The organism is Kocuria nitroreducens, assembly GCF_042879195.1.
Classification (GTDB): Bacteria; Actinomycetota; Actinomycetes; order Actinomycetales; family Micrococcaceae; genus Kocuria; species Kocuria nitroreducens.
Genome location: NZ_JBHZTC010000004.1, coordinates 112,168 through 169,838, shown reverse-complemented (window position 1 = coordinate 169,838; position 57,671 = coordinate 112,168). Strand labels below are relative to the sequence as shown.

43 protein-coding genes (2 of these 43 only partly in view) are annotated in these 57,671 nt (G+C 72.9%); 19 read left to right on the top strand and 24 right to left on the bottom strand.

Annotated features, from left to right (window positions below; all coding sequences use genetic code 11):
* From ACFYE1_RS04025 to ACFYE1_RS04000, 6 genes are all read left to right on the top strand, one after another.
* On the top strand, positions 1-1,146 hold the end of the coding sequence (locus ACFYE1_RS04025; RefSeq protein ID WP_387740257.1) for a Pls/PosA family non-ribosomal peptide synthetase. Its footprint begins 3,006 nt before the window's first position; 1,146 of the gene's 4,152 nt are visible here — the last part of the coding sequence; the start codon falls outside the window, past its left edge; its stop codon occupies positions 1,144-1,146.
* Positions 1,136-2,356 carry a heparan-alpha-glucosaminide N-acetyltransferase domain-containing protein gene (locus tag ACFYE1_RS04020; protein ID WP_387740185.1) on the top strand — a complete coding sequence of 407 codons (1,221 nt, stop codon included), beginning with the start codon at positions 1,136-1,138 and terminating at the stop codon, positions 2,354-2,356. The genes ACFYE1_RS04025 and ACFYE1_RS04020 overlap by 11 nt, the downstream gene beginning before the upstream one ends.
* A 532-nt stretch (positions 2,357-2,888) precedes the next feature.
* A complete protein-coding gene (locus tag ACFYE1_RS04015) occupies positions 2,889-4,292 on the top strand; it encodes an MFS transporter (RefSeq protein ID WP_387740183.1) in 1,404 nt (467 codons plus the stop codon).
* A 44-nt stretch (positions 4,293-4,336) separates the two neighbouring features.
* Positions 4,337-6,490: a molybdopterin oxidoreductase family protein gene (locus ACFYE1_RS04010; protein ID WP_387740180.1), complete on the top strand. Its 2,154-nt coding sequence runs from the start codon at positions 4,337-4,339 to the stop codon at positions 6,488-6,490.
* A complete protein-coding gene (locus ACFYE1_RS04005; RefSeq protein WP_387740178.1) occupies positions 6,487-8,085 on the top strand; it encodes an FAD-dependent oxidoreductase in 1,599 nt (532 codons plus the stop codon). Before ACFYE1_RS04010 ends, ACFYE1_RS04005 begins: the two co-directional genes overlap by 4 nt.
* Positions 8,086-8,251: 166 nt before the next feature.
* The gene (locus tag ACFYE1_RS04000; protein ID WP_387740175.1) at positions 8,252-9,475 is read left to right on the top strand and encodes a heparan-alpha-glucosaminide N-acetyltransferase domain-containing protein; all 1,224 of its coding nucleotides are present in this window, start codon (positions 8,252-8,254) and stop codon (positions 9,473-9,475) included.
* On the opposite strand, the gene ACFYE1_RS03995 is transcribed toward ACFYE1_RS04000, so the two are convergent.
* Both ACFYE1_RS03995 and nirB read right to left on the bottom strand, forming a co-directional pair.
* Complete coding sequence (locus ACFYE1_RS03995; RefSeq protein ID WP_387740173.1) at positions 9,457-10,599, bottom strand: uroporphyrinogen-III synthase; 1,143 nt, start codon at positions 10,597-10,599, stop codon at positions 9,457-9,459. The two genes, ACFYE1_RS04000 and ACFYE1_RS03995, sit on opposite strands and share 19 nt — an antisense overlap.
* Positions 10,600-10,688: 89 nt before the next feature.
* Positions 10,689-13,307 (bottom strand): nitrite reductase large subunit NirB, encoded by a 2,619-nt coding sequence (gene nirB / locus ACFYE1_RS03990; RefSeq protein WP_387740172.1) that lies wholly within the window; start codon positions 13,305-13,307, stop codon positions 10,689-10,691.
* Positions 13,308-13,532: 225 nt separating this feature from the next.
* Here nirB and nirD point away from each other — a divergent pair, with 225 nt between their 5' ends.
* The 3 genes from nirD (at position 13,533) to ACFYE1_RS03975 (ending at position 16,460) form a co-directional block, all read left to right on the top strand.
* Positions 13,533-13,922, top strand: coding sequence for a nitrite reductase small subunit NirD (gene nirD / locus ACFYE1_RS03985; protein ID WP_387740171.1), 390 nt, complete (start codon positions 13,533-13,535; stop codon positions 13,920-13,922).
* A gap of 48 nt (positions 13,923-13,970) precedes the next feature.
* Positions 13,971-15,014: a hypothetical protein gene (locus tag ACFYE1_RS03980; RefSeq protein ID WP_387740169.1), complete on the top strand. Its 1,044-nt coding sequence runs from the start codon at positions 13,971-13,973 to the stop codon at positions 15,012-15,014.
* Positions 15,015-15,209: 195 nt separating this feature from the next.
* Positions 15,210-16,460 (top strand): heparan-alpha-glucosaminide N-acetyltransferase domain-containing protein, encoded by a 1,251-nt coding sequence (locus ACFYE1_RS03975; RefSeq protein ID WP_387740166.1) that lies wholly within the window; start codon positions 15,210-15,212, stop codon positions 16,458-16,460.
* Positions 16,461-16,523: 63 nt separating this feature from the next.
* Here the strand turns inward: ACFYE1_RS03975 and ACFYE1_RS03970 are convergent, their stop codons facing one another.
* Both ACFYE1_RS03970 and ACFYE1_RS03965 read right to left on the bottom strand, forming a co-directional pair.
* A complete protein-coding gene (locus ACFYE1_RS03970; RefSeq protein WP_387740165.1) occupies positions 16,524-18,305 on the bottom strand; it encodes a phospho-sugar mutase in 1,782 nt (593 codons plus the stop codon).
* 63 nt (positions 18,306-18,368) lie between these two features.
* A complete protein-coding gene (locus ACFYE1_RS03965) occupies positions 18,369-19,190 on the bottom strand; it encodes a purine-nucleoside phosphorylase (protein WP_387740162.1) in 822 nt (273 codons plus the stop codon).
* Positions 19,191-19,276: 86 nt separating this feature from the next.
* On the opposite strand from ACFYE1_RS03965, the gene ACFYE1_RS03960 reads away from it, so the two are divergent.
* On the top strand, positions 19,277-20,701 hold the full coding sequence (locus ACFYE1_RS03960) for an NAD(P)H-quinone dehydrogenase (RefSeq protein ID WP_387740159.1): 1,425 nt from the start codon (positions 19,277-19,279) through the stop codon (positions 20,699-20,701).
* A gap of 74 nt (positions 20,702-20,775) precedes the next feature.
* On the opposite strand, the gene ACFYE1_RS03955 is transcribed toward ACFYE1_RS03960, so the two are convergent.
* From ACFYE1_RS03955 to ACFYE1_RS03885, 15 genes are all read right to left on the bottom strand, one after another.
* Positions 20,776-22,188 carry an MFS transporter gene (locus ACFYE1_RS03955; protein WP_387740157.1) on the bottom strand — a complete coding sequence of 471 codons (1,413 nt, stop codon included), beginning with the start codon at positions 22,186-22,188 and terminating at the stop codon, positions 20,776-20,778.
* 272 nt (positions 22,189-22,460) lie between these two features.
* Positions 22,461-23,624: a threonine synthase gene (locus ACFYE1_RS03950; RefSeq protein WP_387740156.1), complete on the bottom strand. Its 1,164-nt coding sequence runs from the start codon at positions 23,622-23,624 to the stop codon at positions 22,461-22,463.
* Between the two features lie 39 nt (positions 23,625-23,663).
* A complete protein-coding gene (sbnB, locus tag ACFYE1_RS03945) occupies positions 23,664-24,728 on the bottom strand; it encodes a 2,3-diaminopropionate biosynthesis protein SbnB (protein ID WP_387740155.1) in 1,065 nt (354 codons plus the stop codon).
* A complete protein-coding gene (locus ACFYE1_RS03940; RefSeq protein ID WP_387740154.1) occupies positions 24,725-25,732 on the bottom strand; it encodes a TauD/TfdA family dioxygenase in 1,008 nt (335 codons plus the stop codon). The genes sbnB and ACFYE1_RS03940 overlap by 4 nt, the downstream gene beginning before the upstream one ends.
* Positions 25,732-28,350, bottom strand: a complete 2,619-nt coding sequence (locus tag ACFYE1_RS03935) for a non-ribosomal peptide synthetase (protein ID WP_387740152.1) — start codon at positions 28,348-28,350, stop codon at positions 25,732-25,734. Before ACFYE1_RS03935 ends, ACFYE1_RS03940 begins: the two co-directional genes overlap by 1 nt.
* Before the next feature lie 47 nt (positions 28,351-28,397).
* On the bottom strand, positions 28,398-31,319 hold the full coding sequence (locus ACFYE1_RS03930) for a Pls/PosA family non-ribosomal peptide synthetase (protein WP_387740150.1): 2,922 nt from the start codon (positions 31,317-31,319) through the stop codon (positions 28,398-28,400).
* Entirely contained in the window at positions 31,316-32,389 is a 1,074-nt protein-coding gene (gene sbnA, locus ACFYE1_RS03925) for a 2,3-diaminopropionate biosynthesis protein SbnA (protein WP_387740149.1), read from the bottom strand. Before sbnA ends, ACFYE1_RS03930 begins: the two co-directional genes overlap by 4 nt.
* Positions 32,390-33,337: 948 nt before the next feature.
* Positions 33,338-34,051, bottom strand: coding sequence for a 4'-phosphopantetheinyl transferase family protein (locus ACFYE1_RS03920; protein WP_387740147.1), 714 nt, complete (start codon positions 34,049-34,051; stop codon positions 33,338-33,340).
* A 24-nt stretch (positions 34,052-34,075) separates the two neighbouring features.
* The gene (locus ACFYE1_RS03915; RefSeq protein WP_387740145.1) at positions 34,076-34,930 is read right to left on the bottom strand and encodes a thioesterase II family protein; all 855 of its coding nucleotides are present in this window, start codon (positions 34,928-34,930) and stop codon (positions 34,076-34,078) included.
* A gap of 19 nt (positions 34,931-34,949) precedes the next feature.
* Positions 34,950-36,740 carry an acetyl/propionyl/methylcrotonyl-CoA carboxylase subunit alpha gene (locus ACFYE1_RS03910; protein WP_387740142.1) on the bottom strand — a complete coding sequence of 597 codons (1,791 nt, stop codon included), beginning with the start codon at positions 36,738-36,740 and terminating at the stop codon, positions 34,950-34,952.
* 143 nt (positions 36,741-36,883) lie between these two features.
* Positions 36,884-37,519, bottom strand: coding sequence for a Maf family protein (locus ACFYE1_RS03905; RefSeq protein WP_387740140.1), 636 nt, complete (start codon positions 37,517-37,519; stop codon positions 36,884-36,886).
* Positions 37,520-37,634: 115 nt separating this feature from the next.
* Complete coding sequence (gene exaC / locus ACFYE1_RS03900) at positions 37,635-39,182, bottom strand: acetaldehyde dehydrogenase ExaC (RefSeq protein WP_387740138.1); 1,548 nt, start codon at positions 39,180-39,182, stop codon at positions 37,635-37,637.
* A gap of 132 nt (positions 39,183-39,314) precedes the next feature.
* On the bottom strand, positions 39,315-40,523 hold the full coding sequence (locus ACFYE1_RS03895) for a transcriptional regulator (protein WP_387740137.1): 1,209 nt from the start codon (positions 40,521-40,523) through the stop codon (positions 39,315-39,317).
* Between the two features lie 159 nt (positions 40,524-40,682).
* Positions 40,683-42,122 (bottom strand): dicarboxylate/amino acid:cation symporter, encoded by a 1,440-nt coding sequence (locus tag ACFYE1_RS03890; RefSeq protein WP_387740136.1) that lies wholly within the window; start codon positions 42,120-42,122, stop codon positions 40,683-40,685.
* Positions 42,123-42,195: 73 nt separating this feature from the next.
* Entirely contained in the window at positions 42,196-43,938 is a 1,743-nt protein-coding gene (locus tag ACFYE1_RS03885; protein ID WP_387740134.1) for a DUF885 domain-containing protein, read from the bottom strand.
* A gap of 41 nt (positions 43,939-43,979) precedes the next feature.
* On the opposite strand from ACFYE1_RS03885, the gene ACFYE1_RS03880 reads away from it, so the two are divergent.
* Entirely contained in the window at positions 43,980-45,233 is a 1,254-nt protein-coding gene (locus ACFYE1_RS03880) for an MFS transporter (protein ID WP_387740132.1), read from the top strand.
* Positions 45,234-45,361: 128 nt separating this feature from the next.
* Here ACFYE1_RS03880 and ACFYE1_RS03875 read toward each other — a convergent pair whose 3' ends face one another.
* From ACFYE1_RS03875 to ACFYE1_RS03865, 3 genes are all read right to left on the bottom strand, one after another.
* Positions 45,362-45,592: an acyl-CoA carboxylase subunit epsilon gene (locus ACFYE1_RS03875; protein ID WP_387740131.1), complete on the bottom strand. Its 231-nt coding sequence runs from the start codon at positions 45,590-45,592 to the stop codon at positions 45,362-45,364.
* Positions 45,589-47,172: an acyl-CoA carboxylase subunit beta gene (locus ACFYE1_RS03870; RefSeq protein WP_387740129.1), complete on the bottom strand. Its 1,584-nt coding sequence runs from the start codon at positions 47,170-47,172 to the stop codon at positions 45,589-45,591. The genes ACFYE1_RS03875 and ACFYE1_RS03870 overlap by 4 nt, the downstream gene beginning before the upstream one ends.
* Positions 47,173-47,330: 158 nt before the next feature.
* Positions 47,331-47,633 (bottom strand): YciI family protein, encoded by a 303-nt coding sequence (locus ACFYE1_RS03865; protein ID WP_387740127.1) that lies wholly within the window; start codon positions 47,631-47,633, stop codon positions 47,331-47,333.
* Between the two features lie 196 nt (positions 47,634-47,829).
* Between ACFYE1_RS03865 and ACFYE1_RS03860 the strand changes: the two genes are divergently transcribed.
* The 7 genes from ACFYE1_RS03860 to ACFYE1_RS03830 all read left to right on the top strand — a co-directional run bounded on the left by ACFYE1_RS03860 (position 47,830) and on the right by ACFYE1_RS03830 (position 53,495).
* Positions 47,830-48,714, top strand: a complete 885-nt coding sequence (locus ACFYE1_RS03860) for a biotin--[acetyl-CoA-carboxylase] ligase (RefSeq protein WP_387740125.1) — start codon at positions 47,830-47,832, stop codon at positions 48,712-48,714.
* A gap of 2 nt (positions 48,715-48,716) precedes the next feature.
* Positions 48,717-49,394 carry a hypothetical protein gene (locus ACFYE1_RS03855; protein WP_387740122.1) on the top strand — a complete coding sequence of 226 codons (678 nt, stop codon included), beginning with the start codon at positions 48,717-48,719 and terminating at the stop codon, positions 49,392-49,394.
* Between the two features lie 3 nt (positions 49,395-49,397).
* Positions 49,398-50,555 (top strand): adenylate/guanylate cyclase domain-containing protein, encoded by a 1,158-nt coding sequence (locus tag ACFYE1_RS03850; protein WP_387740119.1) that lies wholly within the window; start codon positions 49,398-49,400, stop codon positions 50,553-50,555.
* A complete protein-coding gene (locus ACFYE1_RS03845; protein WP_387740117.1) occupies positions 50,552-51,448 on the top strand; it encodes a PP2C family protein-serine/threonine phosphatase in 897 nt (298 codons plus the stop codon). The genes ACFYE1_RS03850 and ACFYE1_RS03845 overlap by 4 nt, the downstream gene beginning before the upstream one ends.
* Before the next feature lie 100 nt (positions 51,449-51,548).
* Positions 51,549-52,523 carry a hypothetical protein gene (locus ACFYE1_RS03840; RefSeq protein WP_387740115.1) on the top strand — a complete coding sequence of 325 codons (975 nt, stop codon included), beginning with the start codon at positions 51,549-51,551 and terminating at the stop codon, positions 52,521-52,523.
* 97 nt (positions 52,524-52,620) lie between these two features.
* On the top strand, positions 52,621-52,983 hold the full coding sequence (locus tag ACFYE1_RS03835) for an ArsR/SmtB family transcription factor (RefSeq protein ID WP_387740113.1): 363 nt from the start codon (positions 52,621-52,623) through the stop codon (positions 52,981-52,983).
* 14 nt (positions 52,984-52,997) lie between these two features.
* Positions 52,998-53,495: an SRPBCC family protein gene (locus tag ACFYE1_RS03830; protein WP_387740112.1), complete on the top strand. Its 498-nt coding sequence runs from the start codon at positions 52,998-53,000 to the stop codon at positions 53,493-53,495.
* A 118-nt stretch (positions 53,496-53,613) separates the two neighbouring features.
* Here ACFYE1_RS03830 and ACFYE1_RS03825 read toward each other — a convergent pair whose 3' ends face one another.
* Together ACFYE1_RS03825 and ACFYE1_RS03820 are read right to left on the bottom strand one after the other, a co-directional pair.
* The gene (locus ACFYE1_RS03825; RefSeq protein ID WP_387740109.1) at positions 53,614-55,977 is read right to left on the bottom strand and encodes an acyl-CoA dehydrogenase family protein; all 2,364 of its coding nucleotides are present in this window, start codon (positions 55,975-55,977) and stop codon (positions 53,614-53,616) included.
* Between the two features lie 89 nt (positions 55,978-56,066).
* Positions 56,067-56,840, bottom strand: a complete 774-nt coding sequence (locus tag ACFYE1_RS03820; protein ID WP_387740107.1) for a TetR/AcrR family transcriptional regulator — start codon at positions 56,838-56,840, stop codon at positions 56,067-56,069.
* Positions 56,841-56,909: 69 nt separating this feature from the next.
* Here ACFYE1_RS03820 and ACFYE1_RS03815 point away from each other — a divergent pair, with 69 nt between their 5' ends.
* Positions 56,910-57,671: the 5' portion of an acetyl-CoA C-acetyltransferase gene (locus ACFYE1_RS03815; protein ID WP_387740104.1), read on the top strand. The gene runs 612 nt beyond the window's last position; 762 of the gene's 1,374 nt are visible here — the first part of the coding sequence; it begins with the start codon at positions 56,910-56,912; the stop codon falls past the right edge of the window.

Here is a 57,671-nt window from a genome sequence, read left to right as displayed (position 1 = left end):
TCCGCCCGCACCGGCTTCGGCTGGATCCACGTGGGCCCCTCGACCGTGGGGGAGCGCTCCTTCGTGGGCAACTCCGCGATCGTGGGCCCGGACCGGGACGTCCCCGAGGACTCCCTGGTCGCCGTGCTGTCCTCCACCCCGGCCGACGCCGAGCGCGGCACGTCCTGGCTGGGCCGGCTGCCCGAGCCGATCAGCCGCGTCACCGACACCGCGGACGAGGCCGTCACCTACCGCCCCCGCCGGCGCCTGGTCGTGGCCCGCACGCTCGTGGAGTCCCTGCGCGCCGTGCCCTTCATGGTCACCGCGTGGCTGGACCTCGCCATCGTGTACGTGCTCACCACCGTCTACATGCGCGCCGGGGGAGGCCTCGACGGCATCGTCTCGGCGCTGCTGTGGGCCACGCCCGTGGTGCTCGCCGCCGGCGTGGTGGCCGCCCTGATCCCCGTGCTCGTCAAGTGGGCCCTGATGGGCCGCTTCCGCGAGGGTGAGCGCCCGCTGTTCAGCTCCTTCGTGTGGCGCAACGAGCTCGCCGACACCTTCGCCGAGTCCCTGGCCGTGCCCGGCCTGGTCCGGCTGGCCGTCGGCTCCCCGGTGTTCAACGCCTGGGCCCGGCTCATGGGCGCCCGGATCGAGCGCGGCGTGTGGTGCGAGACCTGGTGGCTGCCCGAGTTCGACCTCGTGCACCTGGGCCGCGGCGTGTCCGTCAACCGGGGGACCGTGCTCCAGACCCACCTGTTCCACGACCGCATCATGCGGCTGCAGCCCGTGTCGATGGAGGCGGGCTCCACCCTGGGGCCCAACAGCTTCGTCCTGCCCGGCAGCACAGTGGAGGCCGGCGCCACCGTGGGCCCCGGCTCCCTGGTCATGGCTCAGGAGACCGTGCCCGCCGGCAGCACCTGGGGCGGCAACCCGATCCGCCCGCTGCACGCCGGGGCCCTCGAGTCCGTGCCCGCGGGCGCCCTCGAGTCCGTACCTGCCGGGGCCCTCGAGTCCGTGCCCGCGGGCGCCCTCGAGTCCGTACCTGCCGGGGCCCTCGAGTCCGTGCCCGCGGGCGCCCTCGAGTCCGTACCTGCCGGGGCCCTCGAGTCCGTGCCCGCCGGCGCCCTCGGCTCCGTGCTCACCGGAGGAACGATCCGTGAGCGCTGAGCACGTGGCCGCCACGCGCGGCGGAGGCACCGCGGTGCTCAACGTCCCCGGCGCCTCCGGCCGGCGCACCCGGCGGCGGCTGATCGGCGTGGACGCCGCCCGGGGCTTCGCCCTGCTCGGGATGATCGCCGTGCACACCATGCCGGTCTGGGACGCGGAGAACGAGCGGGCCTCCCTGAGCTGGTCGCTGTTCGCCGGGCACTCGGCCGCCCTCTTCGCGACCTTCGCCGGGGTGAGCTTGGCGTTCCTCTCCGGGGGCCGCACCCCGCACACGGGCCGGCGCCTCGCCGGGGACCGGGCGGGGCTGGTGGGCCGCGCCGCGGTGATCGCCCTCGTCGGGCTCCTCGTGGGCCTCGTGGCCCTGCCGGTGGACAACATCCTCATCTACTACGGAATGTTCTTCCTGCTCGCTGTCCCGTTCCTGGGCCTGCGCATCCGGCACCTGCTGATCAGCGCGGCGGCGTTCACCGTGCTGGCCCCTTTCCTGATGCAGTGGGCCCTGGACGTCCTGCCCGCACACGTTTACGGCAATCCCACGCTGTGGAACCTCGTCACGGAGCCGGTCACCGTGCTCTCCCAGCTGCTGCTGACCGGCACCTACCCCGCCCTGCCGTACATGGCCTACCTGTGCGCGGGGATCGCCCTGGGGCGGATGAACCTCACGAGCCGGCGGGTGCAGCTGTGGCTCGTGGGCGCCGGCGCGGCGCTGGCCCTGCTCTCCTGGACGCTGTCCATGGCGGCGCTGCTGGCCCTCGGCGTCTACGACCGGATCTGGGAGGCCACCCCGTGGCTGACCGAGGAGCAGATCGACGAGATCCTCGTCTTCGGCCCGGACCCGTCCCTGCCGACCACCACCCTGTGGTGGCTCATGGTGCCCGCCCCGCACAGCAACACGCCCGTGGCGCTGCTCCTGAGCCTCGGCATGGCAGCGTTCGCGCTCGGTGCGTTCCTGCTCCTGGCGCGGCTGATCGGCAAGGCGCTCACCCCGCTCGCGGCCACCGGGTCCATGACGTTCACGCTCTACACCCTGCACCTGCTGTTCCTCGGCACCGAGGTCTACGACCTGCACCCGGCGTTCTGGCTCTGGATGCAGGTGGCCGTGTTCGGCCTGCTGGCCGGGGCGTGGCAGCGCGCGGTGGGGCAGGGCCCGCTCGAGAAGCTCGTGGCCCGCACCGCGAAGCGCATCGCCCGAGGAGTTACGGAGCGCTGACCTGACGCCGAGTCCCCCATCCGGTGGCGGTTCCCCACGCATCCACGTGGGGAACCGCCACCGGATGGGGGACTCGGTGCGTGCGGGCGCCGGTGATGGGGGACTCGCTGCACCGGGGCGCCGGTGACTGGGAACTCGGTGCGTGCGGGCGCCGATGACTGGGGACTCGGTGCTTGCGGGCGCCGGTGATGGGGGACTCGCTGCACCGGGGCGCCGGTGACTGGGGACTCGGCGCGTGCGGGCGCCGATGATGGGGGACTCGGTGCACCGGGGCGCGGGTGACTGGGGACTCGGTGCTTGCGGGCGCCGATGACTGGGGACTCGCTGCGCGGGGGCGCCGGTGGCGGGGGACTCGGTCTCACTGCCGGACCACCTCACACGCGGGCCACCTCACACGGGGAGGACCACCGTGTGAGTGAAAGTGCATCGGGGCGTTACCCCTCGCGTGGGGGACCGAAACACGGGATTCGTAGCGTGGGAGCACCGCACGCCGCCGTCGCCGTGCTCCGCACCCTCGCCCCGGAGGTCTCCCGTGAGCTCAGAACTGCATCCCGACCCGGCCACCACGGCGGCGACCACGCCCCCGCCGCTCGCCCTGCGCGAGCGGCCCGGCCGCTGGCTGGACGGCTACCGCCCCGAGGACCCCGCGTTCTGGGAATCCACCGGCCGCCCCATCGCCCGCACGAACCTCAAGTGGTCCGTCTTCGCCGAGTTCCTCGGCTTCGCCGTCTGGCAGCTGTGGGCCATCACCGTGGTCTTCCTGCCCGGCGCGGGCTTCACCTTCACCGACTCCCAGATCTTCTGGCTGATCTCCATCCCTTCGTTGGTGGGCGCCACGCTGCGCATCCCGTACACCTTCATGGTGGGACGCTTCGGCGGCCGGAACTGGACCATCGTCTCCGCCCTGCTGCTGCTGATCCCCACGGTGGGCCTGGCCCTGGCGGTCGGCAACCCGGACACCCCGTTCGCGGTCATGCTGCTGCTGGCGGCCACCGCCGGCTTCGGCGGCGGCAACTTCGCCTCCTCGATGGCCAACATCACCTTCTTCTACCCGGTGCGGGAGAAGGGCTGGGCGCTCGGGCTGAACGCGGCCGGCGGCAACCTCGGCACCGCGGTGGCGCAGCTCGTCGTCCCGATCGCCGTCTCGCTCGTCGCCCTCGGGGCGACCGGGCTCTCGGTGGCCGGCTGGATCTGGGTGCCGTTCATCCTGTTCGCGGCGTGGGGCGCGAAGAAGTACATGCACAACCTCTCCCACGCCAAGGGCGACGTCGCCGGGTCCCTGGCCACGGTCACGGAACCGCACTTCTGGATCATGTCCTTCCTCTACGTGGGCACGTTCGGCTCCTTCATCGGCTTCTCCAGCGTGTTCCCCAAACTCATCGCCGACACCTTTCCGGAGTTCTCGTCCTTCAGCATGGGCGCCGCGGCCCTGTCCCTGGCGTTCCTCGGCCCGCTGGTCGGCTCGGTCTCCCGGCCCTACGGCGGCCGGCTCGCGGACCGCTTCGGCGGCGCCCCCATGACGGTGGCCGTGTTCGCGGTCATGGCGCTGCTCGCGCTGGCCGTGGTGATCACCCTGCCCCTGGCCAACTTCTGGCTGTTCCTGGGCCTGTTCCTGCTGCTCTTCACCGCGGCGGGCATGGGCAACGGCTCCACGTACCGGATGATCCCCTCGATCTACCGGGTGCTGGGACTGCGGCAGCAGCAGGACGTGGCGGTCTCCACCGAGCGCAAGGCCTCGGCGGCCCTGGGCCTGATCGGCGCGGTCGGCGCGTACGGCGGCTTTCTGATCCCCCAGGCGCTCAATCTCTCGAACAGCACCACCGGCGCCTACAACGCCGCGTTCTACGGCTTCGTGGCGTTCTACCTCGTGGCCCTGGGCACGACCTGGTTCTGCTACCTGCGCAGGGGCACCGAGATGGGCGACAGCCACATCTGAGTCCGCCGCGCCCCGCCCGCACGACACCAGGAGGAGCCACCCGCATGAGCACGACGGCGACCCACTGCCCCTACTGCGCCCTGCAGTGCGCGATGACCCTGGACACGGGGTCGGACACCGCCGCCGAGCAGGGCTTCCCCGAGGTGCTGGGACGGCAGTTCCCGGTGAACCAGGGCGGGATGTGCCGCAAGGGCTGGACGTCGGCGGAGCTGCTGGCCGACCCGTCGCGGCTCACGGCGCCGCTGCTGCGCGGCGCGGACGGGGTCTTCCAGGAGGTCTCCTGGGAGACGGCCCTGGACCGGATGGCCGGGGAGTTCCGGGCCGCCCAGGAGCGCTGCGGCCGGGACGGGGTCGGCGTCTTCGGCGGCGGGGGCCTGACCAACGAGAAGGCCTACCAGCTGGGGAAGTTCGCGCGGGTGGCCCTGCGGACCTCGCGGATCGACTACAACGGCCGGTTCTGCATGTCCTCCGCGGCGGCCGCCGCCAACCGCTCACTGGGCATGGACCGCGGCCTGCCCTTCCCGGTGACCGACCTCGACGATGCCCACACCGTGCTGCTGCTGGGCACCAACCCGGCCGAGACCATGCCGCCGTTCGTCCAGCACCTGCAGCACGCCCAGGAGCACGGCGGCCTCGTCGTCGTCGATCCCCGTCGCACCGCCACGGCACGGATGACCGAGGACGGGGGCGGTCTGCACCTGCAGCCGACCCCCGGCTCGGACCTCGTGCTGCTGCTCGGCCTGGCTCACGTGGTCCTGCACGAGGGCCTCGCGGACCAGGACTACCTCGAGCGGCGCACCACGGGCCTCGAGGCCTTCACGACGAGCATCAACGCGTGGTGGCCCGAGCGGGTCGAGCAGGTCACCGGGGTCCCGGCCGTGCGGATCCGCCGGGCCGCCCACCTGCTGGCCCGCGAGCGCCGGGGCACGTACGTGCTCACCGGTCGCGGGGTGGAACAGCACGTCGACGGCACGGACACCGCGACCGCCGCGATCAACCTGGCCCTGCTCCTCGGCCTGCCCGGCGTCGTCGGCTCCGGCTGGGGCACCCTCACCGGCCAGGGCAACGGGCAGGGCGGGCGCGAGCACGGTCAGAAGGCGGACCAGCTGCCCGGCTACCGCACCATCACGGACCCCGTGGCCCGCGCGCACGTGGCCGGCGTGTGGGGCGTGGACCCCGCGGACCTGCCCGGCGCGGGGATCCCGGCCGTGGAGCTGCTGACCACCCTGGGCACCGAGCGCGGCGTGCGCTGCCTCTGGGTCAACGGCTCCAACGTGGTGATCGGCGCCCCGGACACCGACGCCGTGACCCGTGGCCTGCAGGCCCTGGACTTCCTCGTGGTCTGCGACTTCTTCTTCTCCGAGACGGCCGAGTACGCCGACCTCGTCCTGCCCGTCCTGCAGTGGGCCGAGGAGGAGGGCACCATGACGAACCTCGAGGGCCGGGTGCTGCGCCGCCGCCGCGCGGTGGACCCGCCGCCGGGAGCCCGGGACGAGCTGTGGATCATGGCCGAGCTCGCCCGGCGGCTCGAGGCCCCCGGCACGTTCAGTCCCGAGCCGGAGGAGGTCTTCGAGGAGCTGCGCCGTGCCTCCGCCGGCGGGAAGGCCGACTACTCGGGGATCAGCTGGGCCGCCCTGGACGCGGACGAGGTCTGCTACTGGCCGTACCCGGCGGGCGGGTCGGCGGGCACCCCCCGGGCCTTCCTCGACGGCTTCGGGCACGCGGACGGGCGGGCCGTGCTCGTGCCGGTCAGGACCCGTGCCGCCGGCCGGGCCGTCGACCCGAGCCCGCGCGGGAACCGCCGGGAGCCCCTCCACCGGGCGGGGACCCTGACCCTCGTGACGGGGCGGTACCTGGAGCACTACCAGTCCGGCAACCAGACCCGCCGCGTGCACTCGCTGCACGAGGCCCGGCCCGAGTCCAAGATGCAGATCCACCCCGCGACCGCGGCCTCCCTCGGCATCCGGGACGGCGCCGTGGTGGAGCTCACCAGCGCCCGGAGCCGCGCCGTGGCCCTCGCCCAGCTGACCTCCGACATCCGTCCCGACACCGTGTTCCTGCCCTTCCACTACGCCGGCCGGCAGACCGCCAACAAGCTCGTGTCCTCGGACGCCGTGGACCCGATCTCGTCCATGCCCGAGTTCAAGGCCGGCTCGGTGACGGTCCGGGCGATCGACCCCGAGGAGACGACCCGATGACCGTGCACCGCCCCACCCGTTCCACCGGCACCCCGATGCGGCCCGGCGAGCACGTGGTCGTGATCGGCTTCGGCCCCGTGGCCGCGCGCTTCGTCGACGACGTCGCCGACCTCGCCGCCGAGGGCACGATCCGGCTCACCGTGATCGGCGGGGAGGCCGACCCCGCCTACAACCGGGTGCTCGTGGGCGAGCACGCCATGGGCCGCGCCGAGCTCGCCACGATGGGACTGGCCGACCCCGAAGCCCTGTCGCAGTCCGGGATCGACGTCCTGCTCGGCACGGAGGTGACCCGGATCGACCGCTCCCGCCGGATCCTGCGCCTCACGGACGGATCGACGGGGGAGGCCCGGGAGCTCGGCTACGACCGCCTCGTCCTCGCCACCGGCGCCCGACCCAACCTGCCCGTGCTGCGCGGGATCAACCCCGACCCGGACGCCTACGAGCACCTCCCGGCCGGCGTCACCGCCCTGCGGGACCTGCGGGACGCCCGTGCGGTCCGCGAGGTCGTCGACCGCCGGGGCCGGGTCGTGGTCCTGGGCGGCGGCGTGCTCGGGCTCGAGGCCGGGCTCGCCGCGAGCGAGGTCGGCTGCCCGGTGACCGTGGTGCACCACGCCCCGTGGGTGATGACCCGCTCCCTCGACGCGGCCGGCGGCGCCCTGCTGGGCCGGGCGCTCGCGGACGCCGGGGTGGGGGTGGCCTCCGGGGCCCAGGCGCGCGAGGTGCTCCTGGACGAGGACCGGCGTTTCCGCGGCCTCCTCCTCGACGACGGCCGGGAGGTCCCCGGCGAGCTGCTGCTGCTCTCGATCGGCGTCACGGCCCGCACCGAGCTCGCCGAGGGCGCCGGACTGCGCACCGCCCGCGGCGTCGTGGTCAACCACGAGCTCGAGGCCGACGTGGAGCAGCGCGTGTTCGCGATCGGCGACTGCGCCGAGGTGCTGTGCAAGGACCCGTCCTGCCAGGTCTGCCCGGGCCGGCAGGGGGTGGGCCCGTCCGGGCTCGTCGGTCCCGGCTGGCGGCAGGCGGAGTGGCTGGCGGCCCGCGTTCGCGCCGAGCTGGAGGCCGTGGCCGACGGCGGCACGACGGTCCTCGCGCCGCTGACCGAGGGTCCCGCCGGTGCGGTGCGGCTCAAGGCGCACCAGGTGGAGCTCGCCGCGGCCGGGGGAGTCGGGGGACTGCCCTGGGAACCCCGTCCGGACGGCGGGTCCGTGGTGCAGTGGGCGGACGGCTCGGCGGGGACCTACGCCAAGCTCGTGCTCGGCCCGGACCGGAGCCTCGAGGGCTACATCGTGCTCGGCCTGCCCGGCTCGGCGGCCGGCATCGGGCTGCTGTACGACCGGGGCGAGGCGGTGCCCGAGGACCCGAGCGTCCTGCTGCGCCTCGACGGGCCGGACGCCGGGAGCGGGGAGAGCCCGATGACCCCGGAGTCGACGGTCTGCCACTGCGCGGGCGTCACGATGGGCCGGATCACGGACGTCGTGGAGGAGGGCGCCGCCACGGTCGAGGAGGTCAGTTGCGCCACGCGGGCCTCCACCGGCTGCGGGGGCTGCAGGGACGCCGTGCGCCGGCTCGTCGAGGAGCACGCGGCCGCGGTGTGACGGGCCCCGGTGCCGACGGAGGATCACCGGTTCTGCGTGTGCATTCGCACAAGGGTGGACAGCGTCGCCGACCCGTTCCGGTTGGCCGGCGTGGCCCGGGGTGCGAAGATGGTCGCGCCCGTCGCCCGTCTCCGCGGGCCGGCCCCGACGAACAGGACGACCATCCATGAGAGAGCGCCCCACCGAGAACCGGCCCGCGGCGGCCGGGGCCCGCGCCGCCGCGGGGCGTGCCTCGAGGCGCCTGGCCGGCATCGACGCCGCCCGTGGGCTCGCGCTCGTGGCCATCATGTGCGTGCACATCCTGCCCATGTCCTACGCGGCCACGGGCCGGCCCACGGTGACGTGGATCCTGTTCCCCGGCGACTCCCCGGCCCTGTTCGCGCTACTGGCCGGCACGGGGCTGGCGCTCATCTCCGGCGGCCGCCGGCCGTTCCGGGGCCGCGAGATGGCGGCCGCCCGGGCGGGCATCGCGGTGCGCGCGCTGCTGCTCCTGGTCCTCGGTCTGGTCATCGGCCACCTCATGCCGCCGGAGCCCCCGGCGTACAACATCCTGATCTACTTCGCCGCGTACTTCGTGCTCGCCCTGCCCTTCCTGGGGCTCGGGCCGCGGGCCCTGTTCCTCGGCGCGGCCGCCGCCCTGGTGGCCGGTCCGCTGCTGCTCCATCTGGTGGGGGACTCGATGCCGGAGTTCTCCGCGTACAACCCGACCGCCGTCACCCTGGTCACCGAACCGGTCGCGGTGCTCGGGCAGCTGCTCCTGACGGGGACCTACCCCGCCCTGCCGTACCTGGCCTATCTGCTGGCGGGCCTGGCCATCGGCCGGCTCAACCTCCGCCGCCGGGACGTCCAGGTCCGGCTGGTCGTGGTCGGCGCGGCGCTCGCGGTGACCGCGAAGCTGGTGTCGCGGCAGCTGCTCTACGCCGGGGACGTCTACACGAGGCTGCTGTTCAGCGACCCGGACCTCACCTCGGCGCAGCTCGAGAGCCTGCTGACCTACGGCCCCACCGGGTCGCTGCCGACGACCTCGCCGTGGTGGCTCGTGCTCACCACCCCGGACGTCAACACGCCGTTCTCCGTGGCGTGGAGCCTCGGGGTGAGCCTGGCCGTCGTCGGGACCTGCCTGCTCCTCGCCCGCCGGCACAGCGCGTGGCTGCTGCCCCTGACGGCGGTGGGTGCGATGTGCCTCACCCTGTACACGGCCCACCTCGTGTTCCTGTCCTTCGAGGTGTTCTACACGGCTCCCATGCTGTGGCTGATCGCGAGCCTGGTGCTCTCCGTGCTGTTCGCCCTCGCCTGGCAGCGCGCCTTCGGGACGGGCCCGCTGGAACGGGCGATGAACGTGGTGGTCCGGCCGGTCCGCCGGGCCGTGGCTCAGCGGTCCAGCCGGTAGCCGCGCTTGATCACGGTGGTGACCAGGGGCGCGGGCAGGATCCTGCGCAACCGGGAGATCACCATCTCCAGGGCGTGCTCGGTCTCCAGGCCCGGCACCGCGGACAGCAGCAGCCCCCGGGAGACCACCGCCCCGGGGTGCGCGGCGAGGGCCCGCAGCACCGCGACCTGCGCGTCGGAGAGCGGGACGAACACGCTCTCCAGGGCGGCACCGGTGCTCATCAGCCGCAGCGTCCCGTGCCGGGTCGGCACCACCAGGGTGCGCTCCTCGACCGCGTGGGTGCACACCGCGCGGACCAGGGCGCCGAGCCGGAAGCGCTCCGGCACGAGCGGCTCCACGCCGACCTCCAGCAGGGGCCCGGCGCACACGGGTCCCACCGCGGCGGCCGTGACGTCCGTGCGCAGGGCGTCCACGAGGTCCTCGTGGCGGCCCAGCTCATGGGCGGTGCTGAACAGGGCGTCCACGGCGGGAGCGGCGGTGAAGGTCAGCACGTCCAGGCGGCGCTCGCACACGTCGCGGATCAGGGCGGGGAGCCGCTCGCCGTCGTCGGCGGACAGCCACCGGTAGGGGGAGACCGTGTCCACGTGCGCCCCGGCGGCCACGAGGCGCTCGAGCTGGAGCTCGTCCGTCAGCCCGTGCAGCTGGACGGCCACGCGGGCGCCGGCCACGCCGTCGGCCAGGAGCCGGTCGACCACGGAGGAGGTCCGCTCGTCCTCGGAGACCTCCGCGTCCTCGAGCTCGAGGGAGAGCACCTGGCCCCGGGCCTTGGCCCCGCGGGTGATGACCCGCGCGGCCCGGAACGCGTCCCGCAGGTCCTCCCCGAGGCCCGCGGCGTCGGCGGCCTCGAACCACCGGCGCAGCCCGTAGGCCGTGGTCACCACGACGATCTCGGGCCGGTGGGCCAGCAGGGTGCGGGTGTCCTCGACCACCCGGGTGTCCTCGGCCACGGGGGAGATCATCAGGGCGGGGGCGTGCACCACCTGCGCGCCGCGGCGCTCCAGGGCGGCGATGAAGTCCGTGGCGCGGCGGTGGGCCGTCACGCCGACGCGGAAACCGGTCAGTTCGCCGAGCGCGCCGGTCGTGCCGAGGTCACCGGGTGCGGGGGCGGAGGGGGCAACGGTCATGGTCCGAGCGTAGGTCGGTCCTGTGACCACGGTGTTTCCCCAGGTTTCCGGTTCCGCACCGCCTGCTCCGCGCCCGGGACCGGGCCGCATCAGGCACGGGTGGCGGCGGCGCCCTCGCGGACCGGAATGCGCGGGCCGGTCAGCAGCACGGGGCCGTCGCCGGCCTCGGCGGCGGCGCGCTCGGCGTCGGTCGCGGGCCGGCGCTGACCGCGCTCCAGCACGTAGTCCTGCGAGTCGTCCGGGGCGGCGTCGTTGACGAAGGAGCGGAAGCGGCGCAGCCGCTCCGGGTCCTTCAGCGTCGCGGCCCACTCGTCCTCGTAGCGGTCCACGTGCCGGGCCATCGCGGCCTCGAGATCCTCGCCGATGCCCAGGGAGTCCTCGACGACGACGGCGCGCGCGTGCTCGACCCCGCCGTCGAGCTCCTCCTGCCACCGGGCCGTGCGCTGCATCCGGTCCGCGGTGCGGATGTAGTACATGAGGTACCGGTCGATGTACCGGACCAGGGTGTCGTCGTCCAGGCCCTGCGCCAGCAGCTGGGCGTGGGCGGGGTTCGCGCCGCCGTTGCCGCCGGTGTAGAGGTTCCAGCCGTCGGTCGTGGAGATGATGCCCACGTCCTTGCCGCGGGCCTCGGCGCACTCGCGGGCGCAGCCCGAGACGCCCATCTTGAACTTGTGGGGGGAGCGCAGCCCCCGGTAGCGCAGCTCCAGCCGCACGGCCATGCCCACGGAGTCCTGCACCCCGTAGCGGCACCACGTGGAGCCCACGCAGGACTTCACGTTGCGCAGCGCCTTGCCGTAGGCCTGCCCGGACTCGAAGCCCGCGTCCACGAGCTCCCGCCAGATCTCGGGCAGCTGCTCGAGCCGGGCCCCGAACATGTCCACGCGCAGGGCCCCGGTGATCTTCGTGTAGAGCCCGTACCGGCGGGCCACCTCACCGAGCACGATGAGCTTCTCCGGGGTGATCTCCCCGGCCGGCACGCGGGGGACCACGGAGTACGTGCCGTCCTTCTGCATGTTGGCCAGCGCCCGGTCGTTGGTGTCCTGCAGGGCGCCCCGGCCGGCGTCGAGCACGTACTCGTCCCGCTGCGAGGCGAGCACGGAGGCGACCACGGGCTTGCAGATGTCGCAGCCCAGGCCGGTGCCGAAGCGGGCGACGACCTCGTCCCACGAGGACAGGTCGAGGGCGCGCACGGCCTCGAAGAGCCCGGCGCGGGAGAGCTCGAAGTGCTCGCACAGCGCCTTGGAGACCTCCACGCCGGCCTTCGCGAGCTCCAGGTCCAGGGTCTTCTTGAGCATCGGGATGCAGGACCCGCACTGGGTGCCGGCGCGCGAGCACGTCTCGAGCTCGCCGATCTCGTGCACCCCGCAGGAGATCTGCTCCCGCACCGCCCCGGTCGTCACGTTGTTGCAGGAGCAGATGACGGCGTCGTCGGGCAGGTCCCCGGCCGGGGCGTCCGCCCCGGAGGCGGAGAGGTAGGCGCCCGGCTCACCGGGCAGCTCCCGGCCCAGCAGCGGGCGCAGCGCGTTGTACGGCTCGGCGTCGCCCACGAACACCCCGCCCAGGAGGGTCCTCGCGTCCTGGGTGACCACGACCTTCTGGTACATCCCGCGGGCGGGGTCCGCGTAGACGACCTCGAGGCAGTCCTCCGTCTCGCCGTAGGCGTCGCCGAAGCTCGCCACGTCCACCCCGGAGAGCTTGAGCTTGGTCGCGGTGTCGAAGCCGTCGAACGTGGAGCGCCCGCCGGCGAGCCGGTCCGCGACGATCTCCGCCATGGTGTTCGCGGGGGCCACGAGCCCGAGGCACTCCCCGTTCCAGGAGGCCACCTCCCCGATCGCCCACACGCGCTCCGCGGAGGTGCGGCACGCCTCGTCGATGACCACGCCGCCGCGCGGGGCGGTCTCGACGCCCGCGTTGAAGGCCAGGCGGTCCCGGGCCCGGATGCCGGTGGCCACGATGACCAGGTCCGCCTCGAGGTCGGCGGAGTCCCGGAACTCGACGGCGCACACCTCGCCGTCGGACTTGCGCAGCCCCACCCCGGAGGGGCGCTCGCCCAGGTGCAGGCGCACGCCGCGCGCCGAGATGAGGGCGTTGAGGGAGCGGCCGGCGCCCTCGTCGAGCTGGGCGTTCATCAGCCACTTGCGGGAGTGCACCACCGTGGCCTCCGCGCCGAGCTCCTGGAGCCCGCCCGCGGCCTCGAGGCCCAGCAGGCCGCCGCCGATGACCACGCCGCGCGGGGTGCGCCCGTACAGCGAGCGCAGCCGCTCGACCTCGGCGCGGATGCCCGCGACGTCGTCGAGGGTGCGGAACACGAACGCGTGGTGGGCGCCGGGGACGTCCAGGCGGGCGGCGTCGGAGCCGGTGGCCAGGACGAGCTCGTCGTAGCCGGTCACCGACCCGTCCGCCGCGGTGACCGTCCGGGCGGCGGGGTCGATCTCCCGGGCCTTCACGCCCTGGCGGAGATCCACTCGCGGGTCCTGCCACACGGTGCCGCCGCCCAGGGTCAGGTCGACGGCGCCGTCGAGGCCCGTGAGCGCCTTGGACAGCTGGACGCGGTCGTAGGGGACCCACGGCTCGTCGGCGAACACGGTCAGGCGCACGTGGTGGTCCTCCGCGGACAGCACCGCCTCCGCGAACCGGTGGGCGGCGGGGCCGCCGCCGACCACGACGACGTGCTGGGGGGACTGCGGGGAGAAGGGGGAGCGCGGCACGGGGACCTCCGGGAGATGGCGGGCGGCTGGGGCGTTGCCCCGACTCTAGGGAGACGGGATTGCCCTGCCGTTGCCCCGCCGTTCCGGTCTCTTTTCGCTTCCCTCACCGGTGCTCCGGACCGGTGTGAGCGGGCTTTGACCGGAGCGAAACCGTCCCGGAGCACGCGCGTCATCGTCCCCGCCTAACGTCGAGCACGACGTTCCCCCGAGCCGCAGGAGGCCCCCATGACGACGATCCTCACCCCGACCACGACGCCGGCGGACGCGTCCCCCCGCGCCGTTGCCGGCACCACGTGGCACGACGTGTGCGCCCTGACGGACCTCGAGCCCCTGTGGGGGGAGGCCGCCCGGGTGGCGGGCCACCAGGTGGCCCTGTACCGGGTGGACACCACCACGGTGCTCGCGGCCGACCACCGCGACCCCCGCACCGGGGCCTGCGTGATGGCCCGCGGCATCCTCGGCTCCCGGGGCTCGGCCGTCACGGTCGCCTCGCCCCTGCACAAGGAGGTGTACGACCTGGCGACCGGCCTGTGCCTCACGGGGGACGGCCCCGCCCTGCCGGTGCACCCGGCCGAGGTGCGCGACGGGCGGGTGCTCGTCGGTCTTCCCCGCTGACGGCACGTCGTCGGCGTTCGTCCAGGAGCTCGTCCGTAAGATGACCGGGTGACACGTCGAAACCCCCGGCCCGGTCCCCGGTGGCTGTGGTCCTGGCTGCCGCGCCGGCACCGCCACCGCGGCGAGACCTCCCGGCGCGCCCGGCGACGGCTGCGCCTGCTCGGGGCGGGTGCCCTGGCGCTGGTGCTCCTGCTCGTCACCACCGTGGCCCTCCTGCTCGGCCGGGACGACGAGACGCCGCAGGCCGAGGCCCCCGAGACCGTCTCGTGCGACCGCTACGGTCTCGACGGCGTCCGGGTCACGGCCCGCGGCCCCGGCGGGCCCACGGACGGAGCCGTGCTGGACGCCCGCGTGTTCGGCCCGGGGGAGGACCGGAAGGACCGCTTCCAGCTCGACTACGAGCACGACGGGATCACCAGCTCGTACCACGTCTTCGCCGAGGGTCTGGACTGGGACCGGCCGGTGGGGGTCGTGTACCACTTCCACGGGGACGGCGCCTTCGAGTACGAGAGCCCCCAGTACACCGCCTCCTGCCTGGCGGAGGTCGCCCGGGAGCACAACATGCTGCTGGTGGTCCCGCGGACACCCGACCGTGCGGGAGAGATCACCTGGTGGGAGGAGCGGGACCTCAACGCGCAGTGGATCCTGGCGCTCATCGAGGAGCGCCTGGAGCCCGAGTACGACATCGACCGCTCCCGCACCTGGCTGACCGGGTACTCCGGCGGGGCCCAGTTCATCAGCCAGAAGCTGCTGGCGGACCACGTCGACCTCGTGCCGGGCGGCGGCGCGATCATGATGGGCGGCGGACAGGCCCCGGACTCGCCCTCCGCGGAGCCCACCCGGGAGCAGCTCCAGGAGCTGCGCCTGCGCTGGGACGTGGGCACGGAGGACGACGGGGACGACCCGCGGGCAGAGTTCGACGCCCTGGCCGCGGCGTCGGACGGGCACGACTGGTACGAGGACCAGGGCTTCGAGCGCGCCCGGATCCGGTACCGGGACGGCGTGGACCACTTCGGGCTGCCCTACGCCCGCATCCTCGAACGCGCGCTGAACGCCGCCGAGGAGGACTCCCAGGACGGGTCCTCGAACTAGCCCCCGGTCCAGGCGCAGAACGCAACAGGGGCGGAAAGCCCGTTCGGCGTTTGCTCTAGTAAGCTCAGGTGTGCACCAGTGCTCCGCGGGGCCGTCGTCCACGGCGCCCGGGCGGGCATCGGGCGCCGTGCCGGGGGCGCGGACGGGGCCGGTCCCGGCCCGGGTGCACGAACCGAACGATCCTGGGGGAACCGCATGTCCGCAGCACGCACGCCGCCGTCCGGAACGGCCACCGCCGCCGGTGGTCCGACCGGAGGAACCGGCCACGACGTCGCGGGCGCACCCCGGCCGACGCGCCGCCTCATCGGCGTCGACGCCGCCCGCGGCCTCGCCCTCTTCGGCATGGTCGCCGTGCACACGCTGCCCTCGTGGGACGAGGCCACGGGCGAGGTGCACTGGTCCTGGACCCTGTTCGCCGGCCACTCGGCCGCGCTGTTCGCCACCCTCGCCGGGGTGAGCCTGGCCTTCGCCTCGGGCGGGCGCACTCCCCGCTCGGGGCGGCGGATGACGGCCTCCCGGTGGGCCCTGGCGGGGCGCGCGGGGGTGATCGCGCTGGTCGGCTTCCTCCTGGGCTTCCTGGAGCTGCCGGTGAGCAACATCCTCATCTACTACGGGATGCTCTTCCTGCTGGCCGTGCCCTTCCTGCGCCTGCGGACCCGGTCCCTCCTGCTGTGCTCCGCGCTGTTCGCGCTCGTCGCGCCGTTCCTCATGCAGTGGTCCGTCGACGTGCTCCCCGGTCTCGAGTACGAGAACCCGAGCCTCGTGGACCTGGTCGCCGACCCGGGCACGGTGCTGTCCCAGCTGCTGCTGACGGGCGTCTACCCCGCGCTGCCCTGGATGGCCTTCCTCCTGGCAGGTCTCGCCGTGGGACGAACGGACCTCAGGAGCCGGAGGGTGCAGACGCTGCTGGCGACGGTCGGGGCCGCGGTGGCCCTGATCGTGTGGTCGGCCTCCGTCCTGGCGCTGCAGGTGCTCGGCGGCTACGAGGCGATCGCCGAGGGCACACCGTGGATGGACGAGTCGGAGATCGACGAGGTGCTCGTGTTCGGCGGGGACCCCACGCTGCCCACCGACACCCTGTGGTGGCTGCTGATCTCAGCCCCGCACTCGAACACGCCGTTCTTCCTGGCGCTCAACGTGGGCCTGGCGCTGTCCGTCCTCGGCGTCTGCCTGCTCCTGGAGCGCGTCGCCGGCACGGTGCTCGCGCCGATCGCCGCGGCGGGCGCGATGACGTTCACGCTCTACACGGCCCATCTGCTCGTCCTCTGGCCGGAGTACTACGACCTCGCGCCCGCCGCGTGGACCGGGGGCCAGATCGTGGCGTTCACGGTGTTCGCCCTGCTGTGGCGGCGGGCCCTGGGCCAGGGTCCGCTGGAGAAGGTGGTCACCCGGTCCACCCGGGCCATCTCGCGCCGGGTCCTGGCCCGGGGCGAGGCGCGGCCGTAGGGACCGGCGACGTCGGAGCCCGCCCACCGACGGAGCCCACGCGCGGCAGGGACCCCGGCGCCGTCAAAGCCCCAGCGCGGCCTCGAGCTCGGCGCGGATCCGCCCGAGCCGCTCCTGCGCCTCGGCCCGGGCGGCCGGCAGCGCGGCACGGCCGGCCACCGGGGCGATCACCTCGAGATAGCACTTGAGCTTCGGCTCCGTCCCGGAGGGGCGCACGATCACGCGGGTGCTGTCCGCGGTGAGCAGGCGCAGGCCCTCGGTGGGCGGCAGTCCGGTCCCCGGGGCGGCGAGGTCGGCGACCTCGACGACCTCGGAGCCGCCCAGCGCCGCCGGAGGGGCGTCCCGCAGGGCGGCCGCCATGACCGGGATGCGGCCCAGGTCCGCCACCCGGATGCTCAGCTGGTTGGTCGCGCACAGACCGTGGGCCAGCGCGAGGTCGTCCAGCACGTCCAGCAGGGTCCGGCCCTGGGTGCGCAGCTCGTCGGCCAGCTCCGCCACCGCCACGGCCGCGCTGATCCCGTCCTTGTCCCTGACCACCTCCGGCGCCACGCAGTAGCCCAGCGCCTCCTCGTAGCCGAACGCGAGCCCCGGGACGCGGGCGATCCACTTGAACCCGGTCAGCGTCTCCCGGTGCGCGATCCCCGCCGCGGCGGCGATCCTCCCCAGAAGACGCGAGGAGACGATGGAGTTCGCGAACACGGCGCCGGTGCGGCCCGTGCACGGGGCCGCCGCGGCGTGGCCGAGCAGCGCGCCGACCTCGTCGCCGCTCAGCATCCGCCACTCCTGCTCCGTCTCCCCGGCCCCGGCCCCGGTCCCGGGCACCGGGACGGCCACGGCCACCCGGTCCGCGTCAGGGTCGTTGGCGAGGACGAGGTCCGCGCCCACGGCCCGGGCGGTGGCCAGGGCCAGGTCCAGGGCCCCGGGCTCCTCGGGATTGGGGAAGGCGACGGTGGGGAAGTCCGGGTCCGGCTCCGCCTGTTCGGGGACCACGTGCACGTCGGCGAGACCGGCCCGCCGCAGGGCCTCCGTCGTCGTGCGCCCGCCCACCCCGTGCAACGGGGTGAGGACGATCCGCAGGGGCCGCTCGGCGCCCGCGGCCGCGGGGACGACGGCGCGGAGGTAGTCCTGCTCGACGCTCCCGGGCAGGACGGTCCACCCGTCCGGCGCCCGCGGGATGTCCTCGACGGGGCCGACGGCCACGATCCGCTCGGCGATCATCCGGTCGTGCGGGGCCACGATCTGGCAGCCGCGGGCCTCCGGCTCCACGGCCCGGCCGCCGAGGTAGACCTTGTAGCCGTTGTCCGCCGCCGGGTTGTGGCTGGCCGTGACCATGACGCCCACCTCGGCCTCGCGGGCCCGCACCGCCCACGCGAGGACCGGAGTGGGCAGCGGCGCGGGCATCAGCAGCGTCTCGATGCCGGCGGCCGTGAACACCGCGGCGGTGTCCCGGGCGAAGACGTCGGAGTTGTACCGGGCGTCGTAGCCGACCACGGCCCGCGGAGGCCGGCCGCCGGCCGCGGACCGGTCGGTCCCGACGGTGGTGTCGCCGACCGTGGCGCCGCCGGCGGCGGACAGCACGTGGGCGGCCAGCCCTGCGGCGGCGCGCAGCACCACCACCCGATTCATCCGCATCGGTCCGGCGCCCAGCGCCGCCCGCAGCCCCGCGGTGCCGAACTGGAGAGTGCCCGAGAAGCGGTCGGCCAGCTCCGCCCGCGCGGCGTCGTCTCCGGTGACGGCGGCCTCGACGAGGGCGTCGAGCTCAGCGCGGGTGGCGGGGTCCGGGTCGGCGTCCCCCCACGCGCGCGCGGCGCCGAGGAGCTGCTCGGTGCGGGAGTCGGTGGTCATGGCGCGGCCTCCTCAGGGTGTCGGGTGCGCCGGGGTGCCGGACCCGGAGTCCGTCCCGGCCGGTCAGAGCTGGGCGACGATGCGGGCCAGCAGCCCGGAGATCCGGGTGCCCGCGGTCCGTCCGGCCTCGAGGACCTCCTCGTGGGACAGCGGGGTCGCGGAGATCCCGGCCGCCTGGTTGGTCACGAGGGAGATCCCGAGCACCTCCATCCCGGCGTGCCGGGCGGCGATGGCCTCCAGCGCGGTGGACATCCCCACCAGGTCCGCTCCCAGCACCCCGGCCATCCGGACCTCGGCCGGCGTCTCGTAGTGCGGGCCGGGGAACTGCGCGTAGACCCCCTCGTCGAGGGTGGGGTCCACCTCGCGGGCCACATCCCGCAGCCGCGGCGAGTACAGGTCGGTGAGGTCCACGAACGTGGCGCCCTCGAGGGGGGACCGCCCCGTGAGGTTGAGGTGGTCGCTGATGAGCACCGGAGTGCCCGGCCCCCAGGCCGGATTCAGTCCGCCGCTGCCGTTGGTCAGGATCATGGTGCGGGCCCCGGCGGCGGCCGCGGCGCGCACGCCGTGGACCACGGGGCGCACGCCCCGGCCCTCGTAGTAGTGGGTGCGGGCGCCGATCACGAGCGCGTGCCGGCCCGTGGCCGTGCGCACGGACCGCAGCGTGCCGACGTGGCCCTCGAGGGCGGGCGGGGTGAAGCCCGGGATCTCGGCGGCCGAGAACTCGGCCACGGTCTCGCCGATCAGCTCGGCGGCCTGGGCCCAGCCGGAGCCGAGGGTCAGAGCGATCTCGTGCGTGTCGACCCCGGTGGCCCGGCGGATGGCGTCCGCGGCCTCCCGGGCGAGCTCGAAGGGGTCGGCCCGGTCAGTGCTGTGCTCTGTGTCCACCCGCCCCAAGCTACCGCATCGTCCCGTGCGGGACGGCGCGGGCGGAACGGTTCCTCCCGCGGAGCAGCACCTGCAAGAATGGCGGGGTGACTGCACACAGCGAATTCTCCATCCAGAAGCTCGTCATCATCGGGGGCGGGCCGGGCGGCTACGAGGCCGCCCTGGTCGCCGCCAGCCTCGGCGCGGACGTGACCATCATCGAGCAGCAGGGCCTGGGCGGCTCCGCGGTGCTGACGGACGTGGTCCCCTCCAAGACGCTGATCGCCTCCGCCGACGCCATGACCCGTTTCGCCGAGGCCGCCGATCTGGGGGTGCACGTGCGCGGCGGCAGCAAGGAGGGCAACGAGATCAACGACCTCGCCGTGGACCTGGAGACGGTCAACACCCGTCTGCTGCGCCTCGCGGCGTCCCAGTCCCGGGACATCAAGCGCGGGCTCGAGCGGGTGGGGGTGCGCGTGATCGCGGGCACCGGCCGGCTGCTCAGCCCCACCAGCGTGCAGGTCACCTCCGACGACGGACTGGAGTACACCCTCGACGCGCAGGCCGTGCTCCTCGCCGTCGGGTCCCTCCCGCGCGAGCTGCCCTCCGCGAAGCCGGACGGGGAGCGGATCTTCAACTGGAAGCAGGTCTACCACCTCACCGAGGTCCCCGAGCACATGATCGTGGTCGGCTCCGGCGTCACCGGAGCGGAGTTCGCCTCGGCGTACCGGGGCCTCGGTGCCGAGGTCACCCTCATCTCCTCCCGGGACCAGGTGCTGCCCGGCGAGGACCAGGACGCGGCCTCGGTCCTCGAGAACGTCTTCGAGCGCCGCGGCATGAACGTGCTCAACCGCTCCCGCGCGGACTCCGTGGAGCGCACCGAGAACGGCGTGGTCGCCACGCTCTCCGACGGGCGCAAGATCGCCGGCTCGCACTGCCTCGTCGCCGTCGGCGCGATCCCCGCCACGGACGACCTCGGCCTCGAGGAGGTCGGGGTGGGCCGCGCCGATTCCGGGCACATCAAGGTCGACGGCGTCTCCCGCACCACCGTGCCGGGCGTCTACGCCGTGGGCGACTGCACGGGCGTGCTCCCGCTCGCCTCGGTGGCGGCCATGCAGGGCCGGATCGCCGTGGCGCACCTCATGGGCGACGCCGTCAAGCCGCTGCGCACCCACCTGGTCGCCTCCAACATCTTCACCTCGCCGGAGATCGCCTCCGTGGGCGTGAGCGAGAAGGCCATCCAGGACGGCACCTACCAGGCGGACACCATCATGCTGAAGCTGTCCACCAACCCGCGTGCCAAGATGATGGCGGTCGAGGACGGGTTCGTGAAGATCTTCTCCCGCAAGGGCTCCGGCACGGTGATCGGCGGCGTGGTGGTGGGCCCCCGCGCGTCCGAGCTGATCTTCCCGATCTCGCTGGCCGTCACCCATAAGCTGCACGTCGACGACTTGGCCGACACCTTCACGATCTACCCGTCCCTCACGGGCTCGATCTCGGAGGCGGCCCGGCGCCTGCACGTGCACGTCTGACCCACGCCCGCACGCGGAACGGCCGCACCCCCGAGGGGGTGCGGCCGTTCCGCGTGCGGGACCGGACGAGCAGGTCAGCGGCGGGTGACCACGTTGGCCATGTCGACGTCCTTGGTCTCCGGGGAGAACCAGAGCGCCACGAGGGTCAGCACCGCGCCGAACGCCAGGTAGAGCCCGACGGAGCCCACACCGTAGCTCGCGTTGAGCGTGACGGCGACGTACGGGGTGATGGCGGCACCGAGGATCGACGCCGTGTTGTACGCGACGCCGGAGCCGGTGTAGCGCACGTTGGTGGGGAACAGCTCGGGCAGGATCGCGGACATCGAGCCGAAGGTCAGGCCCATGAGGGTCATGCCGACGGCGAGGAAGAACAGTACGCGGGCCGTGCTGACGGCCTCCCCGGTCCCGACCGCGGCCGGGTCCATGAGCAGCCCGAAGCTCAACCCGAAGAGCAGGATCACCGAGGTGATCACCAGCTGCGAGCTGCGCCGGCCGAAGCGGTCGGCGACCCACCCGGAGACGGGCACCATCGCGGCGAACAGGAGCACGGCGAGCAGCTGCAGCACCAGGAAGTCGCGGTAGGGGATGCCGAGGCCGCCGTTGGCGGGGCTGCCGATGCCGTAGGAGAGGATCCACGCCGTCATCAGGTAGAAGAGCATGTAGGTGGCGAGCATGATGAACGTGCCCTGGATCATCTGCAGCCACGAGCCCCGGAAAGCCTCGACGAGCGGGGTCTGGACCTTCTCGCCCTGGTCCAGGGCCTTCTGGAAGACCGGGGTCTCCTCGAGCTTGAAGCGCACGTACAGGCCGACGACCACCATGACCACCGAGGCGAGGAACGGGACGCGCCAGCCCCACGTGAGGAACGGGTGGCCGGTGCCCTGATCGGCGACCGAGACGAAGCCCATCACGATGGTCAGCAGCAGGAAGAAACCGTTGGCCAGGATGAAGCCGAACGGGGCGCCGAGCTGCGGCCACATGGCGGCGCGCGCCCGCTTGCCCTCCTCGGCGTACTCGGTGGCCAGCAGGGCCGCGCCGGACCACTCGCCGCCCAGGCCCAGGCCCTGGCAGAAGCGCAGGATCGTCAGGATGAGCGGGGCCCAGATGCCGATCGAGTAGTAGGTGGGCAGGAGGCCGATGAGGAACGTGGCGACGCCCATGGTCAGCAGGGCGCCGATCAGGGTGGCCTTGCGGCCGATCCGATCGCCGAAGTGCCCGAAGATGACGGAGCCGATCGGCCGGGCCACGAAGGCCGCGGCGAAGGTCGCCATGGAGGCGAGCAGCTTGGCCGTCTCGTCCTCGCCCGCGAAGAACAGGGCGGGGAACACGGCCACGGCCGCGGTGGCGTAGACGTAGAAGTCGTAGAACTCGATCGTCGTGCCCACGAGGGACGCCAGGATCACCCGGCTGCGGGGCACGCGGTCGGACAGGGGGAGCGAGGGGCCGGACGCGCCGGTGGCGTCCTGCCCGGTCACCGAAGAGGACATGGGGAAACCTCGGTCGTAGCAGTGGGCGGAAACAAGGTTCCGATGGTACGTGGCCGTGTCCGCGTCTCGGGAACTCTGTCTCACATCCTGGAGCGCCGGTAGGTCAGGGACTCGATGCCGGTGACGGCGGATGCGCCCGATCCCCGGCAGTTCTGCTGATCGAGCCGTACTCCGGCCGTAGCTCGACCAGCATCCGTACGGTTCGATCCTTCATCGCGGGATCGGAGTCCTTCGACATGACGGCCGCCTTCCTGGCCGGAAACGATGCGGCATCAAACTCCAGGCGATTCAAGTGCCTGCCGCACGTCAGCCAGCCGGTCGGCCACAGCCACCCTGCCCCGGGCCGGGGAGCCGGCCGCCTTGATCTCGCGTCCCGTGACCAGCACGACGATCGTCTCGTCGGGGTCCACCTGGCCTTCTCGCAGAGCACTCCGCAAGCCTGCCACGGACGCAGCGCCTGCCGGCTCCGCACCGACGCCGGCCGTCGAGGCCAGCAGACCGACGGCCTCCATGAGCTGCGTGTCGCTCACCGCCACCATCGCGCCGTCGCCGGAGCGTACGGCTTGGAGCACCGCGTCGCCGATGGCCGGCCGCAGCACGGCGATCCCGTCGGCCACCGTCGACCCCGGGTCCAGTTCGTCGGGTCCTGGATCGATCCCCAGCCAGGCGCGCACCAGCGGTTGACACGCCTGGGCCTGCACACCGACCAGGCGAGGCTTACGGGCAGCAACACCACAGGCAACCAGCTCGGCGAAGCCCTTCTCGAGCGCCACGAGGGTGGGACCGTCACCCACCGGAGCGACCATCACGTCCGGCATCCGTCGGCCAAGCTGCTCCCAGATCTCCAGCGCGACGGTCTTCTTGGCCTCGGTCGTCAGGGGATTCACTCCGGTGTTCCGGTTCACCCAGCCGAACTCCTCGACCGCTGCGCGCGACAGGTCGACGGCGGCCGCGTAGCCATCAGGAACCTGGAACACCCATGCCCCGGCCTGGGTCATCAGCGCGAGCTTGTCCTCCTGACAGTCGGCCGACACGAAGATGACGGCGCGCATTCCCGCAGCTGCCGCCCCGAACGCCGTGGCTACGGCGGCGTTGCCCGTCGAGGCCGTCGTGATGGTGTCCAGACCCTGCCGCAGCCCGTCCTCGATCACCAGCGCCGTGGCCCGGTCCTTGTTCGACGCCGTCGGGCCGCGGGTCTCGTCCTTGACCCACAGGGACGGGGTCCCCAACACGCCCCTCAGCGCGGGGGCCGGAAGCAACGGCGTGCCGCCGATGGGCAGGGGGTAGCGCACCGGCCCCTCGGACAGGGGCAGGAGGGGGAGGTACCGCCACATGGTGAACGATCCCGGGCCCTGTTCCGGAACCAGGCCGGGACCATAGTCGTACTGCATCCACTCGCACCCGGCGGTGCGTACCGAGCCGGTCACCCTGCCCATGCTGTGTGCGCCTCCTCCCGCGTGCCCGGGCGCGCCGAGTCAGCCATACCGACGCAGCTCCGAGAAGAAGTCCTCGATCACCCGGAGCCGGCCGCTACCGGCCACTTCGTCGTAGACGTACTTGCCCACCGCCAGATCGAGCACGCCCAGGCCGAACGGCGAGAACACCAACGGGCGGTCGTCCGCCAGTGCGACCTTGCCCTCCATGACGTCGGCCAGGGTGCCGTCCACGAAGTCCCGGTGACCGACCGTCTGTTCCACGAGGTGGGCCGACGTTCCGGCCCGCAGGCAGTGGTCGACGTCGTCCAGGACGTTGGCCGACGCCATCAGGATCTCCGGGGCCAGGTCGCGCAGGGACACGTGCAGCACCAGCGGGTTGTGCGAGAACCATGTCACGTCGTGCACGTGCGGCTGGGCCGCGACGGTGGCGAACACGAGGAGGTCACTGCTCCTGACCAGTTGCTCGGGACCGTCGTGCACGGTCACGCGGGCCGCAGTGCCGCTGCGTTCGAGATAGCCCTTGAATCCCTCCGCGCTCTCGCCCGAGAGGTCGTACACCCCGATCTCGTCGAAGGACCAGTCGGTCGCGGCGAGGAAGGTGTGGATGTACCGGGCGATGAGACCCACGCCGAAGAACCCGATGCGCCGGGGACGTCCCCGTCCTCGGCTGAGCCAGTCCGCAGCCGAGGCGGCCGATGCCGCCGTCCGGGAGGCGCTGATGACGGAGCACTCCATGCAGGCGAAGGGGTACCCCGTCGCCCGGTCGTTGAGTATCAGCACCGCGGAGGCGCGGGGTATCCCTGACGCCACGTTGTCCGGGAAGCTGGAGACCCACTTGATGCCGTCCACCCCCACGTGTCCGCCGATCGAGGCGGGCAGGGCGATGATGCGCGAGGTGGGACGGTCGGGGAAGCGCAGGAAGTAGGACGGGGGGTTCACCGAGTCACCGGCTGCGTGCACCCGGTAGGTCTGCTCGACCAGCTCGACGACCTCCTTCTCCCGACCCTGGAGCACCTGCTGCACCTGGACTCCGGGAATGACCGCGAACGGTGGAACCGTCTTCGGCTCCGCGGCGGCGACCGGGGAGGTGGCGGGATCGGTCATCGCGCACCGTCCTGGAAGTGGGTCACGAGATCCGACACACGGCGCGGCTCGGCCATGCCGACGAGAACCTCCCGAGGTCCCTCGTACGCCTCACGGCTGTGGGCCATGCGCACGTTGTCGACGAGCATGAGATCCCCCGCCTCCCAAGGCCTTCGAAGGGTGTGAACCTCGTAGACCTCGTTCAACAGGGCGATGATGTCCTCACCGATCGGCTCGCCGTTGCCGAAGCGGGTGTTGAACGGCAGCCCGTCGGGACCGTAGACGTCCACCAGGTACTCCCGCACCTCGGGTGCGATCGTCCACTCGTTCAAGAACGCGACCTGGTTGAACCAGCAGCGTTGACCGGTCACCGGGTGTCGCACCACGGCAGGGCGCCGTTGCCGGGTGCGGAGCTCTCCGTCGGGCTGCCACTCGAACTCGATCGCGTGGGCCCGGCAGTAGCTCTCGACGGCAGCGCGGTCGGCGACCCCGAATGCCTCCTCGTAGGTGGCTCCGATGTCCTCGTTGTAGCTGCGGGTGAGCAACCACCCCTCGCTCTCGAACCGCTGGACGATATCCGCAGGTATGGCGTCGAGCACGGCGCGGGCGTCCGCCACGCCGGTCACCCCGCCGACGCTGGGCGCTTCGAGACAGGCGAAGAGCATCAAGCCGGGGAACTCGAGCGCGTAGCTGAGCTCGTGATGCATGCACATGGGCTGGTTCGCGGGCCACTTGAGCGATGAGTACACGCCCTCGGAGTAGCGCTGCCTGGTGGCGAAGGCCTCCCGGTCCGGCATGAGGCTGCTCGGAACCAGCCGCCGGAAGACGGCGGCCACCTCGGATGCATCGTGGAGGCCGAGCCCGCGGACCAGGACCGCGCCGTGCTCGGCTACCGCCGCACGCAGTGCCTCACGGTGCTGTTCGGCCCACGGTACGGGGTCGAGGCCGTCCTCGACGGTGAGCATCGGCGGCCGGCCGGGTTGGCGTTCCAGGTCGAGCTGGATACTGGGTGAAGACGACGACATCAGGAGTCCTTCCGTGTCACGGTGAGCGGGTTGGAATGGTCCACCGGTTCGCTGACCGGTGTCCGGGGGGCGGAGGCGGGCTCCGTGGTGGCTCCCGCCGGCTGCGGTGCGGGTGGGGCAGCACCGCCTCCGTGGGACGACGCGTCGAGCAGGGCAGCCAGGTCAGCCAGGACCGGCGTCCGCACGACGTCCTTGAGCGACACCGCGCGCTTGAGCAGGACGGCGAGCTTCACCGCGGACAGGGAGGTGCCGCCCAGCCCGAAGAAGGAGTCCTTCCTGCTGATCCGATCCGGCGGTATGCCGAGGACCGATGCCCACGCCTCGGCGAGCCGCTGCTCGGTGGCCGTGAGCGACTCCGTCGGGGTGCCGGTCTCCGGCACGACCTCCTGCGCCATGCGGCTCAAGGTCGTCCGGTCGATCTTCCCGTTGCCGGTCAGGGGCAGGCTTTGCAACCACCGGTACGCCGTCGGCACCATGTAGTCAGGTACTCGTGATGCCATCCCGTCGCGGATCTCGTCGACCTCGAGTGCCCGGTTGCCAGCGTAGAACGCCACGAGGAATGTGGACTGATCGGTGCTCTCACCGACGACGACGGCGCCGTCGCGCACACCCGGCAGGCACAGCAGGGCGTTCTCGATCTCTCCGATCTCGATGCGGAAGCCCCGGATCTTCACCTGGTTGTCGCGCCGTCCCAGGAAGTCGAGCTTCCCGTCCGGTCGCCACCGTCCGTAGTCACCGGTCCGGCAGATGCGCTCCCCGACACGGTGCGGATCGGGCCCGAACACCGCGGCGGTTCGCTCCGCGTCGTTGACGTACCCGCGGCCCACGCACACGCCGGAGAACACGACCAGTCCGGGTGCGCCGAGCGGTACCGGGTTGCCGAACTCGTCGACCACGTCGACGTGGGTGTTGTTGATCGGCCGCCCGAGAGGCACCTGTGCCCCGGCCGGAGACCGGTCCATGATCTCGTGCACGGCGTCGTCCGACGTCTCGGTGAGCCCATAGGTGTTGACCACGGGGACGTCCGGGTGGAGCGCGAACCAGCGCTGGACGAGCTCCTTCTTCAGGAAGTCACCGGTGGGACACACGCAGTGCAGGTCCGGCAGCTCGCGGGGGTGCTGCTCGAGGTACGACACGATCACGTCGAGGTATGACGGCACGACCTGGATCACGCCGGCTCGCCCGTCCACGATCGTGTCGACGAACCGCTCCACGTCGAGGATCGTGTCCTGGTCGACGAACAGGGTGCGCCCGCCGACCAGCAGGGCGGCCACCAGTTGCCACACCGAGATGTCGAAGCACTGTGGCCCGGTCTGGGGGATCACTTCGCCCTCGCGCACGCCGAGGTCGTCGATCTTGGCGAGGATGTGGTTGAGCATCCCGGCGTGCTCGCACATCACGCCTTTCGGCTGCCCGGTGGAGCCGGACGTGAACAGGATGTAGGCGAGCTGGTCCGGGGCGACGTCCACGCCGAGATCCGTCTCGGGGTGGTCCTCGCTCAGGAGGTCGTCGACGAAGAGCTCCTCCACGCCGGGCAGAGTGGCCAGTGCCTGGTCGAGCGTGGTGGTACTGGCGCGTTCGGTGACGACCAGCGGTGACTCCGCCCGTGAGATCGCCGTGGCCATGCGCCCGGGCGGGAAGTGCGGCTCGAGCGGCAGGTAGGTCAGACCGGCCTTCCAGATGGCCAGGACCGTCACCATCCAGCCCAGGTTTCGCTCCATCACCACGGCGACGACGGCCTCTCGGCCCAGACCGCGAGCCAGCAGCGCCCTGCCCAGCCGATTCGCCCGGGCGTTGAGCTCGCGGTAGGTCAGCTGGCCGTCGCCGTGAACGGCAGCGACTGCTTCCGGATCGGACTCGGCCCGCTGCTCGATCATCTCGTGGACGCGCAGGTCCGGGAGCTCACGCTCGGGGCCCGCGAGCTCCTCCAGCTGGAGGCGCAGCTCCTCGGGGGCGAGCAGACACACGCGGGCATGCTCGGCGTCGGGGTCCGCTGCGATCGCCTTCAACGCCGTCACGTGGTATCCGGCGATGCGGGCGGCGGCGGAAGCGTCGAGCACATCGGTGCGATACCGCAGCCGCAACCGAGCGCCGCTCGCGTCGTACGACATGGCCAGCTGCACGACCGTGCTATCGGCCGGCTGCCCCAGGGCATCCCGCGGGTCGAGCACGGTTTCGAAGATCGGTCCGTTCAGGTCCAGCTCGCGGCGGATCCCGTCGACGGGAACCTCGTGCTCGGCGTTCTCCAGGTGCCACCGCAGCTCCCACTCCAGACGACCCACGGCTGCCAGGAGCGCGCGCCAGGAGGCCGGCTCGGTCGTCAGCCGGCACGGCAGGGGTTCGCGGCCACGAGCTGCGGCATACCCGGTCACGACCTCCCGCTCCCCGGCCAGCGTGGCGAGCACTTTGGCGTGAGCCGTCAGCAGCACCACGTCCAGGGACGTCTCCAGGCTGTCGGCCAGCCGGCGCAGGGTCCTCACCAGATCGTCGGGGATGTCCTCCTGGTGCTCGCCGAGGCCTGGACGGGGGTCCAAGGTCCACCGTGGGATCGCCGTCAGCCCGCCCCCGGCGAGCATGCCCCGCCAGAAGTCGCGTTCCCCGTCAGTCAGCATGTCCATGTCCTGCTCTCCTGGATCAATCCGTCGCGACCGCATCTGCGGCCCCGTCACCGGGCACTGGTCAGCGCGGCAGCCGGCGAGGCAACGACGAGTCCCCGTGGCTGCCGGCCGGACGTCGAATCGGTCAGCGCTTCCGCAGGATTGCCTCCCCACCGCTCGTTGTCGGGGACCTCCGTGCCCTTCATCAGGAAGGAGTCCGGCGCGAGGACCACGCCGTGGCCCATGGTGACCCCGTAGTGCACCATCGTCGCCACGCCGAGCGTGCAGCCCGAGCCGATGGTGGTGGCGTCGGACTTGAAGGCGTAGTCCTCCTGGGAGTGGCACTGGATGTACGACCCGGCATTGAGGATCACGTTGTCCCCGATGGTGACGATGTTCTTCTCGGACATGCCGGCCCCGTCGTCGAACAGCCGCTTGCCCACACGGACCCCGACCAGCCGCCATAAAATTGCCTTGAAGGGTGTGCCGTTCAACAGACGGTGCACGTTGGCCCGGGCGCACAGTTTGAAGAAGCGCTCGGTGCGCCAGAAGTCGACCTCGTAGATCGAGCAGTGCTTCGGCCGCACTCCCCGGAATCCCGTGGAGGCCCGCTCGACGAAGGAGAAGTACAGCACGGTGAACACCAGCAGCACGAGGCTGAGGCCCATGAGCACGAGTTCGCCGAATCGTTGGTACAGGTCCACGGCGGCCATCGAGAACAGCAGTACAGCGAAGGTGTAACCCCAGCGTGACAGCAGGAACAGTGCCATGCTCACCAGGTTGTGCCTGTTCTTGGCGGCAAGTCGGCGAGGGAACTCCTCGTCGTGCGCCATCCGGACGAAGACGCTGTCCCGCTGCACCGTCCGGGGGATCTCGAAGGCGGGTGATCCGAGCAAGCCGACCCCTTCCCGGACCTCTCCATCGATCGGTACGAGAGCCTTGGTCGCGATGAGGCAGTTGTCCCCCACCTTGCCCTGTGGAGGGTAGACGATGTCGTTGCCGAGGAAGCTGTTCGCTCCGATGGCGCTTCGCGACACGCTGAAGGACGTGCTGGAGTAGTTGGCGTTGATGAACGAATGGCCGGAGGCGATGACGGTTCCCCGGCCCACCGCACTCAGGTACGGGTTGTCGTGCTTCACCTCGGTGCCGAAGTTGGACCCGGATTGCACCACCGGGGAGAGCTTGTATCCGAGGGACAGCAGATAGTGAACGATGAAGGAGCTGTCCCCGAAGAGCTCGAGGAAGAACTTCCGGTTGGTGATGCGTCCGATCGCCCGGTGCATGATGTACCGGATCCCGTACAGCGCATAGACCCGATCCGGTGTAATCGCGAGGTTCAGCAGCCGAGGGACCGTCATGACGAAGAGCAGGCTCACGAGCATGCCGCCCAGGAACAGAACCAGGGACAGCCCCAGGACGGTACTCAGGTACGACCAGTCGGTGAGTGACAGGTGCTCGGTCGCGTTGAGCTCCGCGATCCAAGGCACGTCGACGATGACTATGGCCAGGAACGAGAAGGCCAAGGGCACCGTCACGAGCAGGCGGTTCGCCAGCTGCAGGACGGAGTACCTCGCCCTCCTCCAGGTGCTGCAGGGGGCCGGGGGGACCGTCCGGTAGTCGGTGCTCGTGCGCTCCGCGGGCGATCCGTGCCAGCTCTCTCCGGCCGGCACTGCCTGGCCTTCGTGGAGGGAGGAGGCATGGCCCAGCTGGGCCCCGTCGCCGATCGAGGTGTGGATGTCCAGCACCGTCTTCTCGCCGATGAGGACGTTCTTGCCGATGGACACCGGACCCGTCTGGATGACACCGTTGACGGCGCGGTAGCCATTGAGGAAAGCGTCCTTGTCGATGACGGCGTGCTCGCCGATGGTGAGCATGTCGGTGCAGACGGGCATGCGCCGGGTGAAGACGACCGCACCCTTCCCGACCTTGGCTCCCAGAGCACGCAAGTAGAGCAGGTACAACGGCGAGCCGGCGAAGAGAACCAGCGGGTTGGCCACCACCACTGTCTTGACGAACCAGAACCGCACGTAGGCCAGGCTCCAGATGCGGATCTCCTGGGGCCTCCATCGGCCGACGAGAACCCACTTGGCCAGGATGGGGAACGCGCACATGATCACGAAGGTGATCGCACCGAAGGCGGCGCCCCTCAGATAGTGCTCCCACAGGCCCTCGCCCGCCCACACCCAGACCAGCCCTCTCTCGAAGATCACTGCGAACAGATAGGTGTAGGCCAGGAAGAGCAGAACCTGCAGCGCGCCGCACACCACGTACTCGACCGTGGTGGCCGATGTTCCTACCGCGGGGAGAGGCCGGTGTCGCCCGGCTCGCGCTTCTCCAGCAGGAGGCACCGTAGGTGCGAGAGCGGATGCCGCTTCCGTTCCCGCTGCGCGTGAGGTGGGGGTACCGGCAACCACAGGTCGGCTCGGCGTCGCCGGCTCGGTACCACCGAGCGACGTGGCCAAGCTCCTGACCGTCGGGTACTGGTAGACGTCCTTGATCGACACCGCCGGAAGATCCGGCTCCTTGCGCACCCGGGCGCAGAACTGCGCCATCACCAGCGAGTCCGCGCCCAGGTCGTCGAAGAAGTGGCTGTCCACCGACACCTGCTCACCGCCCAGCACACCGGTCAGCACCTCGGCCAGGCGCGCCTGCACCGATACCGGCTCCACCGGTGCCACTGCCCCGGCCAGCGCGGTGATCGTCGGGTGCCGGTAGACGTCCTTGATCGACACCGCCGGAAGATCCGGCTCCTTGCGCACCCGGGCGCAGAACTGCGCCATCACCAGCGAGTCCGCGCCCAGGTCGTCGAAGAAGTTGGCGTCCACGGGGACGTCGTCCTGCTTCACCACCGAGGCGAGAAGAAGCGCCAGCCGACGTTCGAGCGGAGTGTCCGCGCCCACTACCGCAGGTGCCGGTGTGGATGGAAGACCGCTCCTCGTGGGAATCGTGGGAATCGTGGGAGTCGGCAGCGTGTCTGCGAGCTTGTTCACTGTGAGGCACTCCTCGGTGAGGAAGTGGCCGCGGAATCGGTCACGGGTGTGGCCGCCGGATGCCGCGGCCCTGACACCGGGTCAAACCGTCGACCAGCAGCTGCCGTCGAGTCGACGCCGGCGAGCGCTTCGGCCCCGAAGTGGTCGAGCACCCAGTCGGGCTGGTAGATGGTGTCCATGTACGGGCGGCCCAGGTCGGGAGAGATGGCCACCGCGGTGACGTCCCGAGCGTGGTGGTCCGCGAGCCATGTCATGGCGCCGTGGACCACGGTCCCGGAGGAGCCACCGAGCAGGAAGCCACGCCCGGCCAGGCGGTGGCAGGTGCGCACGGTGTCCAGCTCCTCGACGAGCACCACGTCGTCGAGCAAGGACTCGTCGAGGTGGGGCGGCCGCACGCTCATGCCGAGCCCTGGGATCAGGCGGGTGGCAGGCGGGCCGCCGAACGTGACCGATCCGACGGCGTCGACCGCGACGATCCGGACGTCAGGCCGGTGCTCACGGAAGTACCGCGCGCATCCCATCAGGGTGCCCGTTGTCCCGGCTCCCACGAAGAGCACCTCGAGATCGGGGAACTGAGCGGCGATCTCGGGTGCGGTCCAGCGGTAGTGCGCTCCCCAGTTGCCGGGGTTGGCGTACTGGTTGAGCCAGACGTACCGCTCGTCGGAATCGCACAGTTCGCGGACGTGGTTGAGCCGGGCTCCGAGGAGACCGTCGACGGGATCCGGCTCGGTGACTAGGTCCACCTGTGCGCCGAGCGACTCCATGAGCTGCCGGGTCGCGGGGTTGCAGCGCGGATCGATCACGCAGACGAAGCAGTATCCCTTGCTGGCGGCGATCATGCTGAGCGCGACGCCGAGATTCCCGGAGGAGGACTCCACGAGTACCGAGCCGGGACCGATCCTCCCTTCTCGCTCGGCTCGCTCGACCATCTCCACGGCGGGCTTGAGCTTGATCGAGCCGGCGAAGTTGAACCCCTCGATCTTCAGGTAGAGGCTGCGGTCCAGCACGCCTTCCAGATCGATGAACAGACTCTGCTCGTTGAACAGGTGCGGATACTTGATGATGGACATGGTCTTCCTCGTTCTCGTGCCGTGCGCTCGGTCCGTGAGGACGGGCAGGGACGGCAGTTCAGATTCGGGTCGGCTCGTCGCTGGGGTGATCGGCACCGCAGGGCCCTCGTCTCGGTGCGCCGATCAACGAGGGCGTCCGTCCTGCAGGGTGCCTCCTCGGCCGACCGTTGCAACGCTGCGCTGCGACTGCATCTGGAGCGATCGACGTCGGTGAGTTCCCCGCTGACGGCAGAAGCCGCAGGACGGTGGTGCCTGCCGCGAAGGCGGCGGCCGTGACTGCTCAGGTGGTTCTACTCATGGTTCGGTCCCATCCGGTGAAGAAGCGAGAACCGCTTCGCAACAGGTGCCGGCCCGTGGCGCATTCCCCCGAACGCCCCCCTGGGCCCCGTGTCTGCTGCGACGCCACCAACGTAGGCCCAGGTCAGATAACTTTGGCCAACATTTGCGAAGATGACGGACACGATTCGGACACGGTCCCGGAGGAGACTCGGCGGGCGGGCACCGGCGAGGACCAGATAGGGACGCCGGCCCAGGAACCGCTGATCGGAGGCCCGTCCGCGCCCGGTCGAGCATCGAGACGGCTCGCCGCGGACCTGGCTCAGCTCATCAGTGCCGGAATCCGGGTGCTGAGGAGTGGACATGACAGTTGATCCTGACGTGACGGAGTGGATGAACCGGGAAGGTGCTTCGATCCGAGGTCTCGGGGAAGCACCGCACAGGGCGAGTGAGGTGTTCGCCGCTCTCGCCGGACGCTGTTCCATGTAGGCGGCCCTACACGATTCAAGGATGACCGACGGATCAGCGGCTGGAGTCGGCCTCCGGATGGAGAAATCCTGTCCACCCGTGGTTGTACGCGGTGCCGATGGTGGGCCGGGCCGAGCAGAGGTCCGTCGTGCTCGGACGTGGGCACAGGACGCGCTCCTGGTCGGTGGAGTCGTGCCGATGTTCTCAGCGCTGATCCGGTAGGACGCGGACGGTCAGCGCCGCCCGCACGTCCTCGCGGGCGGGGCCGGGGACCGGTGGAAGATCCAGGTCCAGGATCCGCCACCCGGTGACGGGCCGCCCCGGGACGGGCCCCGCCCCGACCTCGTCGACGGAGGGGTCGCGGAACAGTCCCGAGCCCATGGCCTTGAGCAGGGACTCCTTGCGCGCCCACACCGTCGTCACGGCGGCCGGCCGGTCCGCGGCGGGCAGGGCCCGCAGGGTGGCGATCTCGGCGGGGTGGAGCAGGGGGAGCACCTCCTCGGCGGCGACCGGGTCCTGGAGGTGCTCGACGTCCACCCCCACCTCGCGCTCGGCCGTGGCCACGAGAACCAGGTCGCCGCTGTGCGAGAGGGAGAAGCGCAGGTCGTGGTCCTCGAGCCGCGGCTTGGGCCGGGGCCCCTGGGCGGGGACGGGCGGACCCAGGCGCAGTGAGCCCGGGGCCGCGCCGGTGCGGGCGGAGAGCACGTGGCGCAGCACGCAGTGGGCGACCACGAACCGCCGCCGGTCGGACTCGAAGCGGAACGCCGCGCCCCGGGCCCGCTCGTCGTCGTCCAGGCAGTCCCGGACCGACTCCGCCCAGCCGTTCAGCAAGGACGCGCGGGCGAGCACCACCCGAACGTCCGCGAGGGCTCCCGGCACCGCCAGCTCGACCAGGCCGGGCACGGTCGACCCGCTCACCACGGCTCGCTCACCGGGCAGGGCTCACCGGGGCCGGCCGGGTGCGGCGCACGCCTCGAGGTCCTCGAGCAGCCGGTCCCGGTGGGCGGCGAGCGGGTGGTGGCCGCCGGGGTACTCCCGCCGATGCACGGGCCCCGTGCTGACCGGGCCCCAGGCGTCCATGCCGGCGGCGTCCACCGTGTCGTCCTCCGTGCCGCGCAGCAGCAGCAGGGGTGCCCCGACCGGGGCGGGGAGCTGGTGGTGGGCCATCGAGATCCGCAGGTCCGCGCGCAGGGCGGGCAGCTGCAGGGCCAGCAGCTCGGGATTCGCCAGGACCGCCTCGGGGGTGCCGCCGAGCCGCCGGAGCCACCGGGCGAGCGCCTGATCGGCGCCCGGGTCCTGCGGGTCGAGACCGGCCCGCAGGTCCTCGTCCGGGACGCCCCTGACGTCCACGGCGCCCGGGGCGGTCTTCGCGGACAGCGCGAGCAGCGAGACCCGGATCCCCTCCCGGTGCTCGAGCCGCGAGGCGAGCTCGGCCGCCACGGAGGCGCCCATGCTGTGGCCCAGGACCACGTGCGGGACGTCCGGGGACGCGTCAGGAGGTGTCGATCCGGACGCCCACGGGGCGCCGGCGACTGCCTCGGCCGCCTCCGCGGCGAGCGCGGCGACCGAGGGGGCCGCCGGCTCCCCGAAACGGCTCTCCCGCCCGGGGTACTGGACGCCGAGCACCTGCACGTCCTCGCGGACCAGGAACCGCCAGTAGCCGGCGGCGGCGCCCGCGGGCGGGCAGCAGAGCACCCGCAGCCGTGGCGTTCCGGCGGGGGCGCCGCTGCGGAGCCGGTCCTGCGCGGAGAGGTCCACGAGGCAGCGCGCGGGGGAGCCGGTCGGTCGGGTGCTCATCGGGGCCGGGCCGGCCGCGTCAGGAGATGGTCGCCAGGACGGCGCCGGCGGAGACGGTGTCCCCGGGGCTCACGGAGAGCCCCGAGACCGTGCCCGACTTGTGGGCGGTCAGGGGCTGCTCCATCTTCATGGCCTCCAGCACGAGCACGAGATCGCCCTCGGCCACGTCGTCCCCGTTGTCCACCGCGATCTTCACGATGGTCCCCTGCATCGGGGAGCTCAGGCTGTCGCCGCTCGCCGCGGCGGTGCCGCCGCGCGCCGAGCGGGACTTGCGGGTCTTGGGCGCGGTCCCGTTGGGCTTGACCGTGCCCGGCAGGGCGGGCAGGACGACCTCGAGGCGCTTGCCGGAGACCTCGACGACGATCGCCTGGCGCTCCTCGGCCTCGGGCCCGGTCTGCGGGAATCCCTCGAACGGCGGGATGGTGTTGTCGAACTCGGTCTCGATCCACCGCGTGTGCACGGAGAACGGGGTGCCGTCCGCGGGGGCGAACGCGGGGTCGGCGACCACCGCGCGGTGGAAGGGGACCACGGTGGGCATGCCCTCGATGCGCAGCTCCGCCAGCGCCCGGCGGGAGCGCTCGAGTGCCTGCTGCCGGGTGGCCCCGGTGACGATCAGCTTGGCGAGCATCGAGTCGAAGTTCCCGCCCACGGTCTCTCCGGCCTGCACGCCGGAGTCCACGCGCACGCCGGGGCCGCCGGGCAGGTCGAGGGCGGCGATGGTGCCGGGGGAGGGCATGAAGTGCCGGCCAGGGTCCTCGCCGTTGATGCGGAACTCGATCGAGTGGCCGCGGACCACCGGGTCGTCGTAGCCGAGGGCCTCGCCGCGGGCCAGCCGGAACTGCTCGCGCACCAGGTCGATGCCCGTGACCTCCTCGGAGACGGGGTGCTCGACCTGCAGGCGGGTGTTGACCTCCAGGAACGTGATCGTGCCGTCGCGGCCGACCAGGAACTCGCACGTGCCCGCGCCCTGGTAGCCGGCCTCGCGCAGGATCGCCTTCGAGGACGTGTAGAGCAGGCGGTTCTGCTCCTCGGACAGGAACGGCGCGGGCGCCTCCTCCACGAGCTTCTGGTTGCGCCGCTGCAGGGAGCAGTCGCGGGTGGAGACGACGACGACGTTGCCGTGGGCGTCGGCCAGGCACTGGGTCTCGACGTGCCGCGGGGCGTCCAGGAAGCGCTCGACGAAGCAGTCGCCGCGACCGAACGCCGCAGTGGCCTCGCGCACGGCGGAATCATAGAACTCCGGGATGTCGTCCCGGTCCCGGACCACCTTGATGCCGCGTCCGCCGCCGCCGAACGCGGCCTTGATGGCCAGGGGCAGCCCGTACTGGTCGGCGAAGGCGAGGACCTCCTCGGCGGAGCCGACCGGGTCGGTGGTGCCGGGAACCTGCGGCGCGCCGACCTTCTCGGCGATGTGGCGGGCGGCCACCTTGTCGCCGAGCTTGGCGATGGCCGCGGGCGGGGGCCCGATCCAGGTCAGGCCGGCCTCGAGCACGGCCATCGCGAAGTCGGCGTTCTCGGACAGGAAGCCGTAGCCGGGGTGCACGGCGTCGGCGCCCGAGCGCGCGGCGACGTCGAGGATCTTGTCGATCACCAGGTACGAGTCCGCGGCGGTGGACCCGCCGAGGCCGTACGCCTCGTCCGCCGTGCGCGCGTGCAGGGCGTCCCGGTCCGGGTCGGCGTACACGGCCACGGAGGCGATGCCCTCGTCGCGGGCGGCGCGGATCACGCGCACCGCGATCTCGCCGCGGTTGGCGACGAGCACCTTGGTGATGGGTCGGATGGCGCCGTCCGCGGGGTTGTTACCGGTCACGTCTCACTCCTTGTCGAATCCTCCGATGCACTGTATTCCCCGCCGGGATCAATCGCCCAACCACCCGGCGGCGGACCGGAAATGCGACGCCGTTTCTGTAGGAGTCCTACAAAGCGGAGGGCCGTCCCAGCGGTGGTGGGCCCTCACCGGCGCGCCGTCCACAGCTCGGGCACGCCCACTCCCGCCCGGGTCAGCAGCGTCCGCAGGGTGCTGAGGCTCAGGCCGACGACGGCGTGCACATCGCCCTCCACCCGCTCCACGAACGCCGCGCCGAGCGAGTCGATGGTGAAGGACCCGGCCACCTCCAGGGGCTCGCCGGTGGCCACGTAGGCCGCGACCTCGTCGTCGGACATCTGCACGAAGAACACCTCGGCGCGGGCGGGCGCGCCGCCGCTCCAGCCGCTCCCGCCGTCCGCCGGGCTCCGGGTGTCCACGAGCCAGTGGCCCGTGTGGAGCACTCCGGAGCGCCCGCGCATGGCCCGGATGCGGGCGGTCGCCGTCGCGGCGTCCAGGGGCTTGCCGTGCACCTCGCCGTCGAGCTCGAAGACCGAGTCGCAGCCCACCACCAGGGCGCCGGCGGCCTCGGGCAGCGCCGCCACGGCCTCCGCCTTGGCCCGGGCCAGGACCATCGCGGTCCCCTCGGCGCCGGTCACCCCGCGCTCCCGGACCACGGCGTCCTCGTCCACGTCGGAGACCAGCCGGTCGTGGCCGATCCCGGCGTCGGCCAGCAGCTTGGTGCGGGCCGGGGAGCGGGAGGCGAGGACGAGGCGGGGAGTCACCGTCCCAGGATACGCAGGCCGCGCGGGCGAGGGTCGCGTCCTGCCGGTGGGATGCTCTCCCACCGGCAGGACGCGACCCTCGCGGACGGCCCGGCTCCCCGGGGCGGGCTGCGGCCTAGAAGAAGCCCTGCGCGTCCTCGGAGTAGGAGACCAGCAGGTTCTTGGTCTGCTGGTAGTGGTCCAGCATCATCAGGTGGTTCTCGCGGCCGATGCCCGAGGATTTGTACCCGCCGAAGGCCGAGTGGGCGGGGTAGTTGTGGTACTGGTTCACCCACACGCGCCCGGCCTGGATGTCGCGGCCGGCGCGGTAGGCGAGGTTGCCGTTGCGGGCCCAGACTCCGGCGCCGAGGCCGTATAGGGTGTCGTTGGCGGTGGCCACGGCGTCGGCGTAGTCGGTGAAGCGGGTCACCGACAGGACGGGTCCGAAGATCTCCTCCTGGAAGATGCGCATCGAGTTCTCGCCCTCGAACACCGTGGGGGAGACGTAGAAGCCCTCGGCGAGGTCACCGTCCAGGACGTTGCGCTCCCCGCCCACGAGCACCTGGGCGCCCTCCTGCCTGCCGATGTCGATGTAGGAGAGGATCTTCTGCAGCTGGTCGTTGGAGGCCTGCGCCCCGACCTGGGTGTCGAGGTCCAGCGGGTTGCCCTGGACCATGCCCTTCACGCGCTCCACGCCGTCCGCGAGCAGCCGGTCGTAGATCGAGCCCTGGATCAGGGCCCGCGACGGGCAGGTGCAGACCTCGCCCTGGTTGAGGGCGAAGAACGCGAAGCCCTCCAGGGCCTTGTCGTAGAAGGAGTCCTGGGCCGCGGCGACGTCCTCGAAGAAGATGTTCGGGGACTTCCCGCCCAGCTCCAGGGTCACCGGGATGATGTTCTGGGACGCGTACTGCATGATGAGCCGGCCGGTGGTGGTCTCGCCGGTGAAGGCGATCTTGCGGATCCGCGGGCTCGAGGCCAGGGGCTTGCCGGCCTCCACGCCGAAGCCGTTGACCACGTTGACCACGCCCGGGGGCAGGATGTCCGCGAGCAGCTCCATGAGCACCATGATCGAGGCCGGGGTCTGCTCGGCCGGCTTGAGCACCACGGCGTTGCCCGCGGCCAGGGCCGGGGCGAGCTTCCACACGCCCATGAGGATCGGGAAGTTCCAGGGGATGATCTGGCCGACCACGCCGAGGGGCTCGTGGAAGTGGTAGGACGTCGTGTTGTCGTCGAGCTGGGAGAGGGTGCCCTCCTGGGCGCGGATCGCCCCGGCGAAGTAGCGGAAGTGGTCGATGGCCAGGGCGATGTCCGCGTTGATGGACTCGCGCACGGGCTTGCCGTTGTCCCAGGTCTCGGCCACGGCGAGCATCTCGAGGTTCTGCTCCATCCGGTCGGCGATCCGGTGGAGCACCAGCGCCCGCTCCGCCACGGACGTCTTCCCCCAGGCCGGGGCGGCGGCCCAGGCGGCGTCGAGCGCGGCGTCGATGTCCTCGGCGGTGCCGCGGGCCACCTCGGTGAAGGGCTTGCCGTTGACCGGGGAGATGTTCTCGAAGTACTGGCCCTTCACCGGCGGCACCCACCGCCCGCCGATCCAGTGCTCGTAGCGGGGCTTGAAGGAGACCTTCGAGCCCTCGGTGCCCGGCTGCGCGTAGACGGTGGTGAGGGACTGGGTTTCAACGCTCATGGTGACGTGCTCCTGGTGCGTGACGGTGCGGGTGTCACGAGCGCGGTCCGGACCCGGCCGCGCCGTGAGGTGATGAGCATCACGGTAGTCCGGGCCGCGTTGCACGCACGTTGCACCGGGTGCCGGCCCCGGTCAGCGGCGCAGCCGCTCCAGCTCGAGCACCGCCGCCGCCCGAGCGGGGGAGCGGGGCGGCAGGAGGCGCAGCAGCAGCGCCCACGCCTCGGCGTCGTCCGCCGCCTCCGGCAGGTTGAGGTACTCGCGCACGGCCTCCGCCGAGCCGTCGGTCAGGACGGCCTCGCGCAGGAGCCCGGTGAGGCGGTGGCGCAGCGCCACGAGGGAGGGCGCCTCGGAGCGCGGCAGCAGCGCCCCGGTGTACTCGCGCAGCGCCCGCCGGTGCGAGCCCCGGGCGAGCAGCTCGAGCACCCGGCCGGCGTCCGAGGGCAGGGGGGCCTCGAGCCGGTAGGGCCGCGAGGCGATCGCCGGGCCGCCCCGGGACCCGAGCAGCCGGCGCAGCCGCAGGACCTCGGCGCGCACCGTGGTCTCCTGCGCCCGGCCGCCCCAGAGCTGCTGCGACAGCTCCGCGGTGCTCAGCCCGGACCCGGCGCGGGACAGGGCCACGAGGATCTCGGCGTGGCGCTCGGTGAGCTCCAGGATCCGCCCGTCCAGCACCAGCGCCGGAGGGGCGTCGCCGAGCACGCGGAGGAACGCCCCGGGGGCGGGGGCGGCGGACGGGACGGGCGAGGGTCCGCGCAGCTGCGGACCGGAGCGCAGGGCGAGGGCGAGCTCGGCCCGGGCCGCGCGCACCGCCGCGCCGAGCAGTGCCCGGGTGGCGGGGGCGGCGGCGGCGTCCCCGCCCGTCAGGTCCACCGCCCCGAGCAGGGTCCCCGTGACGGGGTGCAGCAGCGGGGCGGCCGTGCAGGACCAGGGCCGGGCCTCGGGGTAGAAGTGCTGCTCGCGGTGCACGGTCACCGGCCGGCGCAGGACCAGGGCCGTGCCCGGTGCGTTGGTGCCCACGGCCGGCTCGGACCAGTCGGCGCCCTCGACGAAGCCCATGGCCTCGGCGCGCCGCCGCGTCGCGGCGCTGCCCCGGACCCGCAGGAGCACCCCGCGGGGGTCCGTGACGGCCACGACCAGCCCGGTGTCCTCGGCCGGCGGGGTGAGCAGCTCGTCGAGCACGGGCATCAGCAGGCGCAGCGGGGAGCGGGCCTCCCGGACGTCGGAGCCGTCCAGCACGACCCGCGGGGCGCAGCGCTCGGGTGCCGAGAGGTGGTCCAGGGACCGGGCCCAGGACAGGCGCAGCAGCGGGTCCGCCGTCGTCGGTCCGTCCGCCGGTGCGCCCACGCGCCGCCCCCTGTTCCGTGCTGTGACCCAGCTCTCATGCCGGTCCCAGGGTAGCCCGTGACGTGTCCAGGAACAGTGCGGGGCGGGGAACTGCCGGAATGCGTCGAGCACTCCTGGAGCTCCCCGCCCTGCGCGGTCGGGACGGCGGCGGCGCCGCGGTCAGCGGGCGGCGGCCGCCGGGGCGTCCTCCGGGCGCGGCTCGACACCGGCGGCCGCGCCGGACCCGGTGCCGGACCCCGTGCCCTCGGGGGTGACGTCCTCGGGCACGAACGGATCGCCGGAGCGCGGGGCGTCGTAGAGCGCGCGGTCCAGCAGTCCCTCGCGGTGGGCGACGATCGTGGGGACCAGGGCCTGGCCCGCCACGTTGAGCGCGGTGCGGCCCATGTCGATGATCGGGTCCACGGCCAGCAGGAGGCCCACGCCGTCGAGCGGCAGGCCCAGCGTGGACAGCGTCAGGGTCAGCATCACGGTGGCCCCCGTGGTGCCGGCGGTCGCCGCGGAGCCCAGCACGGACACGAGCGCGATGAGCACGTAGTGCGTGACGTCCAGGTCGATGCCGTAGAACTGTGCGACGAACAGGGCAGCGATCGCGGGGTAGACCGCGGCGCAGCCGTCCATCTTGGTGGTCGCCCCGAGGGGCACGGCGAAGGACGCGTAGGCGCGGGGCACGCCGAGGCTGCGCTCGGTGACGCGCTGCGTCAGGGGCATGGTGCCCACCGAGGAGCGGGAGACGAAGCCCAGCTGCACGGCCGGCCAGACGCCCGAGAAGTACTGCTTGACGGAGAGCCCGTGCGCCTTGACCAGCGCCGGGTAGACCACGAGGGCCACGACCAGCAGGCCGGCGTAGACGGTGGCGACGAAGGCCAGCAGCCCGCCCATCGAGGTCCAGCCGTACTCGAACACGGCCCGGCCGATCAGGCCCAGCGTGCCCAGCGGGGCGAGGCGGATGATCCACCAGACGACCTTCTGCACCACGGCCAGCGCGGCGCGGACCACGGCGAGGAACGGCTCGGCGGGCTCGCCTACCTTGAGGGCGGCGATGCCGACGGCGGCCGAGACCACGAGCACCTGCAGCACGTTGAAGCCGAGGGTGGTCTGGACGGTCTCCGGGTCCACCACGGAGGAGGAGACCTGCAGGCCCAGGAAGTTGGCGGGGACGAGGCCGGTGAGGAAGCCCAGCCACGAGCCCTGCGTCCCGGTGTACGCCTCGGCGGGCGCGGCGGCGCCGCTGCCCGCCCCGGGCTGGACGACCAGCCCGAGCACCAGGCCGACCGACACGGCGATCAGCGCGGTGATCCCGAACCACAGCAGCGTCTTCCATGCGAGCCGAGCGGCGTTGGAGACCTCCCGCAGGTTGGCGATCGAGGAGATCACCGCGGTCACGATGAGCGGGACCACGGCGGCCTTGAGCAGGCTCACGTAGCTGGTGCCGATGGTGTCCAGCGCGGTCATCAACCAGTTGGGGTCCGTGTCGGGGTCGCCGCCGAGGGTGTCGGCGACGGTGCCCAGGACCACGCCCAGGAGGAGTGCGAGCACGATCTGCGGGCCGAAGGCGGTCATCCACCGGGGCAGCCGTCGAGTACTTTCTGCGGAAATCATGTGCCCACAATAGGGCCCCGGAATATACAACACCCAAAGACGATGACGAAATGTGACGCCAAGATGACGGACGTCACAGATCGAGCGCGTACCGCAGGGTGTCCAGGCCGACCGAGCCGATCCGCAGCGCGCGGGTGTGGAACTGCTGGAGCCGGAACTCCCGGCCCGCCGCGGTGCGGGCCACCTCCCGCGCCTGCTCCCACAGCTGCTGGCCCACCTTGTAGGACGGCGCCTGCCCGGGCCAGCCCATGTACCGCATCCACTCGAAGCGCAGCTTCGGGTCCGCCATCACGATGTTCGAGCGCAGGAACCGCCAGCCGTCCTCGGGCGTCCAGACCTCGCCGGGGCGGGCGCTGCCGAGGGCGTCCCCGAGCTCCGGGGGAACGCGGTAGCCGCAGTGGAAGCCGACGTCGAACACCACCCGCGCCGCCCGCAGCCGCTGGGAGTCCAGCATCCCCATCCGGTCCCCGGGGTCCTGCAGGTGTCCCAGCTCGTCCATGAGCCGCTCGGCGTACAGCGCCCAGCCCTCTCCGTGGCCCGAGACCCACACGCCCATCCGCCGCCACCGGTTGAGCTCCCCCGAGTTGGCCAGCGCGGTGGAGAATTGCAGGTGGTGGCCGGGGACGCCCTCGTGGTAGACGGTCGTGGTCTCCTCCCACGTGGTGAAGGTCGCGGTGCCCTCCGGCACGGACCACCACATGCGCCCGGGGCGGAAGAAGTCGGCGCTCGGCATCGAGTACCAGATCCCGCCGTCGTGGGTCGGGGCGATGCGGCACTCGAGCCGGCGCATGGGGCCGGTCAGCTCGAAGTGCGTGTCCGCGAGGGCGTCCACGGCGGCGTCGGAGAGGTCCTGCATCCAGGCCTGCAGCGCGTCGGTGCCGTGCAGCTGCCGCGCCGGGTCCGCGTTCAGGGCCGCCATGGCCTGGGCGACCGTGGCGCCGGGGGCGATGCGGTGGGCGAGCCGCTCCTGCTCCGCCACGATCGCGCGCAGCTGCTCCACACCCCAGGCGTACACCGTGGCCGGGTCCAGGACGGCGCCGAGGAACTCCTGCAGGCGTAGCGTGTACACGTCGGGGCCCACCGCGTCCGTGCGGGGCGCGTCCGCGGCGAGTTCCTTGCCCAGCACGGCGGCGAGACCCCGGTAGGCTTGCCGCGCCGCCTCGGCGGCCTCGGCGACCTCTTGCCGCAGCGCCTCCGGGATGCGGGGGCTGCGCACCAGCCGGGCGAAGAAGCCGTGCCGGGCCGCGTAGCCGGTGCACTGCCGGGCCGCGTTGCGCAGCTGCGCCTCGGAGGCCGAGCGGCCGAGGGAGCGGGCGTGCCGCAGGCCCAGGACGTAGGAGTCCACGGCGGCGGGCACGGCGCGCAGCCGGCCGGCGAGGTGCGCCCAGTCCTCGGCGGTGCGCCGGGGCAGGTCGTCGAAGACCTCCCGGATCTCCTGCACCGGGGAGGAGATGTTGTTGACCTCCCAGCCGCGCAGCCCCTCCTCGTGCAGGAGCAGGTCGAGGCCGAGGCGCTCGCGCAGGGCGTGGCCGGTGATCCGGTCGACGTCGTCGGCCGGGGCCGCGCGCTCGAGCTCGGCCAGCGTCCGTCGGGCGGCGTCGGCCCGGGCCTCCAGGCCCTCGGGACCGAAGTCGCGGTACTCGGTCTCGTGCCCGGGGAAGCCGTGCACGGTGGCCTGGGCCGGGTCCAGCTCCATGGCGCGCGCGAACCAGCGCTCGGCCACGGCGTCGACGGCCGTGGGCTCTCGCCGCCCGGTGCCGAGGGGCGCCGGCCCGGGGCCGGCGGTGGACGTGGGGTCGGGCCGTTGATCGGTCATGCAGGTCACGGTAGCGCCGGCCGCTCCCTAGACTGCGGAGCATGCCCGCCCCTGCGCCGCGCGCGAACTCCGCGTCTCCCGCCACCGTCCCGCCCGGGCCCTCGGGCGCCGCCGGGACCGGGGCCGCCGTGCTTGTGGTGGTCGCGGGGGTGGTGGGCGCCCTGCACGTGTGGAAGCTGTCCCCGGCGCTGCCCGTGCTCTCCGCCGAGCTCGGCCTGAGCCTGGTGCAGGGCGGGTTCCTGCTCTCCACGGTGCAGGTGGCCGGCATGCTGCTGGGCGTGGTGGTGGGCCTGTTCGGGGACCGCATCGGCCTGCGCCGGGGGCTGCTGCTCGGGCTGGGCCTGCTCACCGCGGGCTCCGTGACGGGCCTGCTCTCCACGGGGTACGGCCCGCTGCTGGGCTCCCGGGTGCTGGAGGGGGTGGGGTTCATGCTCGTGTCGATCTGCGCCCCGGCACTGATCCGGCGCACCGTGGCCCCGGCCAGGGTGTCCCTGCTCGTGGGGCTGTGGGGCTGCCACATCCCGGTGGCAGCGGCCCTCTCCCTGCTGCTCGGGGGCCTCCTCAGCGAGGCCCTCGGCTGGCGCACCTGGTGGGCGGCCGCTGCGGCCGGCTCCGCGCTCCTGGGCCTGCTGGTGCTCGCCGTGCTCCCGCCGGACCCCGCCCACGTGGTGGTGCACGGGGTTCGGCAGCGCCTCGGGCTGACCCTGCGCGCGCCCGGACCGTGGCTCGTGGCCCTGGTCTTCGGGCTCTACACCGCCCAGTGGAACGGGGTGGTGCAGTTCCTGCCCTCCATGTACGCCGAGTCCGGGATCGCGGCGGGCGCCGCGGCGGGGCTCAGCGCGCTCGCCGCGGGGGTCAACGTGGTGGGCAACCTCGGTGCGGGCCGGGCCCTGCAGCGCGGGGTGCGTCCCGTGGTGCTCTGGTGCACGGGCTTCGCCGTGCTGGGACTGGCCGCCGTGGTCGCGTTCGGGATGGCCCCGCTGCTGGACGAGGGGGCGCGCTTCGGCGCCCGGTACGGCGCCGTCCTGGTCTTCTCCGCCGTGGGGGGAGTGGTGCCGACCACGGCGATCGCGAGCCTCCTGCGGGTCGCCCCCACGCCCACCACGGTGGCCACCACGTTGGGGCTGGGCCAGCAGCTGAACGCTCTGGGCCAGTTCGCCGGCCCGCCCGCGGTCGCGTCGGTCGCGCAGGCCACGGGCACCTGGGATCTCACGTGGGCGGTGACGGCCGTGCTCGCCCTCGCGGGCATCGCCGTGGCGCTCCTCGTCTCGCGGCGGATCCCCCGGGAGCCGTGAGCGGCCGCCGTCCGGTCAGCAGCTGGTCCGGCCCGGTCGCGGCCCGGCCACCACCTGGGCGGCCCCGGGCCGCGCACCGCCGATCGCTCGCCCTGAGGCGCTGACCCGCTGCGCCCGCCCCACCGGGTTCACTCCTCCGGCCGGGTCCGCCGCCACGCGCCGCGCCCCGGGCGCAGCCGCAGGCCCAGCCGCATCCGCCGGAACTGGTCCCGGCGCCCCGGGGAGCCCTTCCCGGCGGCGTCGCCCCCCTCCTGGCGCGCGAGCAGGACGGCCGTGACGGCGGCGATCTCCTCCGGCGTGGGGCTGCCGGCCGTGAAGCGCAGGGACGGGGCGCCCTCGACGGGCTCGCGGGAGGTCACAGCGGGATGTTCCCGTGCTTCTTGGTGGGCATCGTCGCGCGCTTGTCGCGCAGGGCCCGCAGGGCCTTGAGCACCTGCACCCTTGTCTCCGACGGGGAGATCACCGCGTCCACGTAGCCCAGTTCCGCCGCCTGGTACGGGTTCAGCAGGCTCTCCTCGTACTTGCGCACCAGATCGGCGCGCAGCGCCTCGACGTCCTCGTCGTTCTCCGCGGCGGCCTTGAGGTCCCGGCGGTAGAGGATCTCCACGGCGCCCTGGGCGCCCATCACGCCGATCTGCGCGGTGGGCCAGGCCAGGTTGATGTCCGCACCGAGCTTCTTGGAGCCCATCACGATGTAGGCCCCGCCGTAGGCCTTGCGGGTGATCAGGGTGACCAGCGGGACGGTCGCCTCGGCGTAGGCGTAGAGCAGCTTGGCGCCGCGCCGGATGATGCCGTTGAACTCCTGGTCGGTGCCGGGCAGGAACCCCGGCACGTCCACGAGGGTGAGGATCGGGACGTTGAACGCATCGCAGTGGCGCACGAACCGGGCCGCCTTCTCGGACGCCGCGATGTCCAGCGTGCCGGCGAACTGCATCGGCTGGTTCGCCACGATGCCCACGGTGTGTCCCTCGACCCGGGCGTAGCCGATCATCACGTTGGGGGCGTAGAGGGCCTGCATCTCCAGGAAGTGGCCGTCGTCGACGATCGCCTCGACCACCGCGCGCATGTCGTACGGCTGGTTGGCGGAGTCCGGGACCAGGGCGTCCAGGGCCAGGTCCCCGTCCGTGACCTCGTCCTCCTGGTCGTGGTGCAGCAGGGGCGCCTCCTGCAGGTTGTTCGCCGGGAGGAACTCGAGCAGCTCGTGCACGAAGTCGAACGCGTCCTGCTCGTCCTCGGCGAGGTACGTGGCCGTGCCCGTCGTCGCATTGTGCTGGCGCGCCCCGCCCAGGGTCTCCATGTCCACCGACTCGCCCGTGACCGTCTTGATGACGTCCGGGCCGGTGATGAACATGTGCGAGGTCTTGTCGACCATCACGATGTAGTCGGTCAGGGCCGGGGAGTAGGCCGCCCCGCCCGCGCAGGGACCCATGATCAGCGAGATCTGGGGGACCACCCCGGAGGAGCGGACGTTCATGTTGAAGATGTCCGCGAACATGGCCAGGGAGGCCACGCCCTCCTGGATCCGCGCCCCGCCGCCGTCGTTGATCCCGACGACCGGGCAGCCGTTGCGCAGGGCGAACTTCTGCACCTTGACGATCTTCTCCCCGTTCACCTGGGACAGCGACCCGCCGAACACCGCGAAGTCCTGGGAGTAGACCGCCACCAGGCGCCCGTCCACGGTGCCGTAGCCGCTGACCACGCCGTCGCCGGGCAGCTTCTTCGACGCCATCCCGAAGGCGGTCGAGCGGTGGGTCGCGAGGGCGTCGAACTCCACGAACGAGTCCTCGTCCAGGAGCATCTCCACGCGCTCGCGGGCGGTGTTCTTCCCGCGGGCGTGCTGCTTCTCGATCGCCGCCTGCCCCGCGGGGACCTCGGAGCGGGCCCTGCGGTCGTGGAAGTCGGCGATCTTGCCGGCGGTGGTCGTCAGGTCGTGGGTCACAGGCACCTCGTGGTCTGGTACGCGGCCGGCCCGGCGGGCCGATCGGTCCGGTCCGGGGTGGTCAGGGGACCTGCTCACTCTAGTCGGCGGCCGCGCGGGCCTCCGTTGTAGAACTCCTACAAAATCCGCGCCCGGGGCCGGGGACACCGGGACGGTGCTCAGCCGACGCGGCCGAGGACCACCTTCCAGGGGCGGACGGTCCGCTCGGTGACCACCCCGTGGCGCACCAGCGGGTCCTCGTCGGTGAGCCGCTCGACCGCCGCGGCGTCCTCGACGGCGAAGACCAGCAGCGCGCCGGGCGCACCGTCGTCGTCGAACGGACCGGACGCGAGCAGGTGCCCCTGCTCCACGAGACCGCCGAGGTACGCCCGGTGCTCCGGCCGGCGCGCGGCCAGGACGTCGGCGGGCCCGCCGTAGACGTAGGTGACGGCGAACGTCGTGCGGTTCTCGGCTGCGCTCACGATGGCTCCTGTGGGTCGTGCCGCGGCCCCGCCGGGCCGGACGGGACCGTCCAGCCGGTTCCCGGGGAACCGGGCTACTACTGTGGATACGGTCCGAACACTACGCGGACGGTGCCCGGCCGGACAGCACCGCCCGCCCGGGACCGCGACGACCGGCCCGCGACGACCGATGCCCGACGACCGACCGAGGAGAACCGTGCCCGACCCCTGCGCCGCCGACCTGCGCGCCCCCGCCGTGCTCTCAGCGCTGGCGGACCTCGGCCTGGGGCGGATCGACGTCCTGGACGAGGTCGGCTCCACGAACGAGCACCTGACGGCCGCCGTCACCCGGCAGGCGCGCGGGTCCCGCCCGGACCGGCCGTGGGTCGACCTGTCCCTCGTGCTCACCGGCCACCAGAGTGCGGGGCGCGGCCGGCTGGACCGGGTGTGGACCACCGAGCCCGGCACCGCGCTGACCTTCAGCGTCCTGCTGCGCCCGGCCGACGGGCGCGGCCGCCCGCTGCCCACCCAGCACTACCCGTGGCTGACCCTGCTGATGGCCGCGGCCGTCGTCGACGCCCTGGACGGGCTCGCGGCGGCGGGCGCGCTGATCAAGTGGCCCAACGACGTCCTGGTGGACGGGCGCAAGGTGGCCGGTCTGCTCGCGGGCCTCGTCCTGGACGAGCAGCGCCCCCCGGCGGTGGTCCTGGGCGCCGGCATCAACGTCGCCCAGGAGGAGCTGCCCGTGGACACGGCCACGTCGGTCCGCCGCGTCACCGGCCGCGAGGTCGAGCGCGCCGCCGTCCTGGAGGCCGTGCTGGGCGCGTTCGTCCCGCTCTACCGGCAGTTCTGTGCGGACCCGGCCGCCGCCGTGCGCCCCGGAGGGACGCTGCGCACCCGGATCACCGAGCGGATGGAGACCCTCGGGCGACCGGTGCGCGCCGAGCTCCCCGGCGGAGCCGCGCCCGTCACGGGCACCGCGACGGGACTCGGGGAGCACGGGGGCCTGCTGGTGCGCGAGGCCGGCGGCGCCCAGCGCGAGGTGACGGCGGGCGACGTGGTGCACCTGCGCCCGGCGCCGGACGCCCCCGGGACGGTCTGAGCGTGTCCGCCCGTCCCGCCCTGCAGCCCGGGGAGCGCGTGCTCGTGTCCACACGCGCCCACGGCGCGCGGCTGACCCGGCCCTTCCTGGTGCTGCTGCTCACGGTGTTCGCGCTCTCGTTCGCCCAGCGGGCCCTCGAGCTGCGCTGGCGGCCCGTGGCGGAGCCGTGGACCACGGTGCACGCCGGGGTGGAGCTCACCCTGCTCGTCGTGGCCGGCTGGGTGGTGCTCCGCAGCTGCCTGCGCCCGATCCTGCGCTGGTGGCGCACCCGCTACGTGCTCACCACCCGCCACCTCGTGCTGGTGCGCCCGGGCGGGGCCCGCAGGACCGTGTCGCTGCCCCTGCACCAGCTGCGCCGGGTCTCCGTGGAGCGCCGGCGCAGCCCGGCCCTCGGCCGGCACGACGGGCGCGTGGTGGCCGACTTCGGGCCCTTCGGCGGCCTGCGCCTGGAGCACGCCCCGGAGGCGCAGCGCCTGGCCGGGCTGATCCGCCGGGCCGCCGAGGACGAGTGGGCGGGCGGCGGCGCCGGCCGGGCCGGGGATCCCGGATCCGGCGGGGGTGCGCCGGGGGTCCGTCCCACTAGAGTGGACCGCGACGCGGTCGTGGCACCGCGCCCGGGCCCGTCCGTCGCCCCGCGCCGACCGTGGAGCCGGCGGGCCGTCCACCAGGAACAGGAGTGACGTGTGGCGAGTGAGGACCCGGAGACCCAGGGCGAGCCGGTGCTCGGCCCCCAGACGGCACAGCTGAACCTGAACCTGCACAACCCCGTCCAGGCCAACCTCTACCGCTCGGACGAGTCCAAGGCCGCCGTACAGGCCCTCGAACGGACCCTGCTGGGCTCCGAGCGCGACCTGCGCCGCCGGGAGGCCGCGCGCCGGGGCGGGCTGTCCCTGCTGTCGGCGCGGAAGGTGTGGCGGGCCCTGGGCTTCCCCAATCTCACCGACGACGACCTCTGGTTCACCGAGCGGGACTCCGAGGCCCTCCGGGTGCTGTCCACCATGGTGCTGGAGGAGCGGGTCACCGAGGAGGCGGCCCTGTCCCTGGTGCGCTCGATCGGGCAGATGACCGACCGCATGGTGGTGTGGCAGGTCGAGGCGCTCGTCGAGGACATGGTCGTCCACCGGGGCATGACCGACGCCGCCGCACGCCGGCAGCTGCTGCACCTGCTGCCGGACCTCATCGACGCGATCGAGAACCTTCTGGTCTACTCGTGGCGGCGCCAGATGAACGCCGCCGTGCAACGGCTGGCGATGCGCGTGGAGCGACCCGACGGCTCGACCGCCACCGGCCCCACGTCCGACGACGGGGCGTCCTCCATCCTCCCGCTCGCGCGCGGGGTGGGCTTCGCCGACCTGGTCTCCTACACCTCGCTGTCCCGGCAGATGAACGAGCGGACCCTGGCGAACCTCGTGCAGCGCTTCGAGAACCGCTGCGCCGAGGTGATCGCCGTGGGCGCCGGCCGGCTCATCAAGACCATCGGGGACGAGGTCATGTTCCTCGCCGAGACCCCCGAGGGCGGGGCCCAGATCTCCCTGGCCCTGGCCCGCGCCATCCGCGACGACCCGGAGCTCCCGCAGGCGCGCGTGGCCTTCGTCTGGGGGCGCGTGCTGCCCCGGCTCGGGGACATCTACGGGCCGACGGTGAACCTGGCCTCCCGGCTCGTCTCGCTGACCGAGCCGGGCTCCGTGCTCGTGGACGCCTCGACCGCCGCAGTGCTCTCCGGCGACGACCGCTTCATCCTCCTGCCGCAGCCCACGCGCAACGTGCGGGGCTTCGGCGACGTCCAGCCCGTCGCGCTCTCCCAGGGCGCCGGTCCCGGGCTGGAGGTCGACTTCGAATGAACGCGCCCCTCGTCATCCGCGCGGGCGCGTCCACGGACCGGGGCCTGCGCCGGGAGTCCAACGAGGACGCCCTGGTGGTCACGGCCGCGATGTGCGCCGTGGCGGACGGCATGGGCGGGCACGAGGCCGGCGAGGTGGCGAGCGCGCTGTGCGTGCGCACCCTCGGGGCGTCCCCCCTGTTCCAGCTGGAGGACTTCCGGTCCTTCGAGGTCCTCGAGCCGGAGCCGCCCCGGGACATCGCCCGGTTCCGGGCCACCGTGGAGCGCGAGCTGCGCCTGGACCCCGAGATCCCCGACGACGCGATCGAGGCCGTCCGCCGCGTCCGCTCCGTGCTGTGGCAGGCCGACCAGCACATCCAGCACGCCGTCGAGGGCCGGGCGGGCACCACCGTCACCGGCGTGTGGCTGATGCACATTCACGGTCGCATGCTGTGGGTCGTGTTCAACACGGGCGACTCCCGCACCTACCGGCTGGTCGCGCCCCAGTCCGGGGGCCGTGCCGGCGAGGACGAGGGCGAGCCGATGATCGAGCAGCTGACCGTGGACCACTCGGAGGTGCAGTACCTGGTGTCGATCGGGCAGCTCACCTCCGCGCAGGCGCTCGTGCACCCGCGCCGCAACGTGATCACCCGCGCCCTGGGCACCGGTCAGGTCTGGGAGCCGGACGTGTGGGTGCTCCCGGCCCGGCACGGGGACCGGCTGATGCTGTGCTCGGACGGCCTGACCAACGAGCTGAGCCCCGCGCACATGGCCCGGGTGCTCGCCGCGGTGCCCCACCCGAAGGAGGCGGCCGACGTCCTGCTGCAGGCCGCGCTGCGCACCGGCGGGCGGGACAACGTCACCGTCATCGTGGCCGACGCCGTGCGGCCGGGGGAGTACGCCCCCGGCTTCTGAGCGGCGCACCCCGCGGGGCGGCCGCGTCCCCCGAAGAAGGGAGGCATCATGATCCGTCACATCGGCACCGCCCCCACCAGGCCTGTTTACCTTTGAGAACATGGTTGTCTCGCGCCGCTCCTTCGTCCTCTCCGGCCTCGTGCTCGCCGCCTCCGGGGTCCTCGGGGGCACCCTGGCCGAGACCTCCGCCGGCCGGCGCCCGTTCGTGCTCTGGGGCTCCTCCTCGGCGGCCAGCGCGCTGCACAGGGACCGCCCGCGGGGCTTCCCGGCGGTGCGCATCGACGACCTGCTCTCGCAGCTGCTGGAGGCGCCCGGAACCTCGCGCGCCGTCAGCGGCGACCGGTCGTGGCAGACCCTGTCGATGCGCAGCAGCGCCCACCCCTACCTGCCGCGACTGGGCTCCGGCTACGGGGTCGGGCGGATCCCGTCCCACGGGTCGCTGGTCGTGCCCACCGTGGACGGGCGGGTGCCCAGCGTCCACCTCCCGATCCCGGGCACCGTCTCCGGGCTGCCGTGCACGATTCAGGCCGTGGGGCGGGACCAGGGCGACGTGGTGCTGCGCCGCGTGGTTCCCGGGTCCGAGCTCGAGGTGGCGCCCGCGTCGGCGGCGCGGTGGCGCACGGCGCTGGAGGAGGAGCACCGGGGTCACGTCCACCTGCTGTGGACGGGCAAGAACAACATCGAGGACCCGGACCAGGTCCTCTCCGACACCCGTGCGGCGTGGCGGGTCGAGCCGGACACGTCCGTGGTGATGGGCCACTGGCACACCGCGGCCGACCGGCCCGGCACGGCGGGGTGGGAGCAGGTGCGCGGCGTGAACGCGGCCCACCGGGACGAGTACGGCGACCGGTTCTACGACACCATGGCCGATCTGCGGGATCCCGGCCTGTGGGCCCTGCCGGGTCTGCGGCCATATCGGATCGGCGCCTCGGCCGCGGACCGCCGGTGGCTGGCCCAGGGGCTCCCCCCGCGCTCGGTCGTCGCCGCGGACCGCCGGCACCTGAACGCACTCGGCAACACGGTCGTGGCCCACGGCCTGCACCGCCACCTGACCGGCACGGCGGGCCTCTACTGAGCGGCCCGCGGTGCCGTCCGTGGTCCGTGGAGTCACATTCCGTCCACGGGCGCGGAACTCTTGTCACGGTGCGCTGGGCGCCCTAATCTACAACCAAATGGTTGTACAAAATGAGCTGACGGACGACGAGGTCGACCGCATCTTCCAGGCCCTCGCGGACACGACACGACGGGACATCGTGACACGGGTGCTCCGGCAGGAGCAGTCGGTCTCCGCGCTGGCCGGGCACTACCGGATGAGCTTCGCGGCGGTGCAGAAGCACGTGGCGGTGCTCGAGCGGGCCTCGCTGGTCACCAAGGAGCGGCGCGGCCGGGAACAGGTGGTGCGCGGCAACGTGGCCACGCTGCGCCGGGCGGCGGGGCTGCTGGAGGACTACGAACAGATTTGGCGCGGGCGTGCCCGCGCCATCGAGCGCCTCCTCGCCGAGGAGGCGCCCCCCGGGAACCGGGGGACCCAGTAGGAAGGGAGCAGGACATGCCGGTCATGGACGTGCACAAGGACACGGAGGCGCTGACGCTGACGTTCGTCGCGGAGTTCGCCGCGGATGTCGAGCGGGTCTGGCAGGTCTGGGCCGACCCGCGTCAGCTCGAGCGCTGGTGGGGGCCGCCCGAGTGGCCTGCCACCTTCGAGGAGCACGAGCTCTCCGAGGGCGGGCGGTGCCGCTACTACATGACCGGCCCGGACGGGGAGAAGGCCCGGGGCTGGTGGACGGTCACCGCCGTGGACCCGCCGAACCGGCTGGAGTTCGACGACGGCTTCGCGGGCGAGGACGGCGAGCCGGACCCGACCCTGGGGACCACCCACGGCGTCGTGACGTTCGAAGCCGTCGACGGCCGGACACGGATGACCACGGTCTCGACCTTCGAGAGCGCGGACCAGCTCGAGCAGATGTCCGCGATGGGGATGGAGGAGGGCATGCGGGAGGCCATGGGCCAGATCGACAGCCTCCTCTCCGGTGCCGTCTCCCGCTGAGCCGTCACCGGGCGAGCCGTCTCCCGCAGGGCGCTCCCCGGTCCCGCCCGCGGTGCGGGCCCGGACCGGACGACGCCGCCCCGGTGCTTCCGGGGCGGCGTCGCCGGGTGACGGCGGGTCAGGCGCCCTGCGTCACGGGAGCGCCCGCGGCGCCCCCGGTGCCGGCGGAGCGCTCCGGGGCCGGTTTCGCGGCGGGCTCGGCGGCCGGCTCGCCGGACGCCGCGGCCCGCCGCGCCGCCAGCTTGCGCGGCTTGAGCGCGAGCCGCCGCTCGTGCTGGCGCTCGGCCCGGCGCTCCGTGCGCCGCTCCGACTGCTTCTCGGCCCGGCGCTCCTTTCTCGCCTCCTCCGGGGCCTTCTCGCCGGGTGCCCCGGCGGCGGGCGTGGCGGTGTCCTTGCGCAGGGCCCGCTCCTTGACCGGGGCGCTGCCCGAGGCGCGCAGCCGCCGGTAGTGCTCGGCCGCCTCCTCCTGGCGCCGCGCCTCGATCCCCGTGGCGATCTCGGCCCGCAGGTGCTCCGGCTCCAGCTCGAACGCGGCCACGAGGTCGAGCGCGTGCGGGCGCAGGCGGGCGAGCAGCCGGTCGATGTACTCGTCGAGGCTGCGCCCGCGCCGCATGGACAGCCGGCCGTGGGCGAGGTACCACGCGAGGTTCTTCTCGATGAGCCGCAGCCCGAAGACGTCGCGCAGCCAGGTGAGCACCGTGCGGGTGCCCGGGTCCTCGACCTGCTCCAGGCCGCGGGTGAAGGCCTCCCACTGCAGCAGCTCGGCGTGGGCGCGCGCCGCGGCGATGGTCTTGTACTGGTTCTCGTTGAACAGCGCCGCGGCCTCCGCCCGGGGGAGCTTGGCGCTGGGCCGCAGGTTCTCCGCGATCTCGGCGACCATGGTCTCCACGCGGTCCGTGAGCAGCGCGCGCTGCGCGGACTCCTCGCGCAGGGCGTTGACGGAGCGGCGCACGTCCCCGGTGTCCCGGAAGGCCTGGCCGAGCTTGCGCAGCCCCGACCGGTGGTAGGTGGCCTCGGTGGCCCGGCCCGCCACGTAGCGGGCCATGACGCCCACGTCGACGTGCTTGAACTCGTCCGCCCAGTCGGACAGCAGCCGCTTCGCCACGAGCTGCAGCAGCACCGTGTTGTCGCCCTCGAACGTCGCGTAGACGTCCAAGTCGTGGCGCAGGGAGGTGAGCCGGTTCTTGGTCAGGAACCCCGCGCCGCCGCAGGCTTCGCGGCACTCCTGGACGGTGTCCAGGGCGCTCCAGGTGGACAGCGCCTTCAGGGCCGCCGCCAGGGTCTCGAGGTCCTGCCGGTTCTCGTCGGTGTCCTCGCGGCCCGAGAAGACGTCGTCGTACTTGTGCAGCAGCTCCTGGTGGGCGAAGTGCATGGCGTAGGTCTCGGCCAGTCGCGGCAGCAGCCGCCGCTGGTGCTGCTGGTAGTCCATCAGCACCTCCTCCTGGATGTCGGAGGACGCGTTGAACTGGCGGCGCTCGCTGCCGTAGCGGATCGCGATGCTCAGCGCGGCCTTGTTCGCCAGGACGGCCGCGCCGTCGAGGGAGACCCGGCCCTGGACCAGGGTGCCGATCATCGTGAAGAACCGGCGGCCCGGGCTCGCGATCGGCGAGCTGTAGGTGCCGTCCGCGGCCACGGCGCCGTACTTGTCCAGCAGGTGGGTGCGCGGGATCCGCACGCGGGTGAAGTGCAGCCGGCCGTTGTCGATGCCGTTGAGCCCGCCCTTGTGGCCGTCGTCCTCGCCGCCCACGCCGGGCAGGAAGTTCCCGTCCTCGTCCCGCAGGTCCACCCAGAACGCGTGCACGCCGTGGTTCACGCCGAGCGTGATGAGCTGGGCGAAGACCACGGCGGCGCGCCCGTGCACGGCGGCGTTGCCGAGATAGTCCTTCCACGCCGCCGTGAAGGGGGTGTGGATCTCGAACTCCTCCGTGGCGGGGTCGTACGTGGCGGTGGTGCCGATCGAGGCGACGTCGGAGCCGTGGCCGATCTCGGTCATCGCGAACACGCCCGGGATCCTCAGGTCCCGGATGTCCGCGAGCCAGCGCCGGTGGTGCTCCTCGGTGCCGAGGTTGAGCACCGCGGAACCGAACAGGCCCCACTGCACGCCGGCCTTGATCTGCATCGAGGGGTCCCCGAGCAGCAGCTCCTCGAAGCCCGAGACGTTGCCGCCCGGGTCGTTGTTCCCGCCGTACTCCTCCGGCAGCCCCCGGCTCATCGTGCCCTGCTCCACCAGCAGGTGCAGCTGGCCCAGCACGCGCTCGCGGTGGTCCTGGTAGGTGAGGTTCGGCTGCTGGTGCAGCCGCTCGTCCAGCAGCATCCGGCGGGTCTCGCGCCGGACCTCGGCCCAGCGCCCGAGCAGCACCTCGCCGAGGGCGGCGACGTCCACGGCGGGCGCCGGGATCCCGGGCCTGTCCGCGGAGGTGGAGCCGGCCGCGGATCCGGTGCCGGGTCCGGCGGTGGTCGGTCGGTCGACGGTGGTGGTCATGGTTGCTCCTGTCGTGGGTGACCGGCGGTGGCCGGTGCGGTCACGGGGTGGTCGGAGCCGGCGGGGGTCCGCGCCGGCCCGGGTGGTGGTCAGGTGGGCGGCTGGTCCGGCACGGGCGCGCCAGGCGGGCGCAGGCCGTCGACGGCCCAGCCCACGATCAGTTCCGTCATCCGCTCGCGGGACGGGCGCTGCGTGCCCTCGGGCGTGTTCATCCAGGCCTCGCCGGCGCCGCGCACCATGCCGATCGTGGACGCGGCCCAGTAGCTGAGCACCGGCTCCTCCAGCCGGCGCTCGGCGGGGGTGTGGCGCACGTGGGCCTCCGCGAGCAGTCCGCTGACTGACTCGGCAAACTCCTGGAGCAGCCAGCGCTCGCCGCCGTCCTCGGCGGGGGCGTCCTCCTTGCCGGAGCGCTCGCCGCGGGGCCGCTCGGCCCGGTGCCGGTCCTGCCGGGAGCGTCCGGGGTCGGGGGCGAGGGCCACGACGAAGCGGTACACCGACGCCGAGCGCTCGATGCTGAGCAGGTACTCCGCGACCATCGCCTCGACCGAGTCCTCGAAGGAGCCGGCCGCGCGGGCCGCCTCCTCGAGCCGGTCGCGCATCCGCGTCACGGTGTACTCGCCGACCGCCCGCTGCAGACCCGCCTTGTCCCCGAAGTACCGGTAGTAGACGGACTTGGAGGTCTTGCACGCGGTGGCGATCTCCTCCATGGACGCCTGCGCGCCGAGCTCGTCCACGGCGCCGCGCGCCGTGCGGATGAGCTCGATCCGGCGCTGCGCGCGGTGCCGGGCCCAGCGCGAGGAGCGGCCGTCCGTGGCGGGCGTGCCGCCCGGAGCGGCGGAATCGGTGGCGTCGACCTGTTTCACGATACCCAGAGTATCAGGTATTGTCGTTCGTGACGTGATCATCATCACAACACCACCGAGGAGTTCCCTGTGAGCGAGTCCACCCCCGAGCAGACCGTCGAGCCGACCGCCGAGCACACGACCCCCAGCGGCGCCGGGCGCACCGGCGTGGCCCGCCGCGCCGTCGTGGTCGGCGCCAACCGCATCCCCTTCGCCCGGGCGCACGGCGCCTACGCGAACGCCGGCAACCAGGACATGCTCACCGCCGCCCTCGACGGCCTGGCCGCCCGCTACGGCCTCGCCGGGGAGCGGATCGGCGAGGTCGCCGCCGGCGCCGTGCTCAAGCACCCCAAGGACTTCAACCTCACGCGCGAGTCCGTGCTGGGCTCGGTGCTGGACCCGCGCACCCCGGCCTTCGACGTGCAGCAGGCCTGCGCCACGGGCATGGAGGCCGTCTCCACGTTGGTCAACAAGATCCGGCTCGGCCAGATCGACTCGGCCGTGGCCGGCGGCGTCGACTCGGCCTCGGACGCCCCCGTCGTGGTGAGCGAGCGGCTGCGCCGGACCCTGCTCGAGCTCAACCGGGCTAAGAGCACCCAGCAGAAGCTCAAGGCCCTCGCGGGCCTGCGCCCGGCGGACCTCAAGCCGGTGGCCCCCGGCACGGGGGAGCCGCGCACGGGGCTGTCGATGGGCGAGCACCAGGCCCTCACCACCGCCCGCTGGGGGATCACCCGCGAGGCGCAGGACGAGTTCGCCGCCGCGAGCCACCGCAACCTGGCCGCCGCCTACGAGCGCGGGTTCTTCGACGACCTCGTCACCTCCTTCCGCGGCCTGTCCCGGGACAACAACCTC

What these genes read in the sequence shown, in the direction of transcription:
- ACFYE1_RS04010 (WP_387740180.1), top strand. Translation starts at nt 4,337, where the DNA reads ATGAGCACGACGGCGACCCACTGCCCCTACTGCGCCCTGCAGTGCGCG.
- ACFYE1_RS04005 (WP_387740178.1), top strand. Translation starts at nt 6,487, where the DNA reads ATGACCGTGCACCGCCCCACCCGTTCCACCGGCACCCCGATGCGGCCC.
- ACFYE1_RS04000 (WP_387740175.1), top strand. Translation starts at nt 8,252, where the DNA reads ATGAGAGAGCGCCCCACCGAGAACCGGCCCGCGGCGGCCGGGGCCCGC.
- ACFYE1_RS03995 (WP_387740173.1), bottom strand. Translation starts at nt 10,599, where the DNA reads ATGACCGTTGCCCCCTCCGCCCCCGCACCCGGTGACCTCGGCACGACC.
- nirD (WP_387740171.1), top strand. Translation starts at nt 13,533, where the DNA reads ATGACGACGATCCTCACCCCGACCACGACGCCGGCGGACGCGTCCCCC.
- ACFYE1_RS03975 (WP_387740166.1), top strand. Translation starts at nt 15,210, where the DNA reads ATGTCCGCAGCACGCACGCCGCCGTCCGGAACGGCCACCGCCGCCGGT.
- ACFYE1_RS03970 (WP_387740165.1), bottom strand. Translation starts at nt 18,305, where the DNA reads ATGACCACCGACTCCCGCACCGAGCAGCTCCTCGGCGCCGCGCGCGCG.
- ACFYE1_RS03955 (WP_387740157.1), bottom strand. Translation starts at nt 22,188, where the DNA reads ATGTCCTCTTCGGTGACCGGGCAGGACGCCACCGGCGCGTCCGGCCCC.
- ACFYE1_RS03950 (WP_387740156.1), bottom strand. Translation starts at nt 23,624, where the DNA reads ATGGGCAGGGTGACCGGCTCGGTACGCACCGCCGGGTGCGAGTGGATG.
- sbnB (WP_387740155.1), bottom strand. Translation starts at nt 24,728, where the DNA reads ATGACCGATCCCGCCACCTCCCCGGTCGCCGCCGCGGAGCCGAAGACG.
- ACFYE1_RS03940 (WP_387740154.1), bottom strand. Translation starts at nt 25,732, where the DNA reads ATGTCGTCGTCTTCACCCAGTATCCAGCTCGACCTGGAACGCCAACCC.
- ACFYE1_RS03935 (WP_387740152.1), bottom strand. Translation starts at nt 28,350, where the DNA reads ATGGACATGCTGACTGACGGGGAACGCGACTTCTGGCGGGGCATGCTC.
- sbnA (WP_387740149.1), bottom strand. Translation starts at nt 32,389, where the DNA reads ATGTCCATCATCAAGTATCCGCACCTGTTCAACGAGCAGAGTCTGTTC.
- ACFYE1_RS03915 (WP_387740145.1), bottom strand. Translation starts at nt 34,930, where the DNA reads ATGAGCACCCGACCGACCGGCTCCCCCGCGCGCTGCCTCGTGGACCTC.
- exaC (WP_387740138.1), bottom strand. Translation starts at nt 39,182, where the DNA reads ATGAGCGTTGAAACCCAGTCCCTCACCACCGTCTACGCGCAGCCGGGC.
- ACFYE1_RS03890 (WP_387740136.1), bottom strand. Translation starts at nt 42,122, where the DNA reads ATGATTTCCGCAGAAAGTACTCGACGGCTGCCCCGGTGGATGACCGCC.
- ACFYE1_RS03885 (WP_387740134.1), bottom strand. Translation starts at nt 43,938, where the DNA reads ATGACCGATCAACGGCCCGACCCCACGTCCACCGCCGGCCCCGGGCCG.
- ACFYE1_RS03880 (WP_387740132.1), top strand. Translation starts at nt 43,980, where the DNA reads ATGCCCGCCCCTGCGCCGCGCGCGAACTCCGCGTCTCCCGCCACCGTC.
- ACFYE1_RS03845 (WP_387740117.1), top strand. Translation starts at nt 50,552, where the DNA reads ATGAACGCGCCCCTCGTCATCCGCGCGGGCGCGTCCACGGACCGGGGC.
- ACFYE1_RS03840 (WP_387740115.1), top strand. Translation starts at nt 51,549, where the DNA reads ATGGTTGTCTCGCGCCGCTCCTTCGTCCTCTCCGGCCTCGTGCTCGCC.
- ACFYE1_RS03835 (WP_387740113.1), top strand. Translation starts at nt 52,621, where the DNA reads ATGGTTGTACAAAATGAGCTGACGGACGACGAGGTCGACCGCATCTTC.
- ACFYE1_RS03830 (WP_387740112.1), top strand. Translation starts at nt 52,998, where the DNA reads ATGCCGGTCATGGACGTGCACAAGGACACGGAGGCGCTGACGCTGACG.
- ACFYE1_RS03825 (WP_387740109.1), bottom strand. Translation starts at nt 55,977, where the DNA reads ATGACCACCACCGTCGACCGACCGACCACCGCCGGACCCGGCACCGGA.